The following is a 57,671-nucleotide window of genomic DNA, read 5'->3' on the forward strand; positions in this document are numbered from 1 at the left end:
GCAGCCCGGTAGCTCGTCAGGCTCATAACCTGAAGGTCACAGGTTCAAATCCTGTCCCCGCAACCATCTTAATTTGCAAAGCCTCCCCGGAAACCCCCGCGGAGGCTTTTTGCGTTTCCGCTCCAGCGCTTAGCTCTAGCATTGACGCAAACTCGCCGCGAAGATGGATCGTAAGTACGCCGTTTTCCGGTTTCAACACCACGGTGTCGATCAGCGAACGGATGCGCTCGAACGCCTGTGCCTTCAGCGAATCGTCCGGGAACACTGCGGTAAGCTGTTAGACCCTCTCGCGATAAAGGTGTCGGCATAGACGATGTCGATACCGCTTGCCGCCACCGCTGCCACCAGCGCCTTCACGGTCGCGGCCGCGTGCTGGTCGCGACTGCCTTGCGTTCCGCATTATGCAAGCGCGCGAGTTCGCGTACCGGCAGGCGTGCAGGCTCCAGCGCGAGATCTTGGAGCGGAGAGGGCGGCTAGGACGGTATCCTCCCCGACCGGGAACCGCCGTCAACACGTCTCCAACCTCCCCACAGAATTACGATCCATGCCGCTTGATCTTCCTCTGTTCCCCCGATCGAACACGTCGCAATCCGTTAACCAACGGTCTTCGGTGCCACCGACGTCGCCGCGTTCTTCGCGTAGCTGTGGTGTCAGAATATGCACCGGCGAGAACGACCCAAACCTGGACATTCGCGCATCCTCCCCCGCTACCCGACCTTGCACAATCGCTCATCTCCCTGATCACCACGTCCTCATGAGTATGGTGACTGGGAAGGAAACGACGACATCCGGCGTTTTCGCGAAGCGCAGACGCGAATGATCTGCTGCCGTCAGCCGACAATCCTGCCTCCCATCGCTAGATCTGATCGCATCCAAACGCCCCGTGGTCACAACTGCGTACACGGCGTTTGACCGCCGGCCCAAGCAGCCAAGCATGGTCGACTCCAGAAACTCCTAGCGATTGCAGCTTAGAGGCGCGCCACTAAGCAAAGCGATCGACCAAAAAACCCCGATGGTTCGTCTGCCCAACAGAGCAAAGGTAAACGGGCAGGCCGGCGAGGGGTTGTGCCTGAAAAAGCGTCGATCATTGCACGACAAGGGCTCGACTGGCTGGATCGCTCCGCCTGCGCGGCGTCGCCTTGCGGATCAGCGGCTTGCACGCTTCGAGTATGGCGAGCAGCCCGATGCCCATGCCGAGCGCCAGCGTCATATCGCTCCAGGCGATCAAGCCGAACTTCAGCAGCATCTGCGCACGGGGCAGAAACAGGATCAGACCTGTCACGCAGGCAATCGCTGCGACGACATAGCGGAGTGCTGCATTGTGGCGGACCAGCGCATCGCGCATCGACGCGCTGAACGACCGGTTGACCAGGATCAGCGCGAGGATTTCGGCGATCAGCGCAAAGAAAATTAATGCGCGAAGCTCGCGCTCCGGCATCCCGGCCGCTTGCTCGACTAGAAACACTGCCGCCAGCATGGCGAAGGCAAGCCCGCCCTGGAACACGCTCCAGACAATCATCGGCATGGAGAACAGCACCTCGGACGGCGCGCGTGGCGGGCGGCGCATGACGTCTTCCTCGTCCCGCTCGGCTTCGAACACGAGGGTGCAGACCGGATCGATCATCATTTCGAGCAGGGCGATATGGATCGGCCCGAACAGGATCGGCATGCCGAAGAACAGCGGCAGCAGCGCGAGCCCGGCGATCGGCACGTGCACCGCAAAGATGAACGCCATCGCCTTGCGGATATTGTCGTAGATCCGTCGGCCCAGCCGCACCGATTGGACGATCGCGCCGAAGTCGTCATCGATCAGTATGATCGCGGCGGCTTCGCGCGCGACGTCCGTCCCGCGCTTGCCCATCGCCACACCGATATGCGCGGCCTTGAGAGAGGGCGCGTCGTTGACGCCGTCACCCGTCATCGCGACGATCTCGCCCGCGGCCCTGAACGCGTCAACGACACGCAGCTTCTGCTCGGGCATTATCCGCGCGAACACCGTCACAGATGGCAGCTGTGCCGCGAGATGGGCATCGTCGAGCGTCGTGAGGTCCGCGCCGGTCAGGACCTCGCCCTCGGCGATCCCCGCCTGCCGTGCGATCGAGCGCGCGGTCGCGGCATAATCGCCGGTGATCATCACGACACGAATTCCTGCGCGACGACACTCGGCGACTGCACCCGGAACACTGGCGCGGATCGGATCGGCCAGTCCGACCAGCCCGACCAGTTGATAGCGATAGCCGTGCTGCGTTTGCGCCCAGTCGCGATCCGGCGGTGCCGCGCTCGCGACGGCGAGGACGCGAATGCCGCGCACCGCCATGGCGTCGACCGCGGCGGTCATCGCTGCATGTTGATCCGGGGCAAGCGCGCACAGGCTGGCGATCGCCTCGGGCGCGCCCTTGGCCGCGATGCGCAGCGCGTCGCCGTCGTCCCACACGTTCGACATCGCCAGCAATTCGGGACGCAGCGCATAGGTGTGGACGAGCGTCCCGGTGGATGGCGACCGCGCCACGACCGCGGACCACGCGTCGTGCAGCGCGATTTCCATCGGGTCGCTCGGAGCAATCGCACTGGCGCGCGCGGCGGTGGCGAGCAGCGCGTGATAGCCAGGCGTCACCGGCCTATTCCCCGCGAGCACGAGCGTCGCGGAAGAGGGCAATCAAAGCTCGCCGACCGACATGCGGTTTTCAGTCAGCGTGCCCGTCTTGTCGGTGCACAGGATCGTGGCCGATCCCAGCGTCTCGATCGCGGCCGCGCGGCGGGTGAACACGCCGACCTTGCCGATCCGCCACGCTCCCATCGCCAGAAACACCGTCAGGACGACGGGAAACTCCTCCGGCAACATCGCCATGCCGATCGCGATCCCGGCCAGCAGCGCCTCGATCCAGCCGCCGCGCAGCAGCCCGAACAACAAAACGACCAGTAGCGCGACCGCGCCGCCGCCGATCCCGCACCAGGTCACGATCCGGGTCGTCTCGCGGCGCAAACGCGGTGCCTCGGTCTCCAGCCTCGCCAGCGACTGGCCGATCCGTCCCACCTCGGTGCGTGGCCCGATCGCGAGAACGCGTGCAAGCCCATTGCCGCGCGTGACGAGCGAGCCCGAATAGACGAAGGGTTGGCCTTCGCCACCGGGGCGGCGGGGCGCCGCGATTGCGGCATCCGCGGCCGGGAGCTTGCCCACGGGCAGCGACTCGCCGGTGAGGAGCGACTCGTCGGTCTGGAGATCGTCGGCGTCGAACAGCAGCGCATCGGCGGCGATCCGGTCCCCCTGTTCGAGCACGAGGATATCGCCACACACCACCTCGCGCGCGGCGATGTGCTGCCGCGCACCATCGCGGACGACCTGCGCACGCGGTGCGGAGAGATCGCGTAGCGCATCGAGCACATGCTCGGTGCGGCTTTCCTGGACCACCGTCACAACGATCGAAAACGTCGCGAAGGCGAGCAGGATCAGCGCTTCGGTAAGATCGCCGAGCAGCATATAGGCGACACCGCCGGCGAGCAGTAGCGCGAGCATCGGCTCGCGCAGCACGTCCAGCGCGAGCCGCAACACCGAATGCCGGTCGGCGCGCGGCAATTCATTGGGACCGTCGCGTAAAAGCCGATCGGCGGCGACCGCGCTGGACAGTCCGCTGCGATCGGCGTCGACGGACAGCGTGGCCGTGCCGGACATTCAGTGCGCCATGAGAACGGGCAAACGCGGATCGTCGATCAGACTGCGCGTGACGCCACCGAGCACGATCTCGCGCATCCGTGAATGCGCAAAGCCGCCCACCACCAGAAGGTCGGCACCGCGATCGAGCGCGAAGCTGGTCAGCCGGTCCTGCGCTTTCCCGCTCCGTTCGAGCGCATGCCCCTCAACGCCGAAACCGTGGCGGTGCAACAGCGCGACGACCGGTTCGAGCGCGGTTTCCGGTTGATCGGCCAGACCGTGTTTAATCGCAACGACATCGATCCGCGCACCGGGCGCGGCGAGCCGGACGAGATTCTGCAAGGCGCGCATCGCAGTCGGCCCGGGCTTCCAGCCGAGCACGGCGTGACCGACGCTGCGGATCGAGCGGCCCGGCGGCAGCAGCAACAAGGGCGTGCCCGAGGCCATCAATACGGTCTCGATTGTCCGGCGGCGGAGCCAATCGATCGACCAGGTCTCATGCGGACCGATCATGACGAGATCCGCGAGAGGCGCGCTGGCGCGGACGTCGCCCGGGATCCACCCGACATCGTCGCATTGCGACACGATCTCTGCTTGGCTGTCGGGCGGCAGGAGCGCGCGCAGGCTGTTGGCATGGTCGCGGACCAGTTGCCGAAATTCGCTGGACAATGTGTACACCGTTCCGAACGGGGCAAGATGAGGCGACAGCATGGGTGCCGCGGTCAGGACATCGAAGATCATATGCGCCTGCCGGTGGTCGGCTAAGCCAAGGACCGCGTCGATAAAGCTGCCACCGCGGACGGGGCCCTCCACGATTGCGAGAATTGTCTTGATCATGGCCACCTCGTTGTATCGGGCCAGTTTAGGTCAAGGATCATGGGCTAGATTTACGTAGTTTACGCAGAGGCAAGCCGCGACGCTTTGCGATCTTCTCTCCCAGTCAGGCCTCCCGCGCTTTGGCGCAGGGGCCGCTTTCGTCGGAAAAGAGCAGTCGGCGCGTGTTGGCCAGTCTACCGGACGGAGTAAGCGAGCATTGACCGATATCCGCACCAACGACCTGGATACCAATCTTCGAAAGGCATCTAAGGCACCAGGTGCCTAGAACCACAGACGGGTTACTCCCAAGCGGCTTGTAAAAGTCTGGCTTCTGCATAATTCTGTCCGAGGTCTGCCGATACCCTGAGGCTCCAATCGACGCGCTGAGCGCGACGCTGGCATAATCGAATATGCGCGTTCATCGATGCGTGATGACGACCAGGGCCTGCGACCGGCTGATCGCCGCGGCCAGGCATTGACCAAGACGCTGTGGATCCAGCGACGCGAAGCTCTCGTCGAGAATCGTGAGCGATGCGCGCTGCAGCAACGCACGCGCGAGGAAGATGCGGCTCCGCTCGCCATGCGACAACTGCCAGCCGGTCTCGCCCACCTGTTGCTCGATCCCGCCCGGCATCCGCGACAGCAGATCCCCCAGACCAAGCTCCTCGCAGAGCTCCGTCGCATCGGCGAGATCGGCGGAGGTGGGCGGCCAGCTGCGCGCCATCAGCAGGTTGAAGGCGAGCGATCCCGACAGGATATGGTTGTCGTGAAACTGCGGCGCGGCGGCGGCCAGACGGTGCCAGGCGTCGCCCCGCGTCGCCTTGTCGAGGCCGTCGAGTAGCAGCAACCCCGATGTCGGCGTCTCCAGTCCGGTCAGCAATGCAGCCAGTGTGGACTTTCCGCCGCCCGACGCGCCGTCGAGCAGGATTTTCTCACCGTGCCTGATCGTCAGGTTCGCGCGATCGACGATCCGGCGATCGGCACCGGGATAGCGAAACATAAGCCCCTCGGCCTCGATCAACGGCCGGTCCTCGTCCGCAATCCCGTCGGTTCGCCGGTTCACCGTGACCGCCCCGCCGCGCGACGCGGCAAAGAGATCGCGCACCCGCGACCAGGCGATCGCGGCGCGTGCAAGTCCAGCCGAACCGCCGGCGATCCCGCCAAAAGCGCGCTGGCCGAGAAGCAGCCCGCCCAGACTTATCGCCAGCGTCACGGGCGACGGCACCGGCTGTCCCGCAAAGGCCGGGACGAGGGCGGCGATGCCCGCGAACAGCCAGATCGATGGCAGCGCAGTCACGCCGACAATGCTCGCGCGATCCATCGCCGCCGATGTCGTGAGATAGCGCTGCACCACCGCGTCGTCCTGCGCGTCCCGGCGCGCAGCGCGGTCCTGGGCCAACCGGGTCCGATGTCCGACCATCGCCTCGATAAGCGCGTTGGTCATGTCCAGACGCTCCCCCGACCACCGTCGCATCCGCACGAAATATCGCCAGCCAAGCAACCCGGTCAGCGCGAGCCAGCCGACCAGCAGGGTCAGATGCGCGGCCGGCGCTGCGCCATGGGCGAGGACCCATGCGGTGAAGACGAGTTCGATCCCCGCGAGCAGCACCCCGATACCGCCGTTGAAGGTGAGCGCTTCGAGCGCCTGCGCCTCGATCACGCGACCGATCATCTGGCCGACACCGCTGCGCTTGATCGCGTCGGGTCGCAACGCGAGCGCGCCGGCGAGCAGCCGCGCCTTCATGATTCGTCCGAGGTCGACCGCGAGGCTCGCCTCGCACCACGCGCTCGCGGTCTGCGCAACCACGGCGGTGAGCAGGATCACCATCCAGCCGAGCAGCCAGCCGGAATCAAGCTTGCCCGCCAGAACGCCTTCACCGATCACCCGCCACCCTGCGATCTCCAGCACGTAGAGTGCGACGAACGCCGCAACGATCAGCGCGAGCGTGCGCAGGCCGCCGTCCAGCCGCATCTGCCGCCAGACCGATGCCGAGGCCGGTGCACGGAGCAGGCTGATCCCGCCGATCCGTTCGGCCTGCAGCCGTTCGTGGAGCAGCGCGGCCGCGGCGCGCGGACGACGGCGTGGCTGGATCATCGCGCGATCGAGCAGCTCATCGACCGCCGCGCGGTGTTCTGCCGCGACCGGCTCGACGAGGCGATCGCGCAGCGCAGCGATCGGTACGCGGCGACGGTGCGCCTGCCGATCGAGCAGCAGCACGCCGCCGCGTCGCCGGCCGGCGAGCGCGAAGAAACCCAGGCCTTCCGCCGTGTCATCCAGCAGGATCGCGGGCCCGCCGCTTGCCAGCACAGCGTCGATCGCGGAGGCCGATGTCTCGACGTCGACCACCTCCACTCCCAGCCGCGCCGCCGCCCATTCTGTCCACCTTGGCACGTCCTCAAGCGCGAAGGCGGCGGGAACGACCAGCGGATCGGTCGCCGGGTCGCGGATCAGTCCGGCATCCAGCGCCAGCGCCTCGATCGCCTCGCCGAGCCGGGCAAGCGGCCACCAATTGGGGGTGAGATCGGTCATGATGCGCGTTCCACGACCAGGCCATTGACCATCGTCAGTTGCCGCCACGCCGTGCCCTCACGCAGCGCATCCTGCACCGCTGCTTCCGCGTCGAGCAGATCGCGGTAGCGCGACGGGGCCGCGGCGAGCACCGCCGGTGCACCGTCCTCGATCAGCCGCCCGTCCTCGATCACGAGGACTCGATCGAACGCCCGCGTTTCCGCGAGATCATGGGTGACGCACAGCAGCGTCGTCTCGGCCCACCACACGCGTGCTTCGGCGAGCAGCGTCTCGCGCTGACCACGATCGAGCCCGCGAAATGGCTCGTCGAGCAGCACCAGCCTGGGATCGTCGACCATCAGCGCCCGCCCGAACCGGACGCGCTGTCCCTCGCCGCCCGACAACAGTCCGCCGCCTTCGCCGAGCATCGTCTGCAGTCCTTCGGGCAGCGCGCGCGCGATCCCGCGCAGCCGCGCCGCCGCCATCACGGGCCCGACCTGACCGATCGCGTCGTCGGTCGCGGCGTAGAGCAGGTTGTCGAGCAGCGAGCGGTTCCACAGCTGGATCGCCGGATCGACCCAGGCCGTCGTCGCGCGCAACGCCACCGCGCAGAGCGGTGCCCCATCGACGGTGACCGTTCCTGCCGCGGGCAGATGCCAGCCGAGCAGGACGCCCAGCAGCGTCGACTTGCCCGCCCCCGACGTGCCGACGATCGCGACATGCTCGCCTGGCGCGATGCGGACGCTGAGCTTGGTCAGGATCGGATGCCCGCCCGCGACGACATCGACCGCGTCGAACGCGATCGCGGCGGGACCTTCGGCGGTCGGTGCTGGGCCGGCGATCGGCTCTTCCCGGGCATCGAGCGGCTCGACAAGGCGGAGCAGGACGTTGCGCTGGCCCGGGTAGCTTTGCGCGAGCCCGGCAAGCCGCGATCCCAGGCCCGGAAGCTTCAGCGCCCAGAACACCAGCAACAGGTCCGCACCGCCGACACCGCGCCCGCGCGACAGATGGCTCGCGACCAGCGCCGCCGCCGCCATGGTGCCGATCAAAGCCTGTGCGCCGTCCGCCGTTACTGCGGTGCGCGCGAGCCTGCGCATCGCATGCGCCCATTCGACCAGCAGTCCCTCGTGCTGGCGCGCCACCGCGCGCTGCGCGCCGTGCGCGCGGATCGGCGCGAGGCCGAGGATCGCGTCGAGATAGAAGCCATGGAGCGCGCCTGCGTGATTGCGGACGCGCAGGTCGCGTTCGTTGAGCACCGGCTGGATCACGAGCGGCATCGCGATCGTCAGCAGCGCGACGCCAGCTGCGGCAAGGCCGCTGTCCGGGGCGATCAGCGCAATCGCGAGCGCGGTCAGGGCGAGTTCGAACACGGTCTCGACGAAGCGCAGACCGATGCCAGGAACACTGCGGATCCCGTGGATATTGTGGCTCCGGTCCGCCATGTCGCTGATCGGTCGGCTTTGGAAATAGCGATCGGCCAGCCGCGGCAGCTTTGCGAGCAGCGCTATCCGCAGCCGCACTTCCAGCGCCCGTCCCATCCGCAGCGCCGCCGATCCCGTCGCCAGTTCGATCGTGAGCAGCACCGCGATGAACACGAGCAGCGCGACTCCCGCGGTCAGCCGGTACAGCCCCATCGGCAGCCGCTGCGCGACGTCGATCAGGCCGCGGAACAGCAGCGCCTCGAGCATCAGCGCGCCCGCCGCGAGCGCCGTGGCGAACATCAGTGCTACCGGCGCGACCAGGCCGTCGGCCCGCAGCATCGCAACCAGGGTCCGGAGCGGCGTGGCGGGCGGCTCGGCGAGCGCGGCGGCGAGTTCGGGCGGAAGATCGGCGGCGGGCGCGGCGGCGGTATGCCTGCCGGCGATGGTCACCAGCACCGCCCCGCGCACCACCGCGTCGTCCCCGGCGGGGACCGCGCTCCAATAGGTTTCGGGGATCGCCGTGAACGGATCGGCCGCAGCGCGATCGGCGAGCGCCCCGATCAGTCGTGCGGCATCCGATCCGGGCGGCAGCGCGCACGCGTCGACCAGCGCCGTCACCAGCCGTATCGCTGCATCGAGCGCGGCGGCGTGCTGCCAGTCCGCAGCAGTGACGGTAGCGAGCAGCCGATCCGCCGGTCCGCCCGCGACGCCGATCGCGACAAGGCGTTCGCGCCACGCCGTCGCTGCCTCCGCCGAGCGTGCCCATCCGTGCCAGGCCGCCGCGGGGACGCGCGTGCCATGCCGGTAGATCGCGGCGCGGAACGTCGCCTCGCGCAGCCAGCGCCGCCCGATTGCCGGGTCCATGACCTGCACCCAGCCGCGAACGCGCCGCCACAGCACGACGAAATGCGTCGCCTCATCAGCATGGCGAACCACGACGATCGCGGGCAGTGTTGTGCTGGCGAGCATCACATGGTCGGCGGGAACCAGCACCTGCTCCGCCGCCAGGCCGAGATGGTTGGCGACGGCTTCGATAGTGTCGATCGACGTGCCGTCGACGCTGGTCTGGCACGCCTCGCGCAGCCGCCCGTAGCTGACCGGGATACCATGCCCCTCGAGCAGGCACTTGAGTGCCGCCGGGCCGCAATCCATGCTCGATGTCTGGACGACTTCCGGGGCGAGCCATCGCCGCGGACCGCTCATCGCAGCGCCCCGGCGGCGGTCCGCATCAGCAACCGCGCGGGCGAGACATGCTCGACCGCGACCTCGACCGACCCTGCAAGCCCGTGCGCCAGCGCGACGCCGCGGATGGCGCCGCGTGCCGCGGACAGCTCGACCCGCATCCGGCCGTCGCGCAGCTCGCCGGCGACACGCTCGACCCGTGCCGGCACGACGCCATATTCGGTCCAGGGATACCCCGCGAGGCGAAGCGTGGCGCGCTGACCCGGACGGATCCGGCCCAGTCCGTTGGCCGGATCGAACGCCGCGACAACGATCAGGTCGCCGGCCGGGAGGATCGTCGCGAGCCGCTGACCTGCCACGACGATCGCGCCTGGCGCGACCGCCTGGACATCCGCGACGATCCCCGACACCGGCGCGCGAACCACGCGACCGGCAATCTCGATACGCAGTTGCGTGGCCAGCGCCGCGGTCGATGCCTGGTCGTCGGCCAGGGCGAGGCGCATGCGTTCGAGCTCCTCGCGGTGCGCGCTGTTCCGGCCGCTGCGGGACTGTGCTTCGGTTTCGATGCGGCGTGCGTCCTCGGCGAGCGCATCGCGCGCAGCAGCGGCACGGCGCGCATCGGCGCGGGCGCGGATGGCGTCGGCCTGCGACACGCCACCCGCCTCGCTATCCTCGACGTGGCGTCGCGCGATATCCGCGGCAAGACGCGAAGCCGCATCGGCCTCGGTCGCGCGCGCGCGCGCCGCACGCGTTGCCGCCGCCGCGCTCGATCGATCCGCGCTGTCGGCATCCCCAAGCAGCGCCATCTCACGGTCGAGCGACGCCAGACGTCGCGGATAGTCGCGCATTCGCCGCTCCGCCTCGGCGAGCCGGAGCCGCTGGGGTTCGGCATCGAGCGAGACCAGCACGTCCCCGGCCGTCACGCGGCGGCCGATCGAGAGCCGCGTCGCGATCATCCGCCCCGATTGCGCGGGCGACACGGCTCGCGGGGCAGTGCCGACCTCGAGCCGCGCACTGGTCGACACCTCGTACAGCGTCACCGACGCCAGCGTGAACCACCGCAGCCAGATCGCGAGCAGGGCTGCTGCGACGGCAAGCGCGAATAGTGCCAGGCGCGGCGTCTCGCGAGCCAGCGCGTTATGCGTCCGGGCGAATGGCGTGGCCATGCCGCGATCACTGCCCCGCCGGAGTGAGGGTGGATGGCGGCGAAGACGTCGTCCGCCATCCACCGCCGAGCGCGCGGACAAGGCCGACGGTGGCGATCGCCCGCGCATGACGAAGCCGGACCAGCCGGGTTTGCGCGCCAAGATCCGCGCGTGCCGTGTCGAGCGACTCGAGCAGGCTGATCGAGCCGCGGGCGAGGCGTCGGGCAGCCAGCTGTTCGCCGCGAAGGCTCGCATCTGCCGCTTCGCGCGCCACCGCCTCCTCCGCCGCAAGCAGGCGCGTGGCGGCGAGCTGGTCCTCCACGTCGCGAAACGCGCGCAGGATAGTGTCGCGCTGCTGCGCCTGGGCCAGCTCCTCCTCGGCCGCCGCCCTGCGAACGCGCGCGGCGGTACGGCCACCGTCGAAGATCGGCAGCGAAAGGATCAGGTTGAAGCCGAACGTCTGCGCAGTCTGGGACAGGAGCTCGCCGAGCGTCGGCGAGGCCTGCCCGCCATTGCCCGTGAGCGCAAAGCCCGGAAACCATGCGGTCTTCGCGGCCCGATGCCGCAACCGCGCCGCCTCCACCGCATCCGCGACCGCCGCAACGTCCGGCCGTCGCAGCAGCATCTCGCTCGGCAGTCCGGCCGGGATCGTGGGAACCGTGAGGAGTTCCGGTGCGGCGCGACGGTCGGGGATTGCTGCGGCACCGACCAGCAGTGCCAGTGCATGCCGGGTCAGTGCGCGGTCGCGGTCGCGCGCGAGCAGGTCGGCGCGCAGCATGGCAAGTTCCACCTGTCGCCGATTGACATCGCGCGCCGCGGCATTGCCGCGCGCGGCCTGCGCCGCAACGATCGCCAGCGCCCGCGCCGCCCGGTCGATCGCGCTGGCCAGGACGTCGCGCTCGCCATCGAGCGCGCGCAACGTGAAATAGGTCTGCGCAATCTCCGCCTGCACCGCGAGCCGCGCACCGGCCAACCTTGCCTCTGCGGCGCGCGCATCCAGCCGCGCCGCGCGCGCGGCCTTGCCAAGGCCGCCAAATAGGTCGGGCTCCCACGCCGCACGGAGGCCAAGCTCAAACAGACGGCCGTTTTCGCCGCTGGCGGTGGCAAGATTGCCTGACTGGTCGGCGACGCCGGCGATCGCGGCAACCCGCGGCAGACGTTCGGCTGATATCGTGCGGACGGCGGCCCGTGCGATCGAAAGCCGCGCCGCGATGATCGCGATGTCCGCGTTATCGATATTGCCCCGCGCGACGAGCGCGTCGAGCTCTGGGGAGCCGAAGATCGTCCACCAGTCCGCGCGCCAGGGCAGCGGGCTCGCGATGCGCTGTGCCTCGGCATAGGTCACGGGCACGTCCGCTGCGTCAGCGCCCGCCGCGATGCCGAGCACGCTGGCGACGAGAAGGGGGATTGCGTGCCGGACGCGGAGATGGCCGGAACAAGTCCGGCCATCTCGTCTGGAAACGATCATCTGAGATCGCAACCGCAGCGGGTCAGGCGTGCGGCTTGGGATCGTCCCTGCCACGACCGCGACGGATGTGGCCGGCGGGATCATCGGCGCCGCGTTTGCCGGCGTGCAGATCGGTCTGGATCTTCATGCTTCTTCTCCTGACATGCCGCGCAGCAAGACTCCGCGGCGGGTTTCGGTGTGTCGGATCCTGTCGAAATTGGGCGTTCTTGCGTCGCTCGAAGGTTGTTCCGACCGCATCCCATCACGGCTGCAGGCGGTGACATGCGTTAGTGTCGCGCGCGCAAAAAACGGTTCAAACCATTGGAACTTTTTTAGAAACTGCGTCGCGCACCAAGGATGAGACCGCTCTGCCAGCGTCCGCTGTCATGGTTTGGGCCATTGCCTGCCCATTGCACGGTGATGGCGAGTCTATCGAACCGGCGCGCGACACCCAGTCGCCAGTCGAGCTCGATGAATCGCGGCCTGCCGGGATCGCGTGGTGGCGTCAGGACCCCGCCATGGCCCGCCAGGGACCAGGGGCCGTGCTCGACCAGCGTCGCGTTGACGTCCACATAGGCCGCTTCGCCGCCGCGGCCGTCATAATCGGGCGTCAGGTAGAGATGCGACTGCACGCGCCGCCCGATCAGTCCGACATAGGCTTCGGTCAAACGGCGTGCATAGTCGCCGGTAAAGAACCGGCTATAGACCCGATTGGTGATGGCGATGTCGAAGGTCAGCGCGCCGCTGAGACGTCTGGCGTAACCGACATACTGTACCGAACGGTGCGGCCGGACGCCGCTGTCTCGCGTCGCAACGACCGTCGCCGAAATACCGGCATAAAGCCCACGGACATCGTCATAGGCCAGCGTCGCGGTGCCGATCGGTCGATCGCCGCTGACCGTCTGTCCGCGAAAGCGGTCATCCGATGCGACGGAAATCTCGAACCCGGTTTGCGCCATCGCAGGCACGGGGACGAGGCCGATCGAGCATATTGCAAGACCGTGCAGACCGCGCGCGCGCCGCCGCCTAATTCGGCACGGAACAGCGCGCGCTGCCGGACCGCGCCAAATGTTGGAGCGTGTCGCACGCATCAATGACGCCGCCGCCGCTGCGCGCGGACACAAAAGACTGGCCCGTCTTGCCGGGGCGCAATTCCTGCATGAGCGCCATCAGCCCGCTGACATGTGCTGCCGCATAGGAATTTCCACTGACCAGATACCATCGACCGCCCGGCTCCGTGGTCGGCACGTCCCGCCCGGGGGCAATGTAAACCCCGGTTCGCGTTCCCGCCACTCCATCGTCTGCGACCGCGACAACGCCGGGCAGCGCCGCCGGGAAGCCCGAGCCCGTCTCCGGATCGACCGCCGCGACGAACGCGACGCCGCGCGCGATGCCGACCTGGACGAGCCGGGCGAGCAGCTGATCGAACGGCCCTGTCAGGCTGAGATTGACGACGCGCGCCTTGCGCTCGATCGCGAAGGTCAGCGCCTTGGCGAGGCTCAGCGTGTCGCAGATCGTTCCTGCGGTGCCGCCGGGTTGCCAGCATGCGCGCAGCCCCATGAGGCGCGCACCAGGCGCAATACCCGCGATTCCGACCGCGTTGTTCGCCCGCGCGCCGATGATCCCTGCGACGCCGGTCCCATGGGTTTCTGCCCCCACGGTCGCGGCATCGGCGACAAAATCGCGATTGATCATCAATTGCCCGCGAAGATCGGGGTGGCCGGCATCGATCCCGCTGTCGATGATCGCCACCGTGATGCCGTTGCCGGTCGCCATCCGGTGGAGCGCCGCCAGCTGCCAGCCGCGCGTCGCGGGCTGCGCACGGAACAGGCGATCATTGTAAAAGGCCGGCGCTTGGCCCTGCGTCGCGTAGCGGTGGAGCGGCTGTGACCAGGCGACGCCTGAAAGGTGCGAAATCCGCTCGGCGGTTCCCTCGAGTGATCGGCCTTCGGGGACGATCATTACCATGCAGTCGATCCCAAGGATCGGCAGCGGCCAGCCGGTCTCCAGCCGCAACCCTTCCTTGCGCGCGATCCGCGCCGCCAGTCGGCGTCGCGCCTGTGCACTCGTCGGATCGCCGTAGCCGCCGCCATAGTCGGTGCCCGGGCGATAGTGCTCCGGGGCGAGCCTGAGCATCACCAGGATGCGGCGATCCGCCATCGCATCGGGGCTCGCCGATGGTGCGGCCGTCGCGCCTGCCGGGCTCTGCGCGCTCGTCATCGACGGGGTGGCCGTGATCGCGAGCGCGAGGAGCAGAAGCGCGCGATTCATTTTGCGGGCGCCTGTTCGATCGGTTCCGCCATCGTCACGTCCGCGTCGCGCCGCAGCCGTGCAAGCGCCGCGCCGCCCGCGCCGCCCGGTACCGCAAGAACATAGGCGCCGGACGCGGTCGGCCCGTCGACCAGTCTCGCGCCGCTTGCCTGGAGCGCCCGACGGAACGCCGCCTCGCTCGCCTCGGGCCGAAACATCGCCAGCACGTTGCCGCTGCGTGTTGCACTTGCGTTGCCCAGCACATGATACGCGCCCGGCCGCCCATCGTATCGCTGCGTCAACGTCTGCGCGCCGAGCGCCAGCACGGCGACGAATTGCGCTGCGACTACCCAGCGTAGCGTCCGGGGGCGCATGACGGCGCGACGTACCGCGCGCAGCGGATCGCGCGTGCGGCGTCGCGGCACGTCCGTCGCGACCGGCACGCCGCCCGTCGCGTCGAGCCGCGCCGCCATCGCCGCCCAGCTATCGCCGGTTTCACCCGTATCCCGCGCCACCGCATCCGCCAGATGCCGCTCCTGCACCAGATCCGCGCGGCACGCACCGCACTCGGCGAGATGCTCGGCGACGAACGCGGTCTCCACGGCATCCAGCTGCCCGGTGACGTACCAGGGCAGCAGCAGGTGCACCTCGGCATGCCGGTCGGTGGGGAAGGGAAGGATCTGGGTCATTGTCCTGTTCTAGAGCCAGTCCGACAGATCGCCGGGAAGGCTTTGCTTGAGGTGGCGGCGGGCGTGAAACATCCGCGTCTTCACGGTATCGACGGGGCAATCCATGATTTCGGCAATCTCGCGGTAGCTGAAGTCCTGGTAATAGGTCAGGTTGACGACGGCACGGTGCGACACGGACAAGCCTTCGATGGCTTCGGCCAGCGCCAGCTTCACGCGGACCGCCCGGCTGTTCTCCTCGGGTGTCGCGGCGTCGCTGGCGAGTGCTTCCGAGCGGTCGTCATCGACCGGCTCGTCCAGCTTGCGCAGCGCCGCGAGGCCCTGGCGATAGGCAATTCCGAACATCCAGGTCGACAGCCGGCTCTCACCATTAAAGCCTCCGATCCGGTTCCACACGACCATCATGGTATCGTTCCGCACCTCCTCCACGAGATGCGGGCGGCGTAACAAATTGAGGAGGAAGCGTGACAATCGGGTGTCCCACGCGCGATAGAGCATCTCGAACGCCCGCCGATCGCGCGCACGGATGCGATCGATCAGCGCGGCCTCGCCGATACCGTGTCCGTCCTTGGCGCGCGGCGCCGCAGACCCGACCCCTGTCACTCCGGTCCTCCTGTTCGCCCGTTAGTGTCTGTCCGGCAGGAAATGGTTCAATCGCAACTTCGCATAGCGATACGATCAAGTCCTGGATGAGCGGTCCTCAGCGTTCACACGGGCCGATGCCTCGTTCACCTTGCCAGCAATCAGCGCGAGACGATAAGCCAATTCCGCTCACTCTCGCGAGCATGAACACGCGGCAGAAACGTTGCTCTTCGTGCCGGATCAGGACGGTCCGCGTCCGACCAGAAAGCGGCCGGTTGGCCCCTTACCCGACCGCCTGAACGAACGTCCACTTGCGACGATAGTCTCTCAAAAGCGACCGCCCGCTTACCACCGAGGCTGCGTAGAAACGTCTTGTTAGGCTATGCTTGCCGGCGTCATCTGGAGACGTCGGATGGGTCGTTTCATCGAGGGGTGTGACCGCCGGGAGCAGCTTTTTCTCCCGACCTGCGTGGACGACTACGTTGCGGAAGACAGCACCGTGCGCATCGTCGATGTGTTCGTCGACGAACTGGATCTGGCGACGCTGGGGTTTGCCGACGCCGCTGCGACGGGTCGGCCAGGCTATCGTCCGGCGACGTTGCTCAAGCTTTACGTCTACGGCTATCTGAATCAGGTTCAGTCGAGCCGACGCCTGGAGCGCGAGGCGGGCCGCAACGTCGAGCTGATGTGACTGACGGGCAAGCTCGCACCGGATATCAAGACCGTCGCCGACTTTCGACGCGAACAAGGGCTGCGATCCAGGCGGCTTGTCGCCGGTTCGTGCTGTTGTGTCGGCAGCTCGGCCTCATCGCGGGCGGCACGGTCGCGGTGGACGGGAGCCGCTTTCGCGCGGTGAATGCGCGCGACCGTAACTTCACGCCTGTCACGATCCGGCGCCGGATGGATCAGGTCGATGCAAGCATCCAGCGCTACCTCGGCATCCTCGACACCGCGGGAAAGCGTCGCGGCTGTCCCCGTTTCTTGGAAAATGCGACGAGGTCGGATCTGCTCCCCAAAATCATGCCATTGGGAAATTTGCTCGTCAGTTGAAACGAGTGATGCGGCGAGGCCGATTTACCGGGGATTAGATCATTGGCGTGCGGCGCGAGTATGATGCCGGCGTGAAAACCGCCGAGTTGTGCCGGAAGCACGGGATTAGTGACGCGACGTTCTACAACTGGAAGGCGAAATACGGCGGGATGACCGTGTCGGAGGCGGCGCGGTTGCGGGCGCTCGAGGACAAGAACCGTCGGCTGAAGGATCTGCTGGAAATAAACTGATCCGGTCTGCGAAGCGCTACGCTGCAGTGGAGGAGCTGATGGCTGACCACGGTTTCTCCGAGGGGCGTGCCTGCGGGCTTATCGGGGTCAATCGGTCGCCATGGCATTATGAGCCGCTTCGCGGGCAGGACGATGCTGCCCGCGTCCGGATGCGCGAGATCGCGAACGAGCGTCGTTGGTTCGGCTACCGGCGGCTGGCGACCCCGCTCAGGCGCGAGAGGAGAGGCATGAACCTGAAGAAGGTGTATCGGTTGTATCGCGAGGAGCGGGTGACGGTGCGCAAGCGTAGCGGCCGCGAGCGCGCGCTTGGGACGCGACCGCCGGTCGCCTTCATCCCCCGGCACGAGCGATAGCGCATTCTCGTGCGATCCGCTTCGACGACAGCATACGCCCGCCGCTCGCTCATCCCCAGCACCGACCGGAGATGCGCGACTGCTTGCTGCTTCACGGCAGGCGTCATCGCTTTTTTTAGAACAGGTCTTTCCGGCCTGCGTTGTTCAGTATCTGTCATACAGAGTTAAGACGCGCGCCGTAGCGGCCGCCTATGACAAATCGAACGTTAAGACTCTGGTCGCGGAGCATGGTCGCACGACTGATGGTACCCGTCGCCATCATGCTGGGGCTGGTGTGCCTGCTGGGCCTGATCGGGCACGGTACCAGAGAGCGTGTTCAGACGGCGCGCGATGCGGCGAATGCCGGCCAGACCGTTCGGATCAACCTGATCGAGGTGCGGTCGATCAGCCGCTCGTTGCAACGTGACGCGCTGAACCTGCTGCTCGAACGCGATCCTCGCGCACTTGCGATTATCCATGGGAAGTTCGCGAAACGGTCAATCCAGATGCGGACGCAGCTTGCCCGGCTGGTTCGGAACCCGATAGCGGGGTTAAGCGCACGGAGCCCATATATAGCCAGTCAGATAATCGTATTACGACAGTTGGCGATCATGGCCGATGACGCCACTAAGGGTCGCCAAGATCGGGCGTGGACCGTCTTTCGCGATGACGTCCGTCCCAATGAGCGGATGGCATCCAGGATCGCCGATACCCTCATCGCGTCCCAGGAAGTCGAGGTCGAGCGTCTGTTCCGCAACGCCCATGATCTGGAGCGGCAAGAAGTCGCAATCAGTGTCGCGGCAGGCATCATTTTGTTCGCACTAGCCGCTTACGGCACGGTGGTGATCGTCCAACGGACCATTGTCCGCCCGTTGCTGGACATCGAACACACATTGGCGGTGATCGCCGGAGGGAATGCAGAAGGTCGCACGCCGCATGCAGAACGAACCGATGAGATCGGTCGGATGTCACGCGCGATCGAAGTCTTTCGGGCCTCGGTCGTGGAGCGCGGACGGTTGGAAGCCGATAATGGCCGGCAGCGGTTGGCAGAGGTTCAGCGCGAACGTCAAATCGAAGATGCGCGGCGCACGGCACAGACAGCCGAGGCGGAACGTGACCGCATCGTCCGACAGGCCGCAACCACGTTGGAAGGCGAGATAGCGAACGTGCTTGCCGAGCTTCGCGGAGCAGCCGGACAATTGTCCACGACATCGGGCGAACTCGAGGATCATTCGACCGACGCGACGCGCGAGCTTGGTAGTGTCGGCGTAGCCGTCAGGCGAGCGATCAACGGAGCGACGGATATTGCCGCGGCAACGAACCAGTTTATGGGCGCGATAAGTCTGTCCAGTCAGAGTACACGTCTGTCTGCCGATCTCAGCGCAGAGGCCGCGGACTGCGCAGCCCGGCTCGCACAGGATATGACCGACGTCCAGAATGAGGCCCGTGCGATTGGTGCCATCGTCGGAGTCATCAGGACCATTGCTGCACGAACCAAGCTCCTCGCACTGAACGCCGCTATGGAGGCGGCCCGTGTCGGCGAAGCCGGAAAGGGGTTTGCCGTCGTTGCCGACGCCGTGAAATCCTTGGCCGCGCAGACCGCGGAAGCGACGGGTGAGATTGCGGAGCAGATAACTGGCATGCAACGCGGCACCGGCGCAGCCTATGCCGGTCTATTGCATATTCGCGCGATGGTCGAGGACATGGCTCGCGGCACCGATGATCTCGCGTCGAGCATTGGCGAACAGGCGCAGAGCGGCCAGGTCATCAGCCGGAACGTGGATGGAACTGCTACAGACCTCGACCTGATCGGGCGCCTGGTGACACAGGTATCCGTCGCGACGCAAAGCACGACGGGGATGGCAGCCAAGGTCCGCATGGACTCACGGCTGGTCGAAGACGGGGCATCGTCAATCGATGCCGCCCTGTTGCGCTTCTTCGAGACGCTGCACGCAACTTGAGGCTACGCGCCGTCGATCCGGAGCATCGCACGGGCGCGGTTCAGCGTAGACCGCTGCCCTCCAACGCGAGGACCGCGGCCCGCATTGCTACGATGCGATCGGCAGCCGTGGGCGAAAGCTCGCCCCAGGAAAATGCCGAACGGTCACGCGCGCCTTCGCGCCACATCCGCGCAGCGACATTGTCCAGATCCGCAGCGGTCGGGGACCGGCCCGTCGACATGCAATCGACGATTTGATGGGGAACGAGCGAGGAAGCGCTGGACATCGGGAATACCTTCTACGGCAAGCGCTTTCCCTAGCTGCGTTTGATGGCACCAGAATGACAGGCACGGTGTTTTCAGACACCTAGCGATATGGAAATGCTTTCCGGAGCTTCGGGCCCTGACGCGGAAATCACGTCCAGCCATTGGCCGTGCTGATCCGAATATATGCCACAGCCATCGACGTGACGATCAAGTCATGCCGCATCGTAACATGCACGTCACAAGTTTACCGCATTCAGCCTGGAGCCGGATGCGGAAATTGGGGGCGCGATGTTTTAGATCTTGGCTGGTTGCTGGCGTCCGTCATTTTGACAAGCCGATGTAAGCGATAAAGTCGGGCGACGCGTACGCCTGCTGCTGCAACGCGACGGCATGAAGAATTGTCTGGTCTGCCCGATCAATAGTCGTCGCGTGCGCTAGACCCAACGTATCACCGCAGGCGGACTGCCGTTCCATTAAGTGAAATATACCATGATCTCGAACGAAAACGCGTTCGGGGCGCGACGTCGCACGTCCCGCGATCACCTCGCGAGGTGTCACTGGCATATCAGCACCGGGGGAAACCGAACAATGATCCGTAATTTGAAGCATGTCGACCGCATGGCGTCCCTGCTCCTGGGAGCCGCGACCGCAGCACTGTCCGTGGCGCCGGCCGCTGCCCAAACCGTCGCGGCGCCCGTCAGCCAGGAGGCCGATACGGGCGACGAGATCCTCGTCTCCGGGTATCGCCGCAGCCTCGAAGAAGCGATCGACATGAAGCGCAACACGATCGGCTTTTCGGACTCGATCATCGCCACCGATATCGCCGACTTCCCCGAGCAAAATCTCTCCGAAGCGCTGCAGCGCGTGCCCGGCGTGACGATCGAACGCGAACGCGGCCTCGGCACACGCGTCAACGTCCGCGGCCTGCCGAGCGAATTCACCTTCGTGTCCATCAACAAGCTGGCGACCGCCTCGGGCTCGGGCGGCCGCGACGTCGAGTTCGACATCTTCGCGTCCGAACTGATCCAGTCGGTCACCGTGCAGAAGTCGCCGGTGGCGGCGGACGAGGAGGGCGGCATCGCCGGCTCCGTGCTGATCCGTACCGCGCGGCCGTTCGACAACCCCGGGCTTCGCGTGGTCGGCAGCGTTGATGGCGCGTATAATTCGATCTCCGAAAAGTTCGATCCCAACTTCTCGTTTCTCGCCAGCAAGACCTTTGGCGATTTTGGCGTGCTGGTCTCGGTCGCCAAGCAGCAGCGCACAAACCGCACCGATTCCAACTCGGGTATCAACTTCCGCCCGATCGCGCGCTGGACCGATCGTGCCAACACCGTCTACCGCAACCAGGCGATCGCGGTATTGCAGCGCGACGCTGGCGTGACGTTCACCGAAGCCAACAAGAACAGAATCGTCTTCCTCGATAAGGTCGGCGACCGCGTCTATCAGAACGATCAGGACCGCCTCGGGCTGTCGGGCTCGGTGCAGTACAAGCCGAGTGATGATTTCAGCCTGGCGTTCGACGCCTTTCTCGGATCATACGACACGACCGAGGACGAATATGACGCTGCCGGCTATTCGGCATCGAGCAATTCGACGCTCGAGACGATCCACGAATTTGATGCCAAGACGCTCGCGGATAGCGGCATCGTCGTGCTGCGCGACGTCTCCTACACCAACACACAGCATGAATTCCTGAGCAAGGAATATATCAACGAGACCGACTATCGGCAGTTCGGCGGGGAGATGAACTGGACGACGGGCAACTGGAAGATCAATGCACTGGGTGGCTATTCCGGCGCCAGGAAGACGCTCGACTATGCCAATCTGAAGCACGTCGCCTATGCGCCCTCGCGCACGCGCTATACCGAGAATGGCGGCGAAACGATCCCGAGCGCCAATCCGAAGACGATCGACATGTACGATGCGCCGAATTCGTATCTGTTCGAAGCCTATGAGACCACGCGCGAACAGATCAAGGACGACAAATATGCCGCTCAGATCGATCTGAGCTACCAGTTTGACTCGTCGGTGCTCAAGCGCTTCAATTTCGGTGGTCGCTACACCGACAAGACCAACGAGCGTCAATATGGCGAGGAGAAGATCCAGGGTCCGACCCGCGGCAGCACTGCCTATGTCAACACCCGCAAGCTGGGCGACAGCCCGCTCGAGACCGTCACCGACATCGTCGGCGGGAAAAACTACCAGGCACGCGACCTGAGCTGGGCGCAGGTCTCGAACGCCTATGCGCGCGACTTCTTCCGGCCCGACGGGTTCGTCACGCCGTTCAGCGATGCGAACTATTACAAGGTCAAGGAAGAGACGATCGCCGGCTATGCGATGGTCGATTTCGAGTTCGACGTGGCCGTGCCGCTCTTCGTCAATCTGGGTGGCCGCTATCTGCGCACCACGATCAATTCGGAAGGGTTCCAGCAGGTCCAGAACCCGAGCGGCTCGATCGGCCTGACCCCCGCGCCGGTGTCAAGCGACGGCAAATATGAGAAATTCCTGCCCTCGTTCAACGCGCATGCCGAGCTGACCGACAGCCTGTTCCTGCGCGCTGCCGCGTCCAAGACGCTGATCCGCCCGGCGTTGACCGATCTGGCGTATAAGCGGATCGCGAGCATCGGCAATTTCCGGTACACCGACGGCAATCCCGGCCTGAAGCCTACGCTTGCCGATCAGTGGGAAGTCGGCCTCGAGCAGTATCTCCCGCGCGGCGGTATTCTGGCAGCGTCCTATTTCTGGAAGAAGATCAAGGGTGTGGTGCAGAGCCAGTTGACCGGTGAGGTACCCGGCGTGACGGTCTACAATGCCAACGGCACGGTCAACGGCGTCTATGACTTCGACGTCTACCAGCCCGTCAACGCCAAGGGCGCGTACAAGGTCAGCGGCGTCGAGGTGAACGCAGTGATCCCGTTCGGCATGGTCGCGGACTGGGCGGACGGCTTCGGCGTCAACGCCAACGCCACCTTCCTCAACAGTTCGCTGACGGGGCAGTCCGACCTCGGCATCGATACCTCGCCGATCGGCCTTGCCGACAAGACCTACAATGCCACGGTCTTCTACGACAAGGGACCGCTGTCGCTGCGCGTCTCGTACAACCGCAAGGGTGCCTATGTGGAGCGGATCGAGCGCAACATGTATCCGGTCTACCGCGATGCCTATGGCCAGTTCGACGTCGCCGCCAGCTATCAAGTGACGCGCAACGTCCGTGTCGAGCTGCAGGGCATCAACGTCGGGAACGCGAAGACGACCGGCTACACGATGGATCCGTCCTTTCCGGCAATCTACGAATCCTCGGGCAGCCGCATCAGCCTAGGCGTTCGCGGGCAGTTCTGATCCTCGGCAGGCCTCGCCGTGGGGGCGGGGCCTGCCGCGTAATCTCGTTGTGGAGAATCCCCAAGTCTCGCGTAGCGCCCTTGCCGCTCTCGCTCGACGCCAGCAACAGGACGGCACTCGCGACAAGTTCAAGCCGCCCCAGGCGCCGGAGTGGAACGCCTGTGATCAGCTCTTCGTCAGCTCCCGGCGTTGCGTCAAAATAGTACCGGATAAGACGTGTTTCAGTGCCTCCCGGACGAGACGACGTTCACGCGGATGCCGCGTTCTTTCAGCTCAGGACGGCATATCAAACGCCGCTCTGCCCGAAATTGAATAGGCGTCCGCCTGACGGTCGATAATGCCGAGTTTCCCGGCTTCTTCGAATACCGCTTTAAAATCGGGCGTGGAGAGGTGCGCGTTCAACGCCGCCTGATCTCGCCAGGCTTCAATCAGGCGGAACGTGCCGGCGGCACCTACTTCCTCCGTAATGTCGAGAAATACACAGCCGTCCCGGAGTCTGGCTGCGCTCCCCATGCGCGAAGCGATATCCCGGAACGCCTCCACGTCGCTGAGCTGGATGCGATATGTTGCATAGATCAGGATGGTCGGGGTGTCGGTCATATCCAAGCTCCATTGTGGCGACGGAAAAGATGATCGATCCCGTCGCGCACGTTTCCGGGATATGGACCGGCACTGGTACTGCGGGTAGAACCTACCTAAAGGTAAGTGTCAAAGAGGCTTGATGAACGTTCCCCGATCTGACGCTGCAAGTAACTGTGGCCTTGATGTCGCGCTGGCCATCATGGGCGGCAAGTGGAAGCCGCTGATCCTGTACCATCTCAGCTCGGGTCCGAGGCGGTTCGGCGATCTCAAGCGGGCGGTTGCCGGTATCAGCGAAAAGGTGCTGATCCAGCAATTGCGTGAACTCGCTTCGGCAGGCGTAGTGGTTCGTCACGATTATGGCGAAGTGCCGCCCAAGGTCGATTACACCGTCACGCCGTTTGGCATGACGCTGATCGAGGCTCTGCTGCCCCTGTGCGAGTGGGGCGTAAGGAACCGCACCCGCGCTTCGGCCATCATGACTTCGAGGGCGAGCTAGAGAGCCGTTAACTGCGCCTCGTTGCTAAGGCTTTCTCAATATTGTATCTTTTTTGAAGAGGCATCGCCGCGATGTCGGCTATTGCCGGCCGCCGTCCCGAAAGCCGCCGTTCCACTGTCCTCCCTCGGCGAACATCAGACTAACGTACAGAAAGGCGAGGCTGCTGATGGCCTGACATGTTTGCGGTCAGGCGCCCGGCGACGATCCTGGTAGCTGCCGTTTGAAATGCTATCTCCTCGCGCGTCCAAGAAGCGCTCGTGTCAAATCGTAGCTAAGGTTGCCGTGTGCAGCAGAGCGATGGCCAGGTTGCTCTTTACCACCGGATTGCGCCAGCCGACCGCGGGTATGGTCATCAGCTTGTAGGTTATCTGCATCGGAAACAAGACGCCGGCGATGGCGATCGACAGCGTCGTATTGCCCGAAGCCTGACCGATCAGCGCGACGGCGCTGGCCATTGCGATGGTCGCGTAAAGGCATGCAAGGATACGCCGCGCAGCACTGTCGACGCCGTAGCACACAGTCATCGCGGGCACGTCGCGCGCGATCAACGCTGGAATGACCGTCACAACGATAACATTCACGAGATGAGATAGGGTCAACAAGACCATGGCTTCATCCGATCAGAAGCTGGCGCATCGTCAATATAGAGATTCGATGCGTACCGGTCCAGCGCGGGCGCGGCTTATGCATCCGACAACAGACACGCCTGATCGGAATTGATCAACGAGGCGCTAAATCCGATCTATAAAATATCCTCGCGAATTAGCTAAGCTGCGAGTTCGTTGAGTATCTATAGGCCGATGCTTTTCAATCAACGATATCCCGGTTTAGCGTCCTTAGTCCGTAAGGTAGTCAGAAAAGTAGAAGGCCCACAAAGTAGCCAATTTTTGCTTTTACCGCCGTCAGACGAGCTCATTTAAACCGGACATTGCCGACGCAAGAAACGCGAGATAGATTCTAGCCATGTGGACATTGTTCCCTTGAAATATTGCGGCTCTGGGCATCCAGGCTTTCCGCTGCGGGCCTTCCGGGTGCGCTTCGGATTACCGGACCAGTCGGGAAGCTCTCCTGCCGTATGAGGCGGAACGGCGGCGGCTGACTCAAAGGATATAGATTGTTGGTGCGAACTTCCTAACTTAAGTCTACGAAAGCTACCATCAACGGCGTTCCGTTGGCTGAGAGACGCTGGAGTGCTCCCGCTTATCTGGGGGAGTGACCAATGTTTTGTTTCGAGCTAGAGCCTGCGATACCGCTTCTGACGGTCACCCAGAAAGGCGTTTGGACAGCCGCGACGGTGGCGACGTTTGAGCCGGCATTTCGGCAAGAGCTGAAACGGCTTCTGGTCTCGGGGCGGCCGACATCGCTGATTATCGAAATCAGAGCCACGGTGCCCAGGGATCTTCTTGTCACCAAGGCGCTGCGCGCAATGGTTGCGCGACTTGGACATCTCAACGCGGACAGAACCGCCGTCGTGTCGTCGTTGGGATTTGCAGATTTGCAAGCCGGACGCATTCCCGACCCAAATACACGGATTTTTACGTCGATCGTTCAGGCAAGGGATTGGGTGACGAACAAGCCCGGGGAAAGCCTCAGTATGACGTCAGGCAACGAGCCGAGCGATGCTAGCCCAGAAGGGTCCGTCGTCCATGTACGCGGCCCTGCAGACGTGGACTTTGTGCTTACCCCAGCCGCCGCGCTCGAAACGGCTAGGCGTATCAGCGATGCAGCCGTGGAAGTGCTTCTGGAAACCGCGAGCGCGACGGCTCAGCGCGTCATTCCGATGTAAGCAGTTCCAAAGCCCGGACGCCTGATTTGGTGCCAGCATTGGAGTGAGGCTGAGGATGGAGAGCCTCTGCAACGCATCATTGCTTGATCATGACACGCGCACTTGGCGCCACCGGTCGGAGGTTCGCCACGGTGAACCTCCGGCCGGGTTGTATGCGCTGGGATCAGAAATCCCCAATGTCACCTGCCGAGCGCTTTGGCGATCGCCGCGGTCGCGAGGGGGCGCATGGCGGCATAGCCCTGCGGGGTCGGGTGGACGCCGTCGGTTGCGTAGCCGGGCTTCATCGCCCCCGCCGGCGTCGAAAGTGCGGCGTGATAATCGACATAGGTGAAGCCATTGGCTTTGGCAAAGCCGCGCAGCCAGTCGTTGAGCGCGGCGATCTGCGGGACCGGGCGTTTGTCGGGGCTCCAGGGAAAGGCGGCGGCGGGGGGAACCGAGGCGAGGATCACCATGATCCCGTGCGCGCGCGCGAGTTCGGCCATGCTCCGGATATTGCCTTCGACAGTCTCGATCGTCGCGGCGCCGGTGTTGCCGGCGATGTCGTTGGTCCCGGCCATGATGTGGACTGCCCGCGGTTTGAGCGCGATGACATCGCTGCGGAACCGGACGAGCATCTGCGGGGTCGTCTGCCCGCTGATCCCGCGATCGACCACGCCGTTCGAGAACAATGCGGCGTCGGCATGGATCCAGTTGTCGGTGATCGAATCGCCCATGAACACGACGCGGACCGTCTTGCCGGCGAGTCCGCGATTATCCGCAGCGTAACGGCATAACTGGCCAAAGTCGCGGGTCAGCATATGCCGTTTCCACGCTGCCCAGCCGGCTGAATCGGCCGGTGCTGGATGTTGCGGGCAGGGGTCGGCGACGATACCCACCGGATCGCTGGCATAGGGCGTGTCTGCGTCACTCGTCTGCGCGGCGACGGTGATTGGCAACACAACAAGTATCATTGGCAAGAGCCAGTGTTTCATCGCCATGCGGTGGATCCTTTCCTGTGTCGTACGGCGCCCTCGGCAGGCGCAATTATATAATTACCGCAATTTATCATACAAACCTTGTTACCGCTATCGGATCAGGCAATACAGCGGCGCGACGCGACCGGAGCTTATCGGTTGCGAGGCTAGAGGGGACGGGACTGGTGGGGAAGAGGGTGGTCTTGACGAGCGCGATCGCGTTGCTCGCCCTGTCGGCGCATTCCCGTCCCGCCGCGTCGCACGCCAAGGTTTCTCCGGCTCGTGCGCCCTATGCGTGGCGCAACGTGCGGGTCGGTGGCGGCGGCTTCGCGCCCGGCATCATCTTCAGCACCGTCGAGCGTGGGCTCGCCTATCTGCGTACCGACATGGGCGGCGCCTATCGCTGGGACGCGGCCGAGCGTGCCTGGCTGCCGTTGCAGGATGGTAATGCCGTCAGCAGCTATATGGGGATCGAGAGCATCGCCGCGGATCCGGTCGATGCGGATATCGTGTATCTCGCGGCGGGCATGTCGGCGCGGGGCGAAGCGGCGATCTGGCGATCGGACGACCGTGGCGCGCGGTGGCGGATCACGCCGGTACCGTTCTCGATGGGCGGCAACGAGGATGGCCGCGGCCTTGGCGAACGGCTTGCGATCGACCCGCATCGCCCGGCGACGCTGATGTTCGGGTCACGCCATGACGGCCTGTCGCGAAGCGACGATTCGGGTGCGCATTGGCGAAAGGTCGACAGCTTTCCGGTTGGGGGGCTCGGCAAACCGGTACAGCCCCGCGCAACGCATGGCGGGCTGAGTTTCGTCCTGTTCGATCGCGCGCATCGCGGGCGGATCTTCGTCGGCCAGGCGGACCCCGGCGCGCATCTGTTCCGGTCCGATGACGGTGGTGCGTCGTGGCGCACCGTGTCCGGAGGGCCTGATGACAGCATGCGCGCGGTGAAGGCCGTGCTCGGCGCGGACGGCGTCCTGACGATGACGTTTTCCAACGCGATCGGGCCGAACGGGATCACGCGAGGCGGTGTCTGGCGATATGATCCCGCGACCAATGCGTGGACGGACGTGACCCCCGACAAGCGCCCGGATGCGCCGGCGGGAGGCTATATGGGCGTGGCGGTGTCGGCGCAGGATCCGCGCGTCATCGCCGTCAGTACCGTCAATCGCTATCGCCCCGTCGACACCGTCTGGCGATCGAGCGACGCGGGTGCGCATTGGGACCAGCTCTACCAGCGCAGCACGCGCGATGTGACGCAGACCCCGTTCCTTGCGTTCGATGGCCCGGCGGATTTCGGGCACTGGATCGCCGGGCTTGCGATCGATCCGTTCGACCCGGGCCACGCCGCCTATGTGACCGGCGCGACGCTGTACGAGACACGCGCTTTCGACCGACCCGGTGCCATGCCGTGGAAGCCCTGGACACGGAATATCGAGCAGACCGCGATCATCACGCTGATCAGCCCGACGGGGGGCGCACCGTTGATCTCGGGGTTCGGCGATATTGCGGGATTCCGTCACGACGATCTGACGGTTTCACCGCCCAACAGCCACCGTAACCCCTATCTGACCAACACCAACACGCTCGATTATGCGGGACTGGCGCCGGCGGTGGTCGTCCGCAGTGGCAGCAGCCATAGTCGCGAGGTCGCGGGCGCGAGCCTGGCCTGGTCGCAGGATGGGGCCCGGAGCTGGCGACCCCTCGTCACGCCCGGCAGGGGCGCGTCCGAACGGACCGGCGATGCGCCGATCATCGTCTCGGCAGACGGTGCGGCGTTTATCGTCGAGACCGAACATCCAGTCCTGACCCGCGATCGCGGGCAGACCTGGGTCCGGATCCAGGGTCTTCCGGCGGGGCATCGGCCGGTCGCCGACAAGGTCGACCCATCCCGCTTCTACGTCGTCGACACGCTGAACAACCGCGTGTTGCGCAGCACGGACGGCGGCGCGCATTTCACGCCCGTCGCTGCACAGGGCCTCCCCGCTGACCTTTCGAGCGCGCAGGGCCGCAACCGGGAGGCGCAGAGTCCGCTGCTAGCGACGCCGGGCACGGCGGGCCTGCTGTGGCTCAACCTTGGCGGCGACCTGTATCGCTCGGTCGATGGCGGCGTGCATTGGGCGCGGGTCGGGGCAGGGTTGCGCGTCGCGCAATTCGGTCTGGGCAAGGCGGCAGCCGGCGCCCGCTGGCCGGCACTTTACGCGATCGGCCAGCAGGCCGGACAGGATGCGGTGTGGCGATCGATTGATGGGGCGACGACGTGGCATCGGATCAACGACGACCGGCATCAATGGGGACTGCGCTTTCGCGTGATCAGCGGCGATCCGCGGATCTTTGGCCGCGTCTATATCGGCACCGACGGCCGCGGCGTCGTCTATGGCGATCCGGTCGCCCGGAACAAGAAGAGCTGAGGGGATGACGATGAAACGACAGGCTCTGCTGCTTGCTTGGACGATGTCCGCGCTGGTGACCGCCGCACATGCGCAACAGGCGACGCCGGTGCCGCACGTCGAGACGAAGGCCGGACGTCATGCTCTCATTGTCGACGGCGCGCCCTTCCTGATGCTCGGCGCGCAGGTCAATAACTCGAGCAACTACGCCTCCGCGCTGCCGAAGGTCTGGCCGATGCTCGAGCGGATCCATGCGAACACCGTCGAGATTCCCGTTGCCTGGCAACAGATCGAACCGATCGAGGGGCAGTTCGATTTCTCGTTCGTCCAGACGCTGCTCGATGAGGCGCGCACGCATGACAAGCGGGTCGTCCTGCTCTGGTTCGGAACGTGGAAGAATACCGCGCCGGGCTACACGCCCGACTGGGTCAAGCTCGACAATCGCCGCTTTCCCCGGATGAAGGACAAGACGGGGCAGGATCACTCCGTCCATACGCCGGTCGCCCGGTCGACGCTCGAGGCCGACAAGCGCGCCTTTGTACGCCTGATCGGCTATCTCAAGGCGCATGATCCGCAGAACACGGTCATCCTCGTCCAGCCCGAAAACGAGGTCGGCAGCTACCGCGTCCCGCGCGACTATAGCCCGGCGGCGAACGCGCTGTTCGCGAAGCCCGTGCCCGCGGCGCTGACGCGCAAGCTCGGCAAGCCTGCCGGAAGCTGGACCGCATTGTTTGGCGCGCAGGCCGACCGTGCGTTCAACACCTGGCACACGGCACGATATGTCGACGAGATCGCTGCGGCGGGCAAGACGGTCAAGTCGATCCCGATGTACGTCAACGCATCGCTGGCCGGACCTTCCAATGTGCCCGACCCGACCGGCGTCGCCAGTGGCGGGCCGCAGCAGGACGTGCTCGATATCTGGAAGGCCGCAGCGCCGTCGATCGATTTCGCCGCGCCAGACATCTATGACCGTGCGAGCGAGAACGTCGCGCAATATCTCGATAAATATGCGCGGCCCGACAATGCACTGATGGTTCCCGAAATCGGCAATGCCCGCGAATTCGCGCGCTATTTCTACGGGGCGCTGGGTCGTGGCGCGATCGGCTACGCGCCGTTCGGGATGGATGATACCGGCTACGTCAACTATCCGCTCGGCGCCCGGTCTCTGGACGAGGCGACGCTCGACGCGATCGCCAAGCCCTATGCCCTGTTCGCCGGCATGGCGCGTGAGTGGGCGAAGAACGCGTTCGAGCGTCCGACCTGGGGCGTTTTCAAACCCGACGACAATACGCCCCGGTCGACCGTGATGGGCGACTGGACGATCGCTGCGACCTGGGGCGAATGGCAGTTCGGTCAGAAGGACTGGACCTGGATCAAGACCGAGCCCGCGCCATGGGGCAACGAGCCCGTCGGCGGCGCGGCGATCGCGCACGTGTCCGCCAATGTCTTCCTGGTCGCGGGCGACCATGTCCGGCTCAACTTCGGCGCGCGACCGGGCGGCCCTGCAAACGGCCTCATCCTGCGCGTCGAGGAGGGGCATTTTCGGGACAGTGTCTGGGTGCGCGACCGGATCTGGAACGGCGACCAGACTGACTACGGGATCAACCTGATCGAGCCCGTGCTGCTCCGGGTCACGATGGGCGCATATCGCTGAAACATTATCGATCGACGCGCCGCTGGCGGCGTCGGCACTGTTGGAGAGTAAGATGACCAAGCCATTCCTGACCCTGTTGCTGGCGAGCAGCGCGATCGCCTCCGCGCACGCCGCTGCACCCGGCGAATACGAGAAGATCGACGGCGGCATTGCCGTGACCCCCGCAGGCGGCGCGACCGCGCGCGTAGAGGTCACGGTTCACGGCGACGGGATCATCCACGTCGTCGCCGCCCCGACGAGTTCGATCGGCGTGACCCGCACCACGAGCCTGATGGTGCCGAGCCCCCCAAAGGCGGGCGCGTATACGGTGACGGAGCGGGCAGGGCATGTCCTCATCAAGACGGCGCGGGATACGGCGGACGTCGACCTGGCGACCGGGCATGTCCGGTTCCTCGACGCCACCGGCAAGACGGTGCTCGACGAGGCCAATACACGCCGCTTCCTGCCGAAGACGGTCGACGGGCGGCAATATGTCACGGCGTCGCAGCAGTTCAATCGCGGTACCAGCGAAGCCTTTTACGGACTTGGCCAGCACCAGAACGCGCAGATGGATTATAACAGCGAGGACGTCGAACTCGCGCAGCATAACATGGACATCGCCGTGCCCTTCCTGGTTTCGACCGGCAAGTACGGCATCCTGTGGGACAATGACGGGATCACCCGGTTCGGCAATCCCAAGCCTTATGACCTGGTCGGCGCGGGAACCGACACGGGCCTGCGCGTGACGAGCAACGGCAAGCCGGGCTTCACCGCGAACTATTATCTCGACGGCAAGCTGGCGGTCACGCGCCAGGAAGCCACGATCAACTATCAGTATATCAAGGATCAGGCGAACTGGCCCGAGGCGGCCAAGGCGCGCACGGTGGCGGCTACCGGCGGCCAGAATACGGCAGGCAATGCAGCCCAGACGCAGCGGGTCGTATGGACCGGCCGCGTCACGCCCGACCAGACGGGCGACCATAAATTCCAGCTCTACGGCTCGAGCTATTTCAAGGTGTTCGTCGACGGGCGCGAGGTGCTCAACCGCTGGCGGCAGAACTGGAATCCCTGGTACGCCAATTTCGACCTGCCGATGACCAGGGGCAAGGCGGCGGAGATCCGCATCGAATGGGATCCGAACGCCGGATATATCGCGCTGCTCCACAATGACCCGCTGCCCCAGGCCGATCGCCACTCGGCTTGGTTCACCAGCGACGTCGCGCGGTCGGTCAATTACTGGTACGTGCCCGGCAGCGACATGGACGACGTGATTGCGGGCTATCGCAAGCTGACCGGCAAGGCCGTCATGATGCCCAAATGGGCCTATGGCTTCTGGCAGTCGCGCCAGCGCTACAACACGCAGGACGAGGTCGTCGACGTGGTCCGCAAGTATCGCGACCTCCGCATCCCGCTCGACAACATCGTCCAGGACTGGTTCTACTGGCCCGAAAACGCCTGGGGCAGCCATCAGTTCGACAAGACGCGCTTTCCGGAGCCGCAGAAGATGGTCGACCAGCTCCACGATCTTAACGCGAACTTCATGATCTCCGTCTGGCCGAAATTCTACCCGACCACCGACAATTACAAGGAGCTGGCGGCTAAGGGTTTCGTCTATGACGGCAATCTGAAGATGGCGAACAAGGACTGGGTCGGGCCCGGCTATGCCAATACCGACTATGATCCCTATGCGCCCGAGGCACGGACGATCTTCTGGCGGCAGATGCGCGACAGCCTGGCAAAGTTCGGCATCGACGCCTGGTGGCTCGATGCGTCGGAGCCGGACATCCATTCGAACCTGTCGATCCCCGAGCGGATCGCCGCGATGGGGCCGACCGCGCGCGGGCCGGCGGAGGAATTCTTCAACAGCTTCTCGCTGGTCCATGCCGGGGCGGTCTATGACGGCTGGCGCCAGTACAAGCCCGATGTCCGGCCGTTCATCCTGACCCGTTCGGGCTTTGGCGGACTGCAGCGCGAGGGGGCCGCGATCTGGTCGGGCGATGTCGCCAGCCGCTGGTATGACCTGCGCGCGCAGGTGTCCGCGGGCGTCAATGCGTCGATGTCGGGCATACCCAACTGGACGCACGATATCGGCGGCTTCGCGCTCGAGGATCGCTATGCGAGCAAGACGCCCAAGCCTGCCGATCTCGACGAATGGCGCGAGCTCAACCTGCGCTGGTTCCAGTTCGGCGCGTTCAGCCCGTTGTTCCGCAGCCATGGCGAGAGCCCGTACCGCGAGATCTACGAGATCGCGCCCGAAGGCACGCCGATGCGCGCGTCGATGCTATGGTATGATCAGCTGCGCTATCGTCTGATGCCCTATATCTACACGCTCGCCGCGGAGACGTGGTTCAAGGACGGCAGCATCATGCGGGGCATGGTGATGGATTATCCCGACGACGTGAAGGCGCGCCGGATCAACGACCAGTATATGTTCGGCCATGCGTTTCTGGTCGCGCCGGTCACCGACTACAAGGCTCGGTCGCGGTCGGTCTATCTGCCGGGCGCGGCGACGCTTTGGTATGATTTCCAGTCCGGCCAGACGTATCGCGGCGGCCAGACGATTGACGCGCCCGCGCTCTACACACGCATGCCGCTGTTCGTGAAGGCGGGGGCGATCGTACCGATGGGGCCTGTCCGCCAGCATGTCGATGACCTGCCCGACGCACCCGTGACGGTGACCGTCTATACCGGCGCCAGCGGACAGTTCAGCCTGTACGAGGATGACGGTCGCAGCGAGCAATATCGCGGCGGTGCGTTTGCGCGCATTCCGATGCGGTATGACGATGCAGCGGGCACGCTGTCGCTCGGTGCGCGCGAGGGCAAGGGCTTCAAGGGCATGGCGACATCCCGCACGATCAACGTGCGCTGGATCACGCCCGGCAAGCCGGTGACCGACGCCGATACCGCCGATGCGACGGTGACCTATGCGGGCAAGGCGATCACGGTGCAGCGCCCGCGTTGATGGCCGCGCGAGGGGGCACGGACGCGAAATCCCTTCGGGCCTGAACAGTCGCGGCGGACATCTGGACGCCGCAACGAATGCCGGGCTAGATCGGGCGAAACGAGACCAGGAGGGACGGCATGCGCCGGCCGTCCAGAGACGGCATGTAGAGAGAGAAATGTGATGATGACGCGCGGTACCCGATCGCTCCTGAACGTCTTGCTGCGCAGCGCGGTGCTAGTCGGTGTAATCGGGGTTTCGCCCGCGCTGGCGCAAACGACGAACAACGCGCCCGCGGCGGCGGCGGCGAAGACCGATGCGCCGGTCGCGCGGCCGTGGATGGATACGAGTCTCGATCCGTCCGTCCGCGCCGATCTCATCCTCAAGGAGATGACGCTCGACGAGAAGCTGCAGCTGACCTTCGGCTATTTTTCGACCGATGCCGCCTGGCTCAAGACGCCGACCAAGAACTGGGAATTTCCGAAGGACGGCTTGCCGGGATCCGCGGGGATCGTTCCGGGCATCGCGCGGCTGGGTATCCCGAGCCAGTGGCAGACCGATGCGGGGGTCGGTGTCGCCAGCCAGCGCAGCGCCACCCCGCGGCTGCGGACGTCGTTGCCATCGGGGATATTGACCGCGGCGACGTGGAACCCGACGCTCGCCGAAGCCGGTGGCGCGATGATCGGCAACGAGGCGTTCCTGTCAGGCTTCAACGTGCAGCTGGCCGGCGGCATGAACCTGCTGCGCGAACCCCGTAACGGCCGCAATTTCGAATATGGCGGCGAGGACCCGCTCCTCGCGGGCGTCATGACCGGGCATGCGATCAAGGGAATCCAGTCCGAGCATGTCGTCTCGACGATGAAACATTACGCGTTCAACGGGCAGGAAACCAACCGCTTCACGATCGATCACCGCATCGGCGAACAGGCGGCGCGCCAGTCGGATCTGCTGGCGTTCCAGATCGCCAACGAGATCGGTCAGCCGGGTTCGGTGATGTGCTCGTACAACCGCGTCAACGGTCACTATGCGTGCGAGAACGACTGGCTGCTGAACACGGTCCTGAAGAGGGACTGGGGCTTCAAGGGCTATGTGATGTCGGACTGGGGAGCTGCCCATTCGACGACGGAAGCCGCCAATGCCGGGCTCGACCAGCAATCGGGCTGGGCGTTCGATCGGTCGCCATATTTCTCCGAAGCGCTGCGCGAAGCGGTCAATAACGGCCATGTCAGCACGACGCGCGCGGACGACATGGCCCGACGCGTGCTGTGGGGGATGTTCTCGGTGGGCGCATTCGACGCGCCGGTCCGCGGCGATCGTGCGGCGACGATCGACTATACCGCGCACGCGGCGGTCACGCGCAGCGATGCCGAGGAGGGCATCGTCCTGCTGAAGAACGACGCCAATCTGCTGCCCCTGGCGAAAACGGCGAAGTCGATCCTGCTCATCGGTGCGCATGCCGATGTCGGCGTGTTGTCGGGCGGCGGATCGTCGCAGGTCTATTCTCACAACGCGCCGACCAGCGGCCTGATCGTGCCGGACGAGTTCAACAAGGGCTTTCCCGGCCCCAAGACCTATCACGCATCGTCGCCCATGACTGCGCTGCAGGCCAGAACCGGTGCTCGCGTCACCTATCTCGACGGCAAGGATCCGCGCGCGGCTGCGGCTGCGGCGCGCAAGGCCGATATCGTGATCGTCTTTGGCGAACAGTGGACGGGCGAGTCGATCGACGTCCCCGACCTGGCGTTGCACGATGCGCAGAATGCGCTGATCGACGCGGTCGCCCGCGCCAACCGCAAGACCGTCGTGGTGCTCGAGACGGGCGGGCCGGTCGTGATGCCGTGGCTGTCGAAGGTCAACGCGGTGATCGAGGCCTGGTATCCGGGCACGGCGGGCGGCGAAGCGATTGCCCGTATCCTGACCGGCGAGGTCAATCCGTCGGGTCGGCTTCCCGCGACCTTCCCCGCGTCGCTGTCGCAGCTGCCCCGCCCGGTGCTGGAAGGCGACCCTAAGCTCGACCGTGACGCGCATCCGATGGGCAATTACGACATCGAAGGCGCCGCCATCGGCTATAAGTGGTTCGACAAGACTGGCCGCAAGCCGTTGTTCCCGTTCGGCTACGGCCTGTCCTATACCCGGTTCGCGCTCGACGGTCTGAAGGCCGAAGCAAAGGGGAAGGGCATCGCCGCGACGTTCGCAGTCCGCAATACCGGGTCTGTCGCAGGCAAGACTGTCGCCCAGGTCTATGTTGCGGCGCCAGGCTGGGAAGCGCCCAAACGGCTCGGCGCGTTCAAGAAGGTCGATCTGGCACCGGGGGCGAGCCAGTCGGTAGCGACGATGATCGACCCGCGCCTGCTCGCGACCTTCGACACGGCGACCGCGACGTGGAAGATCGCGGAGGGCGACTATCAGGTCATGCTGGCCGACTCGGCGGCGAGCATCGCGCAGACGGTCACCGTGCATCTGCCGGCGCAGACGCTCGACAGCCGGGGGAAATAGCCGACGGCGCGGGGGCTGTCGCGCGGCGGCGGACGCCGATCAGGACCGCGACCAGTCCCAGCGCTGACGCCCCGGCACCCGCAAGCGCGACGACCGGATAGCCGAGGCCTGCCGCAATGACGCCGCCGCCAACCGCCGCGCCGATCGCGTTGCCCAGATTGAACGCACCGATGTTCATCGCCGAGGCGAGGTTCGGCGCGTCGGCGGCGGCGTGCATGACGCGGACCTGAAGCGGGGGGACGAGCGCGAAGCTGGCGACGCCCCACAGGAAGATGAGGATCGCGGTCGGGACCTTGAATGGCATCAGCACGGCGAAGGCGACCAGGATCGCGGTGAGCAGCGCGAGCGTCACGATCAGTGTCCGGTCGACCGAGCGATCGGCGAACCGCCCGCCGAGCCAGTTGCCGACCGTCAGGCCGACGCCGTAGGTCACCAGCATCGCGGTGACATAGCCGAGCGACGCCTGCGTCACCTCGCGCAGGATCGGCGTGATATAGGTGAAGACGGTGAACATCGCGCTGGCGCCAACGACCGTCAGGCCGAGCGCACCCAGCACCGGCCCGCGCGTGAGGACGCTCAGTTCAGCCCTCGGGTCCGTACCGATCGGCGCGGGCAAGGCGGGAAGCGTCAGCCGAAGCGCCGCCATCGTCGCGAAGCCCAGCACCGAAATACCCCAGAACGATGTGCGCCAGCCGAGGTGATCGCCTGCCCATGTCGCGAGCGGGACGCCGACGACGTTGGCGATGGTCAGCCCCATGAACATCGCCGCGACCGCGCCGGCCCGGCGTTCGGGCGGCACAAGGCTGGCGGCGACGATCGCCCCGACCCCGAAGAACGCGCCGTGGTTGAACGACGTCAGGATCCGCGCGGCCATCAGCATGCCGTAGCCCGTGGACACGGCGGCCAGCAGGTTGCCGATCGTGAAGATGCCCGCCAGCATGATCAGCAGCGTCCGCCGCGGCACGCGCCCGGTTGTCAGCGTCATCAGCGGCGCGCCGATGACCACGCCCATCGCATAGGCGCTGATCAGCAGGCCCGCGGTCGGGATCGAGACGCCGAGATCGCCGGCGATGACGGGGAGCAGCCCCATGGGGGCGAATTCGGTCACGCCGATGCCGAACGCGCCGACGGACAGGGCCAGAAGCCCGGGGTTCAATTTCATCGCTGTATTCCTGATGACTTGGGCGGTTCGGACCGTCGACGGACTTAGCCGGGCGTAACCCTCTCGCTGACGATTGGGCGGCAGGCATGGCTGGATCTGCAGCCCCGATGATCCCGATCGCGACTTAACTCGGCTTCGATTTCGAGGCATAAATAGGGCAACGCGCGGGGCGTTATTAGGGGGCGATGTGACGAAGGACCTTTGACTTGAACGCAAAGACGGGAATGGGGGCGGATCGGGCCCGCGCGCTCGAGATCTTCGCGGCGGTGATGCGCGAGGGCAGTTTCTCGGGGGCAGGGCGCGTGCTCGGACTGACGCCGTCCGCGGTGGCGCGGGCGATCGACCGGATCGAGGCTCGGCTCGGCGTCCGGCTGCTCCTGCGGTCGACCCGTGCGCTGACCCCGACGGCCGAAGGACAGGCCTATCTCCAGACGGCGCGTCGGATCCTGGCCGACCTCGATGATGCCGAACAGCAGATTGCCGATCAGGGCGCGCCCCGGGGACGGCTGCGGATCAGTGCCGCGCTGTCGCATGGGCGGCTGTGCGTCGTTCCGCTGCTCGGTGCATTTGCCGAGGCCTATCCACATATCCTCGTCGATATCGCGTTGACCGACACGATCGTCGACGTTGCGGCGGGGCAGGCGGACGTCGCGATCCGCTTCGGTCCGCTGGTCGACAGCCTGTTGACCGCCCGGAAGCTCGGCGAGAGCCGGCGGGTGATCGTCGCGGCCCCCGACTATCTGGCGCGGCGTGGTACCCCGACCCGGCCTGAGGAGCTGCACCGGCACAACTGCCTGAACTTCAACTTCCGGCGGGTCGAACCGGTCTGGCCGTTCCGTGTCGATGGGGTAGACATGGCGCTCGTCGTGACCGGCAATATCGAAGCCAATAATGGCGAAACATTGGGGCAACTGGCCGCCGCGGGCGTCGGGATAGCGCGCGTCGGTGCGTTCAGCGTCGTCGACGATATCGCCGCGGGCCGTCTCGTCCCGCTCTTCGAGGCGTATAATCCGGGCGATGTCGAACATATCCACGCGCTCTTCGTCGGCGGTAGCAACACGCCGGCGCGTGTCCGGGTGTTCGTCGACTTTCTCGCGGAACGCCTCCGGGGCTGATCGCCGCGCTGGTGTGCCGGGAGGGGTTATCGACCCGCGGCCATCCCGGGTCGCGCAGGCGTCTGCCGGTGACCGCTGAGATCGGATCCGGCATCGACGGCAAAGCGGCGGTTCCAGATCGTCGCGGCCGCCGACACCGCCGTCACGACCAGGAAGGCGAGGGTGAAATCGGCGAGCACCGGACGTGTCGTGCCCGATCCGAGCATGCCGACATGCAACGCGGCCGCGCCGACGCAGATGCCGAGCGAGAGCATGAGCTGCTGGAACGTCGCGTAGAAACTGGTCGCGCTGCTCATCCGTGACGATGGAATCTCGTCATAGGCGATCGTGTTGTAGGCGGAGAACTGGAACGACATGAAGAAGCCCGAGAGCATCAGGACGCCGAAGATGACGGGGATGGGCCAGTCGGGGCGGAATAGCCCGCACACCGCATAGCCGCCGCTCGAACACAGGCCGCCGACGATCAGGCTGTTGCGGAATCCGAACCGTCGCAGCACGCGGGGGGCGAGGCTCTTCATCATCAGCGAACCGATCGCCCCGGCGATCGTGATGGCGCCGCTCGCCGCCGCGGTCATGCCGAACCCGAGCTGGAGCATCATCGGCAACAGGAACGGCTGGGCGCCTTGCGTGATCCGCGTCAGCGATCCGCCGATCACCGACAGGCGGAAGGTCGGGATCCGCATCAGCGACAGGTCGAGGATCGGATCGCTGCGGCGTCTGGCATGGCGGATATAGCCCACACCCGCGACCAAGCCGATCGCGATGAGCCCGACGGCCTGCGTCAGTTCGCCCGTGCGGCTGGTCATCTCGAACCCGAACAACAGGCAGCCGAGCGACACGCCCGACAGGATGAAGCCGGGGACGTCGAAGCGTGCCGGGCGATCCTCGCGGACATCACCGATATAGCGGGTGACGAGCACCACGCCGAGCATGCCGATCGGGATATTGAGGTAGAAGATCCACCGCCAGTCCAGATAGGTGACGATCGCGCCCCCGACCGGCGGCCCGAGGATCGGACCGATCAGCGCGGGCATGATCAGCCACGACATGGCCTGCACCATGTCTTCCTTGGCCACGCTGCGAAGCAGGACGAGACGCCCGATCGGGATCATCATTGCGCCGCCCAGACCTTGCAGGAACCGCGCGCCCATCATGAACGACAGGCTGGTCGCCTGCCCGCACAGGATCGAACCGCCGACGAAGATCAGGATCGCGGCCCGGAACACGGTGCGCGATCCGAACCGGTCGGCGAGCCGCCCGCTCGCAGGGATGAAGATCGCCAGCGCCAGCAGATAGGAGGTGAGTGCCGATCCCATGCTCGTCGCGGGCACGCCGAAATCGCGCGCCATGGTCGGCAATGCCGTCGCGAGCACGGTGGAATCCATCTGCTCCATGAACAGCGCACAGGCGATGATCAGCGCGGTGACGCGGTAGTTGCTCGGCGTGTGCGCAGGCGCTCCGGCGTCGCGCGGGACCCGGGCGATCGTGTCGGCGGCCGGGACGATGCCGTCGCGGACTTCGCTGTTGATCGCGGCGAGCCCCCGCCGGCGAAGCCTCATGCCTGCCACCCGCCGCCCAGCGCCCTGAAGACATCGACCTGACGATCGATCAACAATGCGTCGGACGCGGCGAGGTTGGCCTGGGCCGTGGTCAGCGCCGCCTGCGCGGTCAGCAGCGACAGGAAATCGGTTCGGCCAAAGCGATAGAGCGTGCCCGCCTGGCCGGCGGCGGTCGCAGCGCTCGCCTGCGCCCGCGACAGTGCGGCGTTGCGGTCGCCTTCGCGCGCATAGGCCGACAGCGCGGTCTCGGTTTCGCGCAACGCCTCCAGCATCGTCGAATCGAACTGCGCCAGTGCCTGATCCGCCGAAGCGCCGGCCTGCGCGATTCGTGCGCGGACGACCGGGCGGTTCGGAAAGCTCCAGCTGATGAGCGGGCCGAGCCCCAGGTGAAACGCGCTGGTGGATCCCAGCGTCGAGATCGGACCGGTGAACCCGGCGGATCCCCCCAGGCTGACCTGCGGATACAGGTCGGCGGTGGCGATGCCGATCCGCGCGGTCGCCGCGGCCAGTGCGCGTTCGGCCTGACGAATATCGGGCCGGCGGCGGATCAGTGCGGCGCCGTCGCCGATCGGCAGCGGCCGGGTCAGCGCGGGGGGCTTCGCGCAGGTCGCGACCTCGGCGGGATAGGCGGCGGGTGCCCGACCCATCAGCGTCGCCAGCCGGTAGAGCGCGGCGGTGCGCGTCGCGACCTGCGACGGGATCAACGCCTCGCTCTGGTCGACCGCGGTCCTTGCCCGCGTGACGTCGAACGCCGTGCCGCGCCCACCACGTTGCAGGCGGCGCGTGACGTCGAGCGTCTGGCGCTGGAGGGCAAGTACCCGGCTGTTGGCGGCGAGCACCATGTTCGCCGTGCACACCGCGGCATAGCTGCGCGCGGTTTCGGCAGCGACGGTCACGCGGACGTCGTCGCGCGCGGCGGCGACCGCCTGCGCATCGCCCTGCGCGGCTTCGATCGCGCGCCGGATGCGCCCCGACAGGTCGAGCGGATAGGCGAGGGTGATGCCGAGATTGGCGTCAAGCGTTCCGGGCAGGTTGCCGCGGCTCGCATAGGGCCGGTCGATCGACGTACCGCCGCCGATCGTGGTCGACAGCGTCCGCCCGGCGGCAACCTCCGCAACGACCGCGTCGGCACGGCGGAGATTGGCATCGGCAGCGCGCAGATCGGTGTTCGCCGCCAGCGCCTCGGCGACGAACGCGTCGAGGCGGGGATCGCCATAGAGTTGCCACCAGTGATCGGGGAGGGGGGCATCGACGAACGCGGCCTCGTGACCGCTGTCGAACGCGCCCTGCGCGGCGGGCATCGCGGCGACGGCGCGATCGGGACGTACATAGTCCGGGCCGGCGGTGGTGCAGGCGGCGAGGCCGAGCGCGAGGATACTCGCGGCAAGACCCCGGCGGGTGGGGGAGGCGGCGATCCCGCCCCGTCCAGGAGAAGGGGCGATCTGCGAGAGACGCGTGCGCATCACGCCGGCGCTCCCGACTGAAGTTTGGGCTCCACCGTCACCGTCGCCGTCCGCCCGACGATAAGCGGGACACCCTTCGGCACCTGCACGAGCTTCACACGCACGGGGATGCGCTGTGCGAGGCGGACCCAGTTGAACGTCGGGTTCACATTGGGCAGCAGGTTGGTCGTGTTCGTCCGTTCGCTGTCGTTGATGCCCGCGGCGATGCTGTCGACTCGACCGTGCAACGCCTGCGCTTCGCCCATCAGATGCACGGTCACCGGGTCGCCGAGATGGATGCTGCCGAGCTTGGTTTCCTCGAAATACCCCTCGACCCGAAGCGAGTCCGTGTCGATCAGCGCCATCGCCTGCGCGCCCGCGGCAATATAATCGCCGGGGTGCAGGTCGAGATTTGTGACGATGCCGTGCACGGTCGCCCGCACCGTCGTCCGCGCGAGATTCAGCGCCGCGGTCGATCGCGCGCTCCGGGCCTGCGCGAGCGTCGCCGAGGCAGTGGCGACGCGCGCGACATTCTGTTCGTGCGTTTCCTTGGCGACCAGGTCGCCCAGTGCGAGGTCGCGCTGTGCCTCGCGCCGCGCCTGCAGCAGCGTCGCGCGCGCGCTCGCGATCGAGGCGTCAGATTGCGCAAGCGTCAGTTCGAAGCGCGGACGATCGACCACGAACAGCACGTCGCCGGGCTTGACCCTCTGGTTGTCCCGCACGGCGACGCGCGTGACGAGACCCGCGACATCGGGGGTGACGCGAACGATGTCGGCCCGGATATGCCCGTCGCGCGTCCACGGATCGCTCTCATAGCGCTTCCACAGCCACAGCGCGACGACCACCGCGAGGGCGACGATGACCAGAGTGGCGGCGGAACGGCCGAGCGGGGCCAGCAGGGACTTGAGACGGGGCGAGGTCATGCGGAGGGTCCGGTGAGCAGGGCAAGTAGCCCGAGGATGAGGATGAACAGCGCCAGGTCGACCAGCGGACGATAGGTCACCGCGCGGTACACCCCGGCAAAGGCGAGCAGGCGGGTGGCGACGCCGGTGAGCACGACCGCGGCGCCGGCAAGCAGGAGAAGGGTCGGCAGATAGACACCGCCGATCGAGATCTCGCCGGTCATGCGGGCATCTCCGGTAAGCCCGCATAGGCGGGGGCCGAGGGAAAGAGGTTGCGGCGCAACGAGGTGAGCGCGAGCACGCTCGTGCGGTGGCGGTCGGGCATGCTCGATGCGAAGCCGGCCAGCGCCCGGTCGATCCCCGCGAGCAGATCGGGTTCGGGGGGCGCGGGCTGGTTGGGGCGCAGCGCGCGGTAATGCGAGCCGACCCCACGCAGCACCGGCGTGATCATCGCCGCCTCGTCGACCGGACCGTCGATGCGGAGCTGGCGGAGTTCGCCGACCGCCACACCGACGCGCAGGTCGGTCAGCGCATCGAGCAGCGGCTTGCCGGGATCCTCGCCCTGCAGCGCCAGCCGCGGTGCGAGCAGGCCAATCCGGTCGAGCATCCGCGCGATCCAGCCCGCCGTATCGGGCCGGCCGGTCGAATCCGCGCGCGTCGCCAGTTCGCGCCAGCCGGCGCGGAGCAACCGCCGCGCGCTGGTCTGCGCGCCGATCGTCTGAAACAGGCCGACCGTGACGACCGCGAACAACGTCCCGATCAATTGCGCGATCGCGCCGTTCATAAACTGATCGAAGCCGCCGCCGAACCGGTCGTTCAGCCCGACCGTGTTAAGTCCGCCAAGCAACGCGCCGAGCGTGACGAGCAAGGTTGCCGGCCGCGCGAGGAACATTCCTCCGATCAGCATCGGCGGCGCGAGCACCGCGGCGAGCGTCACGAAGTCGGTCACGCGCGGCAGGATCGCAAACGCATAGACGGCCGACACGACCAGGCCGAGGATCGTGCCATAGAAGAACGCCTTGATCGCCGGTGCCGGGTTGTCGCTGTTGCCGAACAAGGCGCAGCACACCCCCGCAATCAGCACCGCGCCCGCACCGTCGGGCCATGCTGTCCCGATCCAGAAGGCGCAGCCCAGCAGGATCGTCATCACCGTGCCGGCGGCTGCACGCAACGCGATGCCGCGATCCCGGTGGAGCGGTCGCCGGGCGGAGCGTGCCAGCAGCCGCGCGACGGCGGGGGTGACGGGCGCGCGCGACGGCGATCGCATCTGATCGCGCAGGTCGCGTACGTTGCGATGCGCGTCGACCAGTTCCCCGAGCCGCGCCACCAGGCTCAGCCGCAACGCGTCACGCCAGATCAGCGCGCTGCCGGGCGCGGGTTCGAGCGCGCGGGCCCGGGCAATCAGCTCATCGGCGTGCGCGCCGCGCTCCGATGCCGAAGAGGGATCGCGCAGCCATTCGCGAACGTCCTCGATCAGCGCGAGCGCCTCGGGGCGCGGCCTGTCGGCGCCCCGCTTGAGTTCGACGATCCGGTCGTCGATCGCGCTCGCCAGCGGCAACAGCATCGACAGCTCCGCCTGGAGTGCGCGAAGCGTCCGGACGCGCGGGAGCAGCCGGGCGGTGTCGAATGGCAAGTGAATGGAAAGCTGGTGCAACTCGTTGATATCGAGCGCCAGCCGCCGCCGGTCGCGGTCGAGCGCGGCATCGCTTTCCCCCGCAAGCGAATCGCGCGACCAGCGTTCCGCGTCGGCGAGGATCGCGTCGATCCGACCGAGCAGCACGGCGGTGACGGTCTGCGGGAAGACGAGGCCGTGGATCAGACTGCCACACAGGATACCGATCGTGATCTCCTGCACCCGCAGCGCAGCGATGGTGAAGACCGCGCCCGGCGCCGCAACCGACGGAAACCCTATGATGCTGGCGGTATAGCCCGCGAGCAGGAACACATAGGCCCGCGGCGTCCGGTCGAGCAGCGAGATGTAGAGGCACAGCCCGAGCCACAGCGCGAGGCCGAGTGACAGGAGTTCGGGCGCGTTGACGAGGTTCGGCACGAGCACGACCGCGGCAATCGCGCCGAGCACGGTGCCCGCGACCCGGAACACCGCCTTGGACAACACCGCGCCGGCCAGCGGCTGCGCGACGATATAGGACGTCGTCACCGCCCAATAGGGCCGCGTCAGACCGATCCGCAGCGCGATGTAATAAGCGAGGATCGCGGCGACGAAGCATTTGACCGAGAAGAGCGCCTCCTTCCCCCCGAACCGGGACAGCGTCATCGTCCACGATCTGCCACAAACCGCGCGCCGAGCCGTTCCGCAACGCGTAGCGCGGTGGCCAGATCGTCGTCCGGCACACCCTCGAGCATCGCATGGCGTAGCGTCGCGAACTTCGCCTCGATCGTGGTGACGAGCGTTCGCCCGTGCGGCGTCAGGCGGATCCGGCTGACCCGCGCATCGGCGGGATCGCGGTGGCGCTCGACAAGCCCGGCGGCGGTCATCTGGTCGATCGAGCGCACCAGCGATGCCTGTGTCACGTCGAGTTCACAGGCGAGATCGATCTGCCGCACATCGTCGCCCAGCCGCCCGACCTGAACGAGTGCCCAGCCGGTCGATGCCGACACCCCCATGTCGCGGAGCGCGTGGTCGGCCGCCTGCCGCCAGCTGCGCGCGAGCGGCAGGAGGGTGCGGGCATAGGAGGATTCGAGCACGGCGCGGGGGGAAGTCATTAGCGTGCTAAGTAATCATGTCAGCCCATGCTGCAATGTAAAATAGTAAGTTATGCAAGGAATTTGTTCGCGCCCGCCGGGCCGCGCGGCGTGCGCGACCCGGCGGCTCAGACCTAGTGGTTGTCGCGCGGCAGGCCCATCGTCTGGGCGATGCGCTGGTATTTCTCGGCACCTTCTAGGATGGCACCGGTTTCCATCTGGCCGACCGTGGCGCGCTGAATTTCCTGCCACGGCGTCTGCGAGCGCGGGAAGGCGTATCCGCCCGCCGCAGTCAGCGTGCGGCGTCGCTCGGCGAGTTCCTCATCGGAGATCAGGACATCGGCGCTGCCCTTGCCGAGATCGATGCGAACCCGGTCGCCGGTGCGGATCAGCGCGAGGCCGCCCATTGCCGCCGCCTCGGGGCTGGCGTTGAGGATCGAGGGCGAGCCTGACGTGCCCGACTGGCGACCGTCGCCGATGCAGGGAAGCGCGTGAACGCCTTCGCGGATGAGATAAGCGGGCGGACGCATGTTGACGACCTCGGCGGCACCCGGATAGCCGATCGGCCCGGCGCCACGCATGAACAGCAGCGTATCGGTGGTGATGCCGAGCGACGGATCGTCAATCCGGTGATGATAGTCCTCGGGGCCGTCGAACACGACCGCGGGGCCTTCGAACGCCTCGGGATCGTCCGGATTGCTGAGATAGCGTTCGCGGAATTCCGGCGAGATGACGCTCGTCTTCATGATCGCGCTGTCGAACAGGTTACCGCGCAGGACGATGAAGCCGGCATCCTGCAGCAGCGGGGTCGCGAACGGACGGATGACGCGCTCGTCCTCGATCGTCGCGGTGCGGCAATTGTCGCCGATGCTCTTGCCGTTGGCGGTGATCGCGTCTTCGTGGATCAGGCCCTGCTTCATCAGCTCGGCGACGACGGCGGGCACGCCCCCGGCATGGTAATAATCCTCGCCGAGATACTCCCCGGCGGGCTGAAGGTTGACCATCAGCGGGACCTTGTGACCGTGCTTCTGCCAGTCGTCGATCGGCAGGTCGACGCCGATATGGCGCGCGATCGCGGCGAGGTGGATCGGCGCGTTGGTCGATCCGCCGATCGCCGAATTGACGACGATCGCGTTGTGGAACGCCTCCTTGGTCAGGATGTCGGAGGGCTTCAGATCCTCGGCGACCATGTCGACGATCCGCTTGCCGGTCTTGTACGCGACCTCCTGGCGGTCGCGGTAGGGCGCGGGGATCGCGGCCGAGCCGGGCAGTTGCATGCCGAGCGCCTCGGCCAGGCTGTTCATCGTCGTCGCGGTGCCCATCGTGTTGCAATAGCCGGTCGAGGGCGCGGACGAGGCGACAAGCTTGATGAAGCCCTCATCGTCGATCGCGCCGGTCGCGAGCAGCTCGCGCGCCTTCCACACGATCGTGCCCGAGCCGGTCCGCTCGCCCTTGTGCCAGCCGTTGAGCATCGGCCCGACCGACAGCGCGATGGCGGGAATGTTGACCGTCGCCGCCGCCATCAGGCAGGCGGGCGTCGTCTTGTCGCAGCCGATCGTCAGCACGACTCCGTCGAGCGGATAGCCGTAGAGCACCTCGACCAGCGCCAGATAGGCGAGGTTGCGGTCGAGCCCGGCGGTCGGGCGCTTGCCGGTCTCCTGGATCGGATGGACCGGGAATTCGAGCGCGATCCCGCCCGCCTCGCGAATGCCTTCGCGCAGCCGTTCGGCGAGCACGAGGTGGTGACGGTTGCAGGGGCTGAGGTCGCTGCCGGTTTGCGCGATGCCGATGATCGGCTTGCCCGAACGCAGTTCCTCAAGGCTCAATCCGAAGTTCAGATAGCGCTCCAGATAAAGCGCGGTCATGTCGATATTCTCGGGATTGTCGAACCACGCGCGGCTGCGGAGTTTGGGCAAGTCGGTCATGAGAGGCTTTCCGGGGTAAGCAGGTCGAATATCAGCGAGCGACGGAGACGCGGTAGATCATGGCGTGATGATAGGGCTTGCCCGGATCGACACGCGCAGAGACGAAATTCGGCTTGTTCGGTGCGTCCGGAAATTTCTGCGGTTCCAGCGCGATACCGTCACCCATCCGGTAGAGATGGCCGTGCTTGCCGATGAACGTCCCGTCAAGAAAATTGCCGGTGTAGAACTGAACGCCGGGCTCGGTCGACAGGACTTCAAGCACGCGTCCCGAGGCAGGATCCTCAAGCCGCGCGGCCAGCTCGGGCTTGGCGGTGACGCCCTTGTCGAGCGCGAAGTTGTGGTCGTAGCCGTGGCCGTAGCGGATCTGCTGGTCGCGACCGTCGCGAAGCCCTTCGCCGACGATCCGGCCGTTGCGGAAGTCGAACACGGTCCCCTGGACGGGCTGCAACGCACCGGTCGGGATCAGCTTGTCGTCGACGGGCGTGATCGCCTTGGCGGGGATCGTCAGCCGGTGGCCGTTCGCGCCCATCGCCGATCCCTCGCCACCAAGGTCGAAGATCGCGTGATTGGTCATGTTCACGATCGTCGGCTTGTCGGTCCTGGCATCATAGGCGATGCCGAGATTGCCCGCTTCGTCGAGCGTGTAGGTAACGGTGACGTCGAGATTGCCCGGATAGCCGGATTCGCCATCCGCGCTGCGGTGGCCGAGCACGAGCGTCGCGGTCGGGCCGTCCTTGATCGACAGGACTTTCCACGCGACCTTGTCGAAACCCTTGCCGCCGCCGTGCAGCGAATTGACCTTGTCGTTGAGCGGAAGCTGATAGGCCTTGCCGTCGAGCGTGAAGCGGCCGCCGGCGATGCGGTTGGCGAAGCGCCCGACCGTCACGCCGAAGAAATTGGGATGGTCGACATAGGAGGCGAGGTCATCATAGCCGAGCACGACGTCGGCGACCTTGCCGGCCTGGTCGGGCGCCATCAGCGATTGCAGCGTCGCGCCGTAGGACAGGATGCGCGCCGAGACGCCGTGCGCGTTGCTGAGCGTGATCGCCTCGATCGCCGTGCCGTCGCGCAGCGTACCCGCGGGGGTGCGCCTGGCCTCGGCCGCGTTCGCCGCCGGCGCTGCCAGGGCGGCTAAGAGAGTTGCCAAGATGATCCCCGTTTTTCCGATTCCGCTCATTCCGGTTCCTATCCTGATCCTCTGACGCCGTTGACGCGCCTTATGGGGGTATATAGTCGGACAATATATTTCTGAGCAAGCCATGCGGGAAAAGACTGATGTTCAGTCGCCGACATGGCACGGAGGATGGACGATTATGGCGATGCCGATACAGACGCACGGGACGATCGCAGGCGCTGCACCGGGGACGGGGGGCAGTGCGGAGGGGCCGAGCTACCGATCCGCGCTGACCTTGCTGGCCAGCCTGTTCTTCATGTGGGGCTTCATCACGGTCATCAACAACACGCTGCTGCCGCATCTGCGCAGCGTGTTCGATCTCAGCTACACACAGACCACGCTGATCGAGAGCGTCTGGTTCATCGCCTATTTCTTCGCGTCGATCCCGTCCGCCAAGCTGATCGAGCGTGTCGGCTATCAGCGCGCGATGGTGTTCGGGCTCGCGATGATGGCCGCCGGCGCGCTGATGATGGTGCCCGCCGCGCGGCTGCCGTCTTATGGTGTGACGCTGTTCGCCCTGTTCGTGATCGCCAGCGGCATCACGCTGCTTCAGGTCGCGGCGAACCCCTATGTCGCGGTCGTCGGCCCGCCCGAGACCGCCTCGTCACGGCTCAACCTGGTCCAGGCATTCAATTCGGCGGGTGCGACGCTCGCGCCCTTGTTCGGCGGCTATCTGATCCTCGGCCGCTCGACCTCGGGTACGGCGGTCGCCGGATCCACCGCGGTATTGACCCCCGCCGAGCGGCTTGCCGACGCGCAGTCAGTCGTGCTGCCCTATCTCATCGTCGCGGGCGTGCTGGTCGTGCTCGCGGTCGTCATCGCACGCTTCCCGCTGCCGGCAATGGGGGCGGCGACGCAGCGTTCGGCAAAGGCCGATCGCAAGGGCCTGTCGCTCTGGTCGCATCGCAACCTCGTGCTCGGCATCCCGGCAATCTTCATCTATCTGATCGCCGAGATCGGCGTCGCCAACCTCTTTATCAACTTCGTCAGCCAGCCGCAGATCGGCAATCTGACGCATGAGCAGGCCTCGCACTATCTGTTCATCCTGTGGGGCGGGATGATGGTCGGGCGGCTGGTCGGCAGCGTCATCATGCGTAGCGTTCCGGCGGAGCACGTCCTGGCGCTGGCCAGCATCGGCGCGTTCGTCGTGATGCTGGTCGCCACCTTCACCACCGGGCACGTCGCGATGTGGGCGCTGATCTCGGTCGGGCTGTTCCATTCGATCATGTTCCCGACGATCTTCACGCTCGGCATCCGCGGGCTCGGACCGCTGACGGAAGAGGGGTCGGGGCTGCTGATCATGGCAATCGCGGGTGGTGCACTGGTAATCGTGCAGGGCTGGCTCGCGGACCGTTATGGCCTGCAGATCTCGTTCCTGCTGACCGCGGCGTGTGAACTCTACATCCTGTTCTACGCGCTCTGGGGATCGCGCGTGACGCATGCGCTGCCCGAGCCGGTCGCGGTTGGATGATCCGGATGGCGGCGGTGCGGCGCGTTCAGCGCTGCATCGCCGCCTTCGTATCTTCCAGTGCCAGGTCGACCAGCGTGCGCATCGCGGCACTTGCCGCCGCGGCATCGCCAGCCGCGATCGCGTCATAGACGAGCACATGATCGGGGATCGGGTTGCGGGGCAGCGCGCGGGCGCGTTGCTTGTACTGGGTGGTCCAGTTGACCGCCGCGCCGATGCTGGCGCTCAGCACGATCAGCGCATCGTTCCGCGTCGCGGTCAGCACGGCGTCGTGGAATTCGCGATCCGCCGCGCGGCCCGCCTCGGTCGCGAGCGTGTGGCGACGCATCGCGGTGAGCGCGTCCTTCATGATCTTCAGATCGGCGCGGTCGCGGCGCTCGGCCGCGAGCGCGGCGGCGGCCGGTTCGACGATCGCGCGCAGTTCGAACAGGTCGCGCACGAACATGATGTCGGGCTCGGCCGCGAATGCCCAGGCGAGCACGTCGGGATCGAGCAGATTCCATCGGCTGCGGGGCAGGACGCGCGTGCCGATCTTGGGCCGGCTCTCGACCAGCCCCTTGGCGGTCAGCACCTGGACGGCCTCCCGGTACGCGCTTCGGGACACGTCGAGCGTCTTGGAGAAATCGACTTCCCCGGCCAGCGTGTCGCCGGGCGCATATTCGCCCGACAGGATCGCGGTGCCCAGCTTGTGCGCCACCGCGCCGTGCAGGCGGCGGCCGGTCCCCCGGGGGCTGCGTGCTGTTCCGGCGTCGGTCACAATCTCCTGTGGATCGTCGTCGTTGATCGTCATAGCGCCTGCTCCATCATCACGGCGTAACAGTCCGCGTGCCATCAAGGAACGCCAAAAGATTGCTAAATCGGGCCATTGCGCATAAGTCTGAGTATAAGGGAGCTACTATCCATGACTGATATCCAGACGGCCAAGACGGCCGGCCACGACGCGTTCCGTTCGATCGACGCGACGACCGGGCTCGCAATCGGTGAGGCCTTTGCGGTGCACGGCGCCGATGACGTCGCCGCGGCCTGCGCTGCCGCCGACGCGGCGTTTGATGCGTATCGCGCGACCGACAATGCGGCCCGCGCGGACTTTCTCGAACGGATCGGCGAAGAGATCGTCGCGCTCGGTGACACGCTGATCGTCACTGCGATGCGCGAGAGCGGCTTGCCGCGCGCGCGGCTCGAGGGCGAGCGGGGTCGTACCGTTGGCCAGCTGAAGCTGTTTGCAGGCGTCGTGCGCCGCGGCGGCTGGATGGGTGTCCGCATCGACTCGGCGCTGCCCGACCGCGCACCCTTGCCGCGTCCCGACCTGCGCCTGCGGATGATCCCGCTCGGCCCGGTCGCGGTGTTCGGCGCGAGCAATTTCCCGCTCGCCTTCTCGACCGCGGGTGGTGATACCGCCTCGGCGCTCGCTGCCGGCTGCCCCGTCGTCGTCAAGGGTCATCCGGCGCACCCCGCTACCGGCGCGATGGTCGCTGGCGCAATCGAGGCGGCGGTTGCTGCCTGCGGCCTGCCAAAGGGCGTGTTCTCGCATCTGGTCGGCCCCGGCAATGATCTGGGCAGCACGCTGGTCCAGGATCCGCGGATCGCTGCGGTCGGCTTCACCGGGTCGCGCGCTGGCGGCCTGGCACTCGTCAAGCTGGCGCAGGCGCGCGACGTGCCGATCCCGGTCTATGCCGAGATGTCGAGCATCAATCCCGTCGTGCTGCTGCCCGAGGCGCTGAAAGCGCGCGGCGCGGCGCTGGGTACGGCGTTCGTCCGGTCGCTGACGATGGGCGCGGGGCAGTTCTGCACCAATCCCGGTCTGGTCCTCGCCATCGAGGGCGACGGGCTCGATGCGTTTGTCGCCGCAGCGGCGACCGCGCTTCCCGACGCACCGGCGGCGACCATGCTCACCGGCGGCATCCATGCCGCGTACCAGAAGGGCGTCGAGGCGCTTGCGGGCCATGACGCGGTCAAGACGATCGCACAGGGCAAGGTCGGCGAAGGTGTCGCACAGGGGCAGGCGGCGTTCTTCGAAACCACAGCTGCACAGTTCCTGAGCGACGCGGCACTGGGACATGAGGTGTTCGGGGCGTCGTCGCTGCTGGTGCGCTGCGCAGACGAGAACGAGCTCCATGCCGTGCTGCGCGCCGCGGAAGGTCAGCTGACCGCGACGATCCAGATGGATGCGGGCGATGCCGGGATGGCGTCGCACCTGATCCCACTGCTCGAGCGCAAGGCGGGGCGGATCCTGGCCAATGGCTGGCCGACGGGTGTCGAGGTCGCGCATGCGATGGTCCATGGCGGACCGTTCCCGGCGACGTCGGACGGTCGCACGACCTCGGTCGGCAGCCTGGCGATCGACCGCTTCCTGCGGCCGGTATCCTACCAGAACCTGCTGCCGGAATTGCTGCCCGCCTGCGTGCGTGACGACACGGACGCGCCGCGGCTGATCGACGGCGTCGTCGCCGGCTGACCCGCCAATTCCCTGCATGATGACGTCCGGGCGAACCGTAACAGCGGCACCCGAAAAGGAGAGGAAGATGAGCTTGCGCCTGTTGCAGCATGTTGGCGTCGACGGCACGCGATCCGTGATCGCGGCCACCAGCGCGGGGGCGGCTTTCGTTCCCGGCATCGACAGCGTTCGCGCGCTCGCCGAACGGGCGATCGCGGAGGGTCTTGATCTTGCCGCCACGGTCGCGGCCTGCGGTACGGGCGCCAGCGTCGACATCGCGGCCGAACTGACGGCCGGTCGTCTGATGTCGCCGATCGATCATGTCGACCCGGCGCACGTCGTCATGACGGGTACCGGGCTGACGCATCTCGGCTCGGCCGAGGGGCGCGACAAGATGCACCGTGCCGCGGCGGATGCCGAAAAGCAGACCGATTCGATGCGGATGTTCCTGGAAGGGGTCGAGCGCGGCAAGCCGGGGCCGGGCGAGTGCGGCCAGCAGCCCGAATGGTTCTACAAGGGTGACGGTTCGGGCCTCGTCGCGCCGGGGGCAGCGCTGGAGATGCCCGATTTTGCCGAGGATGGTGGCGAAGAGCCCGAGCTTGCCGGGATCTACCTGATCGGGGCTGACGGCACGCCGTTCCGGCTCGGCCTGTGTCTGGCCAACGAGTTCAGCGATCACGTGACCGAGCGGCACAATTATCTGTGGCTCGCGCATTCCAAGCTGCGCCAGGCGTCGCTCGGCCCGGAGCTGCTCGTCGGCCCACCGCCCGAGCATGTCGAGGGGATGAGCCGGATCCACCGCGACGGCGCCGTCCTGTGGGAGAAGCCGTTCCTGTCGGGCGAGGCGAACATGTCGCACAGCATCGCCAATCTCGAGGCGCATCATTTCAAATATGATCTGTTCCGCCGCCCGGGCGACATCCATGTCCATTTCTTTGGGACTGCGACGCTGTCGTTCGCCGAGGGCGTGACGACGCGTGAAGGCGACGTGTTCGAGATCGAGGCTGCGCCCTTCACGCTGCCGCTGCGCAACACGCTGACCAGGGCCGCACCGCGGTCGGTCTCGGTAAAGGCGCTTTGAGCGTGGCGGGTATCCGCATCGCCGTTGTCGGCATGGGCAAGATCGCACGCGACCAGCATCTCCCGTCGATCGCGGGCAACGCCGAATTCGAGCTCGTCGCCAGCGTCAGCCCGCGGGATCCGGGCGTCGAGGGCGTCGTCAACTTCAGGTCGCTGGAGGCGCTGCTCGCCGAAGGTCCGGCGATCGACGCGATCGCTCTCTGCACGCCGCCGCAGGTGCGCTATTCGCTCGCCACGATGGCGCTCGAAAAGCGCCTGCACGTGTTCCTCGAAAAGCCGCCGGGCGCGACACTCGCGGAGGTCGACGCGCTCGAGGCTCAGGCAGCACAGACCGGCGCGACGCTGTTCGCCGGCTGGCATTCGCGGTTCGCGGCGGGTGTCGCGCCCGCCAAGGCCTGGCTTGCCGACCGTCGCATCGACCGCGTGTCGATCGTCTGGCGCGAAGACGTCCGCGTCTGGCATCCCGGTCAGGCGTGGATCTGGGAGCCGGGCGGGCTCGGCGTATTCGATCCGGGCATCAATGCCCTGTCGATCGCGACCGAGATCCTGCCCGAGCCGTTCTTCCTGGCGTCCGCGACACTGTCGACACCGGCCAATCGTGCCGCGCCGATCGCCGCCGATCTCGCTTTCCGCAGTGCGTCGGGCACACCGATCACGATGGATCTCGACTGGCGCCAGACCGGCCCGCAAAGCTGGGACATCGTCGTCGACACCGACGCCGGCACGCTCCGTCTTGCCAAAGGCGGCGCGGTGCTGACCCTGCCCGAGGGCAGCAGCGAGCATGACGATGCGGAATATGCCGGGCTCTATGCGCGTTTCGCCGCCCTGGTCCGCGACGGGCGCAGCGAGGTCGACACGACCCCCTTCACGCTCGTTGCCGACGCGTTCCTGCGCGGCACCCGCGTCTCGGTCGCGGCGTTCGACGACTAGGACCGCGGGCGCGGTGGCCCGCGGTCCTGTTCGGCCGTGGGGTTAAAGCCTCAGGCCGAGACCGACGCCGAAGACGAGCGGATCGAGATTGATCTTCACGTTCTGCGTACCGATTGCCGTCGTGCGCAGGCGGGCGCTCGTGTCGATGTCGATATATTTGACGTCGAGGTTGAGAAAGACCTTCGGTGTGATGTCGACGTCGACCCCGGCCTGCGCCGCCCAGCCGAAGCTGTCCTTCATACGTACCCGCGTCCGTCCGACCGCCTTTTCGAGACCCGCCGAGGCATCCTCGTTCCAGAACATCGTGTAGTTCAGTCCGGCCCCGACATAGGGACGGATCGAGCCGCGTGGGTTGAGGTGATATTGCGCGGTCAGCGTCGGGGGCAGCACCCAGGTCGAGGCCAGCTTGCCGATCGATCCGGTCGTCCCGCTACGCCCGCTGGCGCTGTGTTTGGTCGTCGCGGCGATCAGTTCGAAGCCGATCTGGTCGGTGGCCATATAGGTGACGTCGATCTCGGGCATCGCGCTGTTGTCGACGCTGACGCGCTCGCCGGGAAAGGTCGGGAGGATCCCGCCCGAGCGTTCGTTCGGGGCGACGAGGATCGCGCGCAGGCGGACGAGCACGTCGCCGGCTTGGATACCGGTGCGCGGTGCCGGGTCCTGCGCCATGGCCGGCGTGGCGATGCCGAGGCCGGCGGCGGCTAGAACTACGCCGATGGTAAGATGCTTCATTGCCCGACTCCTGATTGGGATGCGTTCGGGCTAGGCGTGCGGCCAGGCGGGGGCGTTGATCACGGCCAAACGCGGATTTGATGCCGATCAAAGACCCGCCGAAGGGGACATCGCACCCATCATCGCATGTGGACCTATCACCCCGAACTGCTCGCGACACCCGTGCCGCGCTACACCAGCTATCCGACGGCTGCCGAATTCGGCGACGATGTCGGTCCGGTCGATATGGAGGAGGCGCTGGCGGCCATCGCGCCGGGCATGGTCGTCTCGCTGTATCTGCACATCCCCTATTGCCGGGACATCTGCTGGTATTGCGGCTGCAACACGGGGGCGGCGAACCGCGCCGCGCGGCTCGCCGCCTATGTCGAACGGCTCGAACGCGAGATCGCACTCGTCGCGCAGCGGGTGACCGGCGTCCGCGTGGGACGGATCGCGTTCGGCGGCGGCAGTCCGAATGCGATTCCGCCGGCGGCGTTTCTCCGGCTCGTCGAAAGCGTCAGGACGGCGTTCGACTGCACCGATGCGATACTATCGGTCGAGGTCGATCCGCGTGGCTTCGACCGCGACTGGGCGGGGGCGATCGGGCGAGCAGGGGTGTCGCGGGTCAGCCTCGGCGTCCAGACGCTCGACCCGCAGGTCCAGGCGGCGATCGGGCGTGTGCAGCCGTCGGAGGATATCCGTCGCACGACAGCGCTATTGCGCGATGCCGGTGTCGGGTCGATCAATTTCGATCTCATGTATGGCCTGCCGCAACAGTCCGAGCAGAGCCTGCGGGCCAGCATCGCCGAGAGCATCGCGATGGGCCCCGACCGGCTTGCGGTGTTCGGCTATGCGCACGTCCCGCACCTCGTACCGCGCCAGCGACGCATCGTCGCGGACGGGCTGGCGGGAACGGCGGAGCGCTTTGCGCAGGCGGCCTTGGCGCATCGCATGCTGGTCGATGCCGGCTATGACCCGGTCGGGTTCGACCATTTCGCCCGACCGGGCGATGCGCTGGCGCAGGCGGCGGCGAGCGGCGGCCTGCGCCGCAACTTCCAGGGATTCACCGAAGACCCGGCGGAGATCCTGATCGGTCTTGGGGCCAGCGCGATCAGCGATTTCCCCGACCGGATCCTGCAGACCGAGAAGAATACGGGACGCTACGGCATGCGGATCGATGCCGGAGCCCTGGCAACCTGTCGTGGGCTGCGGCGCAGCCCCGAAGACAGGCTGCGCGGCCGGGCGATCGAGACGATCCTGACCCGGGGCACGGCCGACCTGACCGCGCTGGACGGCGGGGCGGACATCCGCAGTCGGCTGACGCCGTTCGAACGGTACGGGCTGATCGCCTGGGAGGGGAATGTGCTCCGCCTGAGCGAAGACGCGCTTCCCTATGCGCGCGTCATTGCGAGCAGACTGGACGCGTACCGGCAGACCGCGTCGGCACGGTTCAGCCATGCGGTCTAGCGCGGTTGGCGGGGCGATCGTGACGCTGCCGCCGCGCTGTGCCGCCTGCAGCGTGCGCAACGATGCGCTGTGTGCGACGCTTGAAGACGCGGGCCTAGTCGCGTTGCACGGGATCGGCCGACGGCGGACGATGCCAGCAGGGCAGGTGCTGGTCTGGAGCGGGGATCCGAACGCGATCTGCGCCACCGTCGTGTCGGGCGTGCTCAAGGCGATGCGCACGGGGCCCCAGGGTCGCGAACACATTGTCGGCCTCGCCTTTGCCGGTGATTTCGTCGGCGACCTGTTTGCCGACACCGCGAACGAGACGATCCGGGTGATCACCGATGCGGAGCTGTGCGTGTACCCGCGCGCGGCGCTGCAAAACATGCTCGACGCGCATCCGGCGATGGAACGCCTGTTGCTGCACCGCACGCTCGGTGCGCTCGACGATGCGCGGATGTGGATGCTGATGCTGGGACGCAAGGCCGCAGGCGCGCGGATCGCCACGTTCCTGCTGGAAATGGCACGGCGGATGGGTCAGCCGGGCCCGGCCCGCTTCGACCTGCCGATGAGCCGGTCGGAGGTCGGCGCACTGCTGGGGATGACGATCGAGACCGTCAGCCGGCAGATGACGTCCCTGAAACGCCGCGAGGTCCTTGCCCTGCCGGGCGGGCGCGGCGTCATCATCCTCGATCGGGCGCAGCTCGCGCGGGCCGCGGCGGGCTGAGCGACAGCGTCCGGCGCCGGTGCTAGGCGGCGCTGCGCTGGTCCGATCCCGCCTGTGTCAGGTCGAAACGCCGGGGGCAGAGGGCGACGAGCGCCGGGCGGTGGCTCACAAGGATCAGCCCCTGTCCGGTCGTGTCGAGGCGCTGCGCCAGTCGGACGGCAAGCAGCTTTTCGGTCGTGCCGTCCAGCCCCTCGCTCGGCTCGTCGAGCACGAGCCACGGCGCGAGCGAGCAATAGGCACGCGCGACCGCGAGACGGCGCCGCTCCCCGCCCGACAGGCGTGCGCCGTTTTCACCGACCCACGCGTCGAGTCCGTGATCGAGCGCGCGGACCCGATCGTCGAGCACCGCGTCGTACAGCGCCCGCCACAGCGTGGCATCGTCGGCATCCGGGTTGGCCAGCATCAGATTGTCGCGCACCGTGCCCGACAGCAGCGCGGCATCCTGTGGTGCCCAGGCGAAGCTGCGCCGCGATATCTCTGCCGGGATCAGGCCGATATCATCTCCGTCCAGCCATATCTCGCCAAGCGTGCTCGGCCGCAACGACAGCATCTTTTCGACGAGCGTCGTCTTGCCGATTCCCGAGGGGCCGGTCAGCGCGACCCGATCGCCCCGCCGCACGTGACACGTCCCCGCCGGCAGGACGAAGTGCAGTGCGCTATGGGCTGGACCGGTCGTGTTCGGCAAGGCGCGCGGAGATGCATCCTGCAGGTAAGGCTCCGCGCTCTCGTGCGTTTCCAGAATATCGTCGAGCCGGTCGCGTGCCGCGTG

Annotated in this window: 44 protein-coding genes and 2 pseudogenes (1 of these 46 running past the window's edge); 18 read left to right on the top strand and 28 right to left on the bottom strand. The window is 66.4% G+C overall.

Annotated features, from left to right (window positions below; translation table 11 throughout):
• Nucleotides 1-22: 22 nt before the first annotated feature.
• From IFT87_RS11445 to IFT87_RS11495, 12 genes are all read right to left on the bottom strand, one after another.
• Nucleotides 23-265, bottom strand: coding sequence for a hypothetical protein (locus IFT87_RS11445; protein ID WP_192008538.1), 243 nt, complete (start codon nucleotides 263-265; stop codon nucleotides 23-25).
• Between the two features lie 819 nt (nucleotides 266-1,084).
• Complete coding sequence (locus tag IFT87_RS20450) at nucleotides 1,085-2,614, bottom strand: cation-translocating P-type ATPase (protein WP_342211155.1); 1,530 nt, start codon at nucleotides 2,612-2,614, stop codon at nucleotides 1,085-1,087.
• Between the two features lie 42 nt (nucleotides 2,615-2,656).
• Entirely contained in the window at nucleotides 2,657-3,670 is a 1,014-nt protein-coding gene (locus IFT87_RS20455; RefSeq protein WP_249403320.1) for a P-type ATPase, read from the bottom strand.
• Nucleotides 3,671-4,486, bottom strand: a complete 816-nt coding sequence (locus tag IFT87_RS11455) for a universal stress protein (protein ID WP_192008539.1) — start codon at nucleotides 4,484-4,486, stop codon at nucleotides 3,671-3,673.
• A gap of 397 nt (nucleotides 4,487-4,883) precedes the next feature.
• Nucleotides 4,884-6,995 carry an ATP-binding cassette domain-containing protein gene (locus IFT87_RS11460; protein WP_192008540.1) on the bottom strand — a complete coding sequence of 704 codons (2,112 nt, stop codon included), beginning with the start codon at nucleotides 6,993-6,995 and terminating at the stop codon, nucleotides 4,884-4,886.
• Complete coding sequence (locus IFT87_RS11465) at nucleotides 6,992-9,598, bottom strand: cysteine peptidase family C39 domain-containing protein (RefSeq protein WP_192008544.1); 2,607 nt, start codon at nucleotides 9,596-9,598, stop codon at nucleotides 6,992-6,994. The genes IFT87_RS11460 and IFT87_RS11465 overlap by 4 nt, the downstream gene beginning before the upstream one ends.
• A complete protein-coding gene (locus tag IFT87_RS11470) occupies nucleotides 9,595-10,743 on the bottom strand; it encodes an HlyD family secretion protein (RefSeq protein ID WP_192008546.1) in 1,149 nt (382 codons plus the stop codon). The genes IFT87_RS11465 and IFT87_RS11470 overlap by 4 nt, the downstream gene beginning before the upstream one ends.
• A gap of 7 nt (nucleotides 10,744-10,750) precedes the next feature.
• The gene (locus IFT87_RS11475; protein WP_192008548.1) at nucleotides 10,751-12,190 is read right to left on the bottom strand and encodes an efflux transporter outer membrane subunit; all 1,440 of its coding nucleotides are present in this window, start codon (nucleotides 12,188-12,190) and stop codon (nucleotides 10,751-10,753) included.
• Nucleotides 12,191-12,501: 311 nt separating this feature from the next.
• Nucleotides 12,502-13,128, bottom strand: a complete 627-nt coding sequence (locus IFT87_RS11480; protein WP_249403339.1) for a TorF family putative porin — start codon at nucleotides 13,126-13,128, stop codon at nucleotides 12,502-12,504.
• 67 nt (nucleotides 13,129-13,195) lie between these two features.
• Nucleotides 13,196-14,440, bottom strand: a complete 1,245-nt coding sequence (locus tag IFT87_RS11485; RefSeq protein ID WP_052380903.1) for a S8 family peptidase — start codon at nucleotides 14,438-14,440, stop codon at nucleotides 13,196-13,198.
• Nucleotides 14,437-15,108, bottom strand: a complete 672-nt coding sequence (locus IFT87_RS11490) for a zf-HC2 domain-containing protein (RefSeq protein WP_192008552.1) — start codon at nucleotides 15,106-15,108, stop codon at nucleotides 14,437-14,439. The genes IFT87_RS11485 and IFT87_RS11490 overlap by 4 nt, the downstream gene beginning before the upstream one ends.
• A 9-nt stretch (nucleotides 15,109-15,117) precedes the next feature.
• The gene (locus tag IFT87_RS11495; protein ID WP_320481123.1) at nucleotides 15,118-15,708 is read right to left on the bottom strand and encodes an RNA polymerase sigma factor; all 591 of its coding nucleotides are present in this window, start codon (nucleotides 15,706-15,708) and stop codon (nucleotides 15,118-15,120) included.
• A 391-nt stretch (nucleotides 15,709-16,099) separates the two neighbouring features.
• Here IFT87_RS11495 and IFT87_RS11500 point away from each other — a divergent pair.
• The 3 genes and pseudogenes from IFT87_RS11500 to IFT87_RS20720 all read left to right on the top strand — a co-directional run.
• Nucleotides 16,100-16,650 (top strand): annotated as a pseudogene (locus tag IFT87_RS11500) (transposase); the annotation flags it as partial.
• Nucleotides 16,651-16,784: 134 nt separating this feature from the next.
• The gene (locus IFT87_RS11505; RefSeq protein ID WP_192008554.1) at nucleotides 16,785-16,967 is read left to right on the top strand and encodes a transposase; all 183 of its coding nucleotides are present in this window, start codon (nucleotides 16,785-16,787) and stop codon (nucleotides 16,965-16,967) included.
• Nucleotides 16,968-17,005: 38 nt separating this feature from the next.
• Nucleotides 17,006-17,320 (top strand): IS3 family transposase, encoded by a 315-nt coding sequence (locus IFT87_RS20720; protein WP_192008556.1) that lies wholly within the window; start codon nucleotides 17,006-17,008, stop codon nucleotides 17,318-17,320.
• On the opposite strand, the pseudogene IFT87_RS20465 reads toward IFT87_RS20720, so the two are convergent.
• Nucleotides 17,302-17,471 (bottom strand): annotated as a pseudogene (locus IFT87_RS20465) (IS3 family transposase); the annotation flags it as partial. The gene IFT87_RS20720 and the pseudogene IFT87_RS20465 overlap by 19 nt on opposite strands.
• A 91-nt stretch (nucleotides 17,472-17,562) precedes the next feature.
• Between IFT87_RS20465 and IFT87_RS20725 the strand changes: the two are divergent.
• Together IFT87_RS20725 and IFT87_RS11520 are read left to right on the top strand one after the other, a co-directional pair.
• Nucleotides 17,563-19,260, top strand: a complete 1,698-nt coding sequence (locus tag IFT87_RS20725; protein WP_192008558.1) for a methyl-accepting chemotaxis protein — start codon at nucleotides 17,563-17,565, stop codon at nucleotides 19,258-19,260.
• An 833-nt stretch (nucleotides 19,261-20,093) separates the two neighbouring features.
• Nucleotides 20,094-22,844 (top strand): TonB-dependent receptor, encoded by a 2,751-nt coding sequence (locus tag IFT87_RS11520; RefSeq protein WP_037528267.1) that lies wholly within the window; start codon nucleotides 20,094-20,096, stop codon nucleotides 22,842-22,844.
• A gap of 273 nt (nucleotides 22,845-23,117) precedes the next feature.
• On the opposite strand, the gene IFT87_RS11525 is transcribed toward IFT87_RS11520, so the two are convergent.
• Nucleotides 23,118-23,444 (bottom strand): putative quinol monooxygenase, encoded by a 327-nt coding sequence (locus IFT87_RS11525; RefSeq protein WP_192008560.1) that lies wholly within the window; start codon nucleotides 23,442-23,444, stop codon nucleotides 23,118-23,120.
• A 121-nt stretch (nucleotides 23,445-23,565) separates the two neighbouring features.
• Between IFT87_RS11525 and IFT87_RS11530 the strand changes: the two genes are divergently transcribed.
• Nucleotides 23,566-23,922: a winged helix-turn-helix transcriptional regulator gene (locus IFT87_RS11530; protein WP_192008561.1), complete on the top strand. Its 357-nt coding sequence runs from the start codon at nucleotides 23,566-23,568 to the stop codon at nucleotides 23,920-23,922.
• 260 nt (nucleotides 23,923-24,182) lie between these two features.
• On the opposite strand, the gene IFT87_RS11535 is transcribed toward IFT87_RS11530, so the two are convergent.
• On the bottom strand, nucleotides 24,183-24,530 hold the full coding sequence (locus IFT87_RS11535) for a hypothetical protein (protein WP_128082071.1): 348 nt from the start codon (nucleotides 24,528-24,530) through the stop codon (nucleotides 24,183-24,185).
• Nucleotides 24,531-25,141: 611 nt separating this feature from the next.
• Here IFT87_RS11535 and IFT87_RS11540 point away from each other — a divergent pair.
• Entirely contained in the window at nucleotides 25,142-25,708 is a 567-nt protein-coding gene (locus tag IFT87_RS11540) for a hypothetical protein (protein ID WP_192008562.1), read from the top strand.
• Between the two features lie 179 nt (nucleotides 25,709-25,887).
• Here the strand turns inward: IFT87_RS11540 and IFT87_RS11545 are convergent, their stop codons facing one another.
• On the bottom strand, nucleotides 25,888-26,658 hold the full coding sequence (locus IFT87_RS11545; protein ID WP_249403344.1) for an SGNH/GDSL hydrolase family protein: 771 nt from the start codon (nucleotides 26,656-26,658) through the stop codon (nucleotides 25,888-25,890).
• 206 nt (nucleotides 26,659-26,864) lie between these two features.
• On the opposite strand from IFT87_RS11545, the gene IFT87_RS11550 reads away from it, so the two are divergent.
• The 4 genes from IFT87_RS11550 (at nucleotide 26,865) to IFT87_RS11565 (ending at nucleotide 36,124) form a co-directional block, all read left to right on the top strand.
• Nucleotides 26,865-29,075 carry a hypothetical protein gene (locus IFT87_RS11550; protein WP_192008565.1) on the top strand — a complete coding sequence of 737 codons (2,211 nt, stop codon included), beginning with the start codon at nucleotides 26,865-26,867 and terminating at the stop codon, nucleotides 29,073-29,075.
• A 10-nt stretch (nucleotides 29,076-29,085) separates the two neighbouring features.
• Nucleotides 29,086-30,708 carry a DUF5597 domain-containing protein gene (locus IFT87_RS11555; RefSeq protein ID WP_192008566.1) on the top strand — a complete coding sequence of 541 codons (1,623 nt, stop codon included), beginning with the start codon at nucleotides 29,086-29,088 and terminating at the stop codon, nucleotides 30,706-30,708.
• A gap of 52 nt (nucleotides 30,709-30,760) precedes the next feature.
• Nucleotides 30,761-33,649: a glycoside hydrolase family 31 protein gene (locus IFT87_RS11560; RefSeq protein ID WP_192008567.1), complete on the top strand. Its 2,889-nt coding sequence runs from the start codon at nucleotides 30,761-30,763 to the stop codon at nucleotides 33,647-33,649.
• Between the two features lie 165 nt (nucleotides 33,650-33,814).
• Nucleotides 33,815-36,124 carry a glycoside hydrolase family 3 C-terminal domain-containing protein gene (locus tag IFT87_RS11565; protein ID WP_197975256.1) on the top strand — a complete coding sequence of 770 codons (2,310 nt, stop codon included), beginning with the start codon at nucleotides 33,815-33,817 and terminating at the stop codon, nucleotides 36,122-36,124.
• Here the strand turns inward: IFT87_RS11565 and IFT87_RS11570 are convergent.
• Nucleotides 36,078-37,286 carry an MFS transporter gene (locus tag IFT87_RS11570; RefSeq protein ID WP_192008570.1) on the bottom strand — a complete coding sequence of 403 codons (1,209 nt, stop codon included), beginning with the start codon at nucleotides 37,284-37,286 and terminating at the stop codon, nucleotides 36,078-36,080. The two genes, IFT87_RS11565 and IFT87_RS11570, sit on opposite strands and share 47 nt — an antisense overlap.
• 224 nt (nucleotides 37,287-37,510) lie before the next feature.
• Between IFT87_RS11570 and IFT87_RS11575 the strand changes: the two genes are divergently transcribed.
• Nucleotides 37,511-38,401 (top strand): LysR family transcriptional regulator, encoded by an 891-nt coding sequence (locus IFT87_RS11575; RefSeq protein WP_128082072.1) that lies wholly within the window; start codon nucleotides 37,511-37,513, stop codon nucleotides 38,399-38,401.
• Nucleotides 38,402-38,427: 26 nt separating this feature from the next.
• Here IFT87_RS11575 and IFT87_RS11580 read toward each other — a convergent pair whose 3' ends face one another.
• From IFT87_RS11580 to IFT87_RS11615, 8 genes are all read right to left on the bottom strand, one after another.
• Nucleotides 38,428-39,960: an MFS transporter gene (locus tag IFT87_RS11580; protein WP_192008572.1), complete on the bottom strand. Its 1,533-nt coding sequence runs from the start codon at nucleotides 39,958-39,960 to the stop codon at nucleotides 38,428-38,430.
• On the bottom strand, nucleotides 39,957-41,426 hold the full coding sequence (locus IFT87_RS11585) for a TolC family protein (protein WP_342211156.1): 1,470 nt from the start codon (nucleotides 41,424-41,426) through the stop codon (nucleotides 39,957-39,959). The genes IFT87_RS11580 and IFT87_RS11585 overlap by 4 nt, the downstream gene beginning before the upstream one ends.
• Complete coding sequence (locus IFT87_RS11590; RefSeq protein WP_031440419.1) at nucleotides 41,423-42,325, bottom strand: efflux RND transporter periplasmic adaptor subunit; 903 nt, start codon at nucleotides 42,323-42,325, stop codon at nucleotides 41,423-41,425. Before IFT87_RS11590 ends, IFT87_RS11585 begins: the two co-directional genes overlap by 4 nt.
• Nucleotides 42,322-42,528 (bottom strand): DUF1656 domain-containing protein, encoded by a 207-nt coding sequence (locus IFT87_RS11595; RefSeq protein ID WP_031440418.1) that lies wholly within the window; start codon nucleotides 42,526-42,528, stop codon nucleotides 42,322-42,324. Before IFT87_RS11595 ends, IFT87_RS11590 begins: the two co-directional genes overlap by 4 nt.
• On the bottom strand, nucleotides 42,525-44,579 hold the full coding sequence (locus IFT87_RS11600) for an FUSC family protein (protein ID WP_037529139.1): 2,055 nt from the start codon (nucleotides 44,577-44,579) through the stop codon (nucleotides 42,525-42,527). Before IFT87_RS11600 ends, IFT87_RS11595 begins: the two co-directional genes overlap by 4 nt.
• Nucleotides 44,576-45,028 (bottom strand): MarR family winged helix-turn-helix transcriptional regulator, encoded by a 453-nt coding sequence (locus tag IFT87_RS11605; RefSeq protein ID WP_031440416.1) that lies wholly within the window; start codon nucleotides 45,026-45,028, stop codon nucleotides 44,576-44,578. The genes IFT87_RS11600 and IFT87_RS11605 overlap by 4 nt, the downstream gene beginning before the upstream one ends.
• Nucleotides 45,029-45,141: 113 nt before the next feature.
• A complete protein-coding gene (locus IFT87_RS11610; RefSeq protein WP_031440415.1) occupies nucleotides 45,142-46,932 on the bottom strand; it encodes an IlvD/Edd family dehydratase in 1,791 nt (596 codons plus the stop codon).
• A 31-nt stretch (nucleotides 46,933-46,963) separates the two neighbouring features.
• Entirely contained in the window at nucleotides 46,964-48,109 is a 1,146-nt protein-coding gene (locus IFT87_RS11615) for an aldose epimerase family protein (RefSeq protein WP_042466992.1), read from the bottom strand.
• A 136-nt stretch (nucleotides 48,110-48,245) separates the two neighbouring features.
• Here IFT87_RS11615 and IFT87_RS11620 point away from each other — a divergent pair, with 136 nt between their 5' ends.
• Complete coding sequence (locus tag IFT87_RS11620) at nucleotides 48,246-49,577, top strand: sugar MFS transporter (protein WP_031440413.1); 1,332 nt, start codon at nucleotides 48,246-48,248, stop codon at nucleotides 49,575-49,577.
• A gap of 25 nt (nucleotides 49,578-49,602) precedes the next feature.
• Here the strand turns inward: IFT87_RS11620 and IFT87_RS11625 are convergent, their stop codons facing one another.
• Complete coding sequence (locus tag IFT87_RS11625) at nucleotides 49,603-50,364, bottom strand: FadR/GntR family transcriptional regulator (RefSeq protein ID WP_056407587.1); 762 nt, start codon at nucleotides 50,362-50,364, stop codon at nucleotides 49,603-49,605.
• A gap of 111 nt (nucleotides 50,365-50,475) precedes the next feature.
• On the opposite strand from IFT87_RS11625, the gene IFT87_RS11630 reads away from it, so the two are divergent.
• The 3 genes from IFT87_RS11630 (at nucleotide 50,476) to IFT87_RS11640 (ending at nucleotide 54,018) form a co-directional block, all read left to right on the top strand.
• The gene (locus IFT87_RS11630) at nucleotides 50,476-52,029 is read left to right on the top strand and encodes an aldehyde dehydrogenase (NADP(+)) (RefSeq protein WP_192008574.1); all 1,554 of its coding nucleotides are present in this window, start codon (nucleotides 50,476-50,478) and stop codon (nucleotides 52,027-52,029) included.
• Nucleotides 52,030-52,096: 67 nt separating this feature from the next.
• Entirely contained in the window at nucleotides 52,097-53,089 is a 993-nt protein-coding gene (gene araD1 / locus IFT87_RS11635; protein ID WP_031440410.1) for an AraD1 family protein, read from the top strand.
• Nucleotides 53,090-53,091: 2 nt separating this feature from the next.
• The gene (locus tag IFT87_RS11640) at nucleotides 53,092-54,018 is read left to right on the top strand and encodes a Gfo/Idh/MocA family protein (protein WP_128082123.1); all 927 of its coding nucleotides are present in this window, start codon (nucleotides 53,092-53,094) and stop codon (nucleotides 54,016-54,018) included.
• Between the two features lie 42 nt (nucleotides 54,019-54,060).
• Here IFT87_RS11640 and IFT87_RS11645 read toward each other — a convergent pair whose 3' ends face one another.
• Complete coding sequence (locus IFT87_RS11645; protein ID WP_031440407.1) at nucleotides 54,061-54,750, bottom strand: OmpW/AlkL family protein; 690 nt, start codon at nucleotides 54,748-54,750, stop codon at nucleotides 54,061-54,063.
• Nucleotides 54,751-54,876: 126 nt separating this feature from the next.
• On the opposite strand from IFT87_RS11645, the gene IFT87_RS11650 reads away from it, so the two are divergent.
• Both IFT87_RS11650 and IFT87_RS11655 read left to right on the top strand, forming a co-directional pair.
• Nucleotides 54,877-56,196: a radical SAM protein gene (locus IFT87_RS11650; protein ID WP_031440406.1), complete on the top strand. Its 1,320-nt coding sequence runs from the start codon at nucleotides 54,877-54,879 to the stop codon at nucleotides 56,194-56,196.
• Nucleotides 56,186-56,902 (top strand): Crp/Fnr family transcriptional regulator, encoded by a 717-nt coding sequence (locus IFT87_RS11655; RefSeq protein ID WP_042466991.1) that lies wholly within the window; start codon nucleotides 56,186-56,188, stop codon nucleotides 56,900-56,902. Before IFT87_RS11650 ends, IFT87_RS11655 begins: the two co-directional genes overlap by 11 nt.
• Nucleotides 56,903-56,924: 22 nt before the next feature.
• Here the strand turns inward: IFT87_RS11655 and IFT87_RS11660 are convergent, their stop codons facing one another.
• Nucleotides 56,925-57,671 carry the end of an amino acid ABC transporter ATP-binding/permease protein gene (locus IFT87_RS11660; protein ID WP_031440404.1) on the bottom strand. It continues 912 nt past the right edge of the window, so 747 of the gene's 1,659 nt are visible here — the last part of the coding sequence; its start codon lies beyond the right edge, outside the window; its stop codon occupies nucleotides 56,925-56,927.

Source organism: Sphingomonas sp. CFBP 8765, from assembly GCF_014841445.1.
Classification (GTDB): Bacteria; Pseudomonadota; Alphaproteobacteria; order Sphingomonadales; family Sphingomonadaceae; genus Sphingomonas; species Sphingomonas aerolata.

Coding starts and splice junctions, on each gene's coding strand:
- IFT87_RS20455 (WP_249403320.1), bottom strand. CDS start 3,670: ATGTCCGGCACGGCCACGCTGTCCGTCGACGCCGATCGCAGCGGACTG.
- IFT87_RS11455 (WP_192008539.1), bottom strand. CDS start 4,486: ATGATCAAGACAATTCTCGCAATCGTGGAGGGCCCCGTCCGCGGTGGC.
- IFT87_RS11460 (WP_192008540.1), bottom strand. CDS start 6,995: ATGACCGATCTCACCCCCAATTGGTGGCCGCTTGCCCGGCTCGGCGAG.
- IFT87_RS11465 (WP_192008544.1), bottom strand. CDS start 9,598: ATGAGCGGTCCGCGGCGATGGCTCGCCCCGGAAGTCGTCCAGACATCG.
- IFT87_RS11470 (WP_192008546.1), bottom strand. CDS start 10,743: ATGGCCACGCCATTCGCCCGGACGCATAACGCGCTGGCTCGCGAGACG.
- IFT87_RS11475 (WP_192008548.1), bottom strand. CDS start 12,190: ATGATCGTTTCCAGACGAGATGGCCGGACTTGTTCCGGCCATCTCCGC.
- IFT87_RS11480 (WP_249403339.1), bottom strand. CDS start 13,128: ATGGCGCAAACCGGGTTCGAGATTTCCGTCGCATCGGATGACCGCTTT.
- IFT87_RS11485 (WP_052380903.1), bottom strand. CDS start 14,440: ATGAATCGCGCGCTTCTGCTCCTCGCGCTCGCGATCACGGCCACCCCG.
- IFT87_RS11490 (WP_192008552.1), bottom strand. CDS start 15,108: ATGACCCAGATCCTTCCCTTCCCCACCGACCGGCATGCCGAGGTGCAC.
- IFT87_RS20720 (WP_192008556.1), top strand. CDS start 17,006: ATGGCTGACCACGGTTTCTCCGAGGGGCGTGCCTGCGGGCTTATCGGG.
- IFT87_RS20725 (WP_192008558.1), top strand. CDS start 17,563: ATGGTACCCGTCGCCATCATGCTGGGGCTGGTGTGCCTGCTGGGCCTG.
- IFT87_RS11520 (WP_037528267.1), top strand. CDS start 20,094: ATGATCCGTAATTTGAAGCATGTCGACCGCATGGCGTCCCTGCTCCTG.
- IFT87_RS11525 (WP_192008560.1), bottom strand. CDS start 23,444: ATGACCGACACCCCGACCATCCTGATCTATGCAACATATCGCATCCAG.
- IFT87_RS11530 (WP_192008561.1), top strand. CDS start 23,566: ATGAACGTTCCCCGATCTGACGCTGCAAGTAACTGTGGCCTTGATGTC.
- IFT87_RS11535 (WP_128082071.1), bottom strand. CDS start 24,530: ATGGTCTTGTTGACCCTATCTCATCTCGTGAATGTTATCGTTGTGACG.
- IFT87_RS11540 (WP_192008562.1), top strand. CDS start 25,142: ATGTTTTGTTTCGAGCTAGAGCCTGCGATACCGCTTCTGACGGTCACC.
- IFT87_RS11545 (WP_249403344.1), bottom strand. CDS start 26,658: ATGATACTTGTTGTGTTGCCAATCACCGTCGCCGCGCAGACGAGTGAC.
- IFT87_RS11555 (WP_192008566.1), top strand. CDS start 29,086: ATGAAACGACAGGCTCTGCTGCTTGCTTGGACGATGTCCGCGCTGGTG.
- IFT87_RS11560 (WP_192008567.1), top strand. CDS start 30,761: ATGACCAAGCCATTCCTGACCCTGTTGCTGGCGAGCAGCGCGATCGCC.
- IFT87_RS11565 (WP_197975256.1), top strand. CDS start 33,815: ATGACGCGCGGTACCCGATCGCTCCTGAACGTCTTGCTGCGCAGCGCG.
- IFT87_RS11570 (WP_192008570.1), bottom strand. CDS start 37,286: ATGAAATTGAACCCCGGGCTTCTGGCCCTGTCCGTCGGCGCGTTCGGC.
- IFT87_RS11575 (WP_128082072.1), top strand. CDS start 37,511: ATGGGGGCGGATCGGGCCCGCGCGCTCGAGATCTTCGCGGCGGTGATG.
- IFT87_RS11580 (WP_192008572.1), bottom strand. CDS start 39,960: ATGAGGCTTCGCCGGCGGGGGCTCGCCGCGATCAACAGCGAAGTCCGC.
- IFT87_RS11590 (WP_031440419.1), bottom strand. CDS start 42,325: ATGACCTCGCCCCGTCTCAAGTCCCTGCTGGCCCCGCTCGGCCGTTCC.
- IFT87_RS11595 (WP_031440418.1), bottom strand. CDS start 42,528: ATGACCGGCGAGATCTCGATCGGCGGTGTCTATCTGCCGACCCTTCTC.
- IFT87_RS11600 (WP_037529139.1), bottom strand. CDS start 44,579: ATGACGCTGTCCCGGTTCGGGGGGAAGGAGGCGCTCTTCTCGGTCAAA.
- IFT87_RS11605 (WP_031440416.1), bottom strand. CDS start 45,028: ATGACTTCCCCCCGCGCCGTGCTCGAATCCTCCTATGCCCGCACCCTC.
- IFT87_RS11610 (WP_031440415.1), bottom strand. CDS start 46,932: ATGACCGACTTGCCCAAACTCCGCAGCCGCGCGTGGTTCGACAATCCC.
- IFT87_RS11615 (WP_042466992.1), bottom strand. CDS start 48,109: ATGAGCGGAATCGGAAAAACGGGGATCATCTTGGCAACTCTCTTAGCC.
- IFT87_RS11620 (WP_031440413.1), top strand. CDS start 48,246: ATGGCGATGCCGATACAGACGCACGGGACGATCGCAGGCGCTGCACCG.
- IFT87_RS11625 (WP_056407587.1), bottom strand. CDS start 50,364: ATGACGATCAACGACGACGATCCACAGGAGATTGTGACCGACGCCGGA.
- IFT87_RS11630 (WP_192008574.1), top strand. CDS start 50,476: ATGACTGATATCCAGACGGCCAAGACGGCCGGCCACGACGCGTTCCGT.
- araD1 (WP_031440410.1), top strand. CDS start 52,097: ATGAGCTTGCGCCTGTTGCAGCATGTTGGCGTCGACGGCACGCGATCC.
- IFT87_RS11645 (WP_031440407.1), bottom strand. CDS start 54,750: ATGAAGCATCTTACCATCGGCGTAGTTCTAGCCGCCGCCGGCCTCGGC.
- IFT87_RS11650 (WP_031440406.1), top strand. CDS start 54,877: ATGTGGACCTATCACCCCGAACTGCTCGCGACACCCGTGCCGCGCTAC.
- IFT87_RS11655 (WP_042466991.1), top strand. CDS start 56,186: ATGCGGTCTAGCGCGGTTGGCGGGGCGATCGTGACGCTGCCGCCGCGC.